Genomic DNA, 57,102 nt, shown 5'->3' with positions numbered 1-57,102 from the left:
GCCACCTTGGCCTTAAACGCCGCATCAAACCGCCGCCGCTTCCGCGCCATCTGAAACCTCCTGATGACGCCACGATACCCTCATCCACGAGCCAAAGAAATCCACCTTAACCCGTGGTCCGAAAATTGGGGTCCACTTCATTGCTCCTTCTTTACCAGGAGATTTAGCAATGTTTCCAAGGGGTCATCGCGTTTCCCCTTCGCTACCGCTTCACCGAGTCGTTCACACTCCTCAGTAAGTTTTTGTACCTGGTTGCGAAGCTTCAGGCTTTGCCTTTCGTAGTCCCTTTCACTTCGCAAGACAGAATTTATTCGTTCAACAAGAATGTCCAATGTTGAATCGAGAGAGAGCAATTCGCGTACAACCACCTCACTTATCTTCTTGTGAACGCAATCTCTCAGCGCTGTCGCCTTGTTCCAGCAGCACTCGGAACGAACGCCACCGCAGCGATATCCACCTTCATTTCGACCGTCCGACCACATCTTATTTCCACAAATGTCACAAACGAAAAGTTTGGTCAGTGGAAATCGACTATCTCTGGGAATATTGGCCAAGGGATGATCATCACCTGAGGGCACATTCGTTTTTCGCCGTCGGCTGTCGATCATTCGATTCGCAGCGTACCAAAGAGAATCCGAGACGACCCTTAGGTGAGGCATCTCTCGCGTAAGCACCTTCTCTGGTCGGTGACGTTGCCGAGACTTACCAGTTCGCAACTTCTTTTCCGAAACTTTATTCCGATAAGTATCGAATGCACGATGAATCGTCCGACGAATCAAGTCAATTACGTTCTTGACGGAGTAATCTGAATACTTTGCACCCGAACATTTTCGGAGGCCTTGTTTTGATAGCCAGTCGGCAACCAAAGCAAGGTCATCGCCAGCGGCAACCATTTCGTATGCGGTCTTGATCATTGCAGCTTCGGTAGGATTCACGCTGTCAAAAAACGGTCCGCGTTCCGGTTCTCTATCGGTCGCAGGATAAGACGCACGGCGAGAGTACCCCTGACGGCACTTGCCGAGCCCGGCCTGCAAATTCCAAAGTGCCTCATGCGTTCTCTTAATCCTATGGGAAGTATATTTATTCGTCTGAGCATGGTGCCGCGCGGCGTCATGCAACCGCTCCCGCCAGTCCGGCTCCGCAGTATCAACGAAGTCATTGATGCAGATCACTCGAATACCTTCATCGACCGCCTCTTCGACCAGAACCATACACTCAGTCTCATGTCGGTAGAGTCGACTGGAATCTTCGACAATGATCAAATCCCATTCTCGCCTAGCAATGCCTCGCCGGAGCCGATCAATTCCTGGACGCGAGACGAGTTCTCCCGACAATTCCGCATCTGACAACTGTGTTTTTTCGTAGTCAGGTGCGTTATTTTCCGAGAGCACTTTTTCAGAGTACGCGAACTGATCTGGTATGCTTCGCGGATTCTGTTCCTCCGTGCTGTAACGCGCGTATTCCCCTACTTTTAGAATCCTTCCGTTCGGAGCTTCAAGTGGAGTTCGGAGGCGCATTAGTTCACCTCCATTCGGCCAAGCTTGCCGCCGAGTTGGGCAGTGGCGATTTGTACTAGATTTGTACTTTCGCCAATGCTCGGAAACACGAAAGTACCGGGAAAACCCGGCGCAAACCGCGAGCCGAAATCTGCCATAGAATCAGCGATTTGCGATGTAAGAGTTTGTTGCGAAAAGAGATACAAGCGAATTGCACTACGTATCTCGTGCCCTCCGCTCTAAGCAAAAGCCGTCAACGTAAGTTGTTGATGGCTTTTCTTTTGCGCCGAATGCGAGGTTCAGTCGGCACTTCTCGGGGCCTTCACCTGCCTGCCGCCTGAAGGTCGACTTCTTTGCCCATCAATAGCAAGAGCCGGCCACCATTCCGTGCCGGCTCTTTCGTTGAAATTGCTTGAAGATGCCTTCGGCTGCTTAGACCAGACAAGGCTGTTGGGCGGTCTGAAAGCTCTTTTTCGGTGACATGACTTTGGCGGCAACACCTTTTGGCGTTTCGCTCACTTGGAACTTTCCCACGTTCGACAGAAGCTCTTGAGCAGTCAGCACCAGCGAATCTCCGCAGGCTTGGGTATCGAGGGCGCCGTCTGCGGTTCGCTTAGCGGCGTTCTCGGTGGCGACGATGTTGCGTGCCAGGTCGTCGACGGCAGCGATCGTATCGCGTGCAACCGAAGCCATCTCGTGCGTCATCGCCGAAGAACGAGTCACGTCCGAATCGATTGTGGCAATCGTTTCCTTCTGCTGATCGACCGCGGCGGAAATCGAAACCGAGACCGACTTCACTTCCGAGAACACCTCTTGAATCCGGACGATCTCTTGCACTGCCTTCTGGCTGGAAGTGCGGATACCGGTCGCATTGTTCGAGATCTCGACGGTGGCGGCGGTAACCTGGCTGGCGAGTTCCTTGATTTCGCTTGCCACGACCACAAAGCCCTTACCTGCTTCGCCTGCGCGAGCCGCCTCGATGGTCGCGTTCAGTGCCAATAGGTTTGTCTGATCGGCGATCTCGCGAATCAGATTCACGATCTTGCCGATCACCTCGGCGCCTTTCCCCAGTTCGTCAATCGTTTTGCCGCTGTCGAGTGCCAACTGGTTGGCACCATCGACGACACGCAGTGCATTGGCAGCATTCACGGCGACGTCGTCGAAACTGGTCGACAGATTCCGGATCGATTGGGCCACTTGCTCCACCGATTGGGCAACCGTTTCGGAAGAGTTGCGAATTGAATTCATGCTCGCCGAAAGTTCTTCGGCGGTGCTCGAAGTACTCTTCGAGACTTGATTCGTTTCGTTGGCACACTGCGTCAATCCAGTGGCGGTGCTTAACAGCGTCGTGGCAGAACCATTGACCGTATTGGCTTGTTTTTGCACCCCAAGGATCAACTGCTGCATGTCTCCCAAAAACAGGTTCATGCGGTCTGCCAGATCACAGATTTCGTCGTTGCCATCGACCTCAATTCGGCGGGTCAAGTTGCCTTCGATTTGGCTCAGCTGGCGAGCCATGCGGCGGACACGACTTCCGATCCACTTGCCGGTCAGCCAACTGGAAAGCATCGATAAGGTGAAGACCCCGACCATCGACAAAATCAGCCCCCAGTGGACGCTGCTATTTACCGCAGCAACCGCAGCGGCCGAAGCTTCCGCTTGCTGCTGAGAAGCGAGCATGGCAGCATCTAACTGGGTTTCAATTGCCTGACTTTGTGCAGCGGCCGTGTATGCAACCTGGTTGGCCTGCAAGCGATCGCCGGCAACCTGAAACTCGACCGACTTGATCATTGCCGATTGAAATTCGTGAACGCGTTGCGAAAGGGAAATTTCCCCGGGAGCCAGTTCCTGATCGAGCCTAGTCAACAGCTGATTCAATTCGCCAGCCGCCACTTCAGACTTCTGCAGCGCGCGATCCTCCCAATTGCGGGAAAACTCGCCGAGCCAGTACCGAAGCTGAGCAAATTTCGAGAAGACCTGATCGACCTGTTGTTGTCGATGGAGAGCCTCCTTTTGCATCGCCAGGGCCTGGTGCGAGCCATTCAACCGCGACACCAGGAACAACGTTGTCGCTGCCAGGGCCACCAGAAAGACCACATTTGCCAGGATGATCTTCTGCGTGATTCCGATTCGCATCGATTTGCTAGACATATCTCAATCCACCTTCGTTGAGCCGTGATTCAAGCGTTAGGAACGGGGGCGAATCGCGCGACTGGCTTGCTGCGACGGGGCACTCACTTCGGTCGTAAGTGCCTCGAGAATGTAGCTGGCCCAGCAGGCTTCGTTATAAACTTTCGCCGGAGTTTTCCCGGAGAAAACGTTGGTTGGCGGGGTCGGAGCCGTCGTGCCGGTGGTGTACTTCAGCAGGTTCAGCTCTGCGATCAAGATCTGCGTCTGCAGGAAAACGTCGGCCGGAATAATCTTCTCGCCAGCGGCACGCTTCGGCAGAGGCATGCCTGTCCGCCCTTGAGACTTCCAGATTTGATTGACCGTGGCCCGAGCGTTCAAACAGGCATCGAACGCATCTTGCGGAGTCCGAATTGCCGAGTTGTCGAGTTGCAAGTGATTGCCGTCACCACTTAAGCCGAAGGCACGTGCCTGTAAGTGACGCTGCTCCGTGAAGGAATTGCTGTGCTGCTGTGCCATATGCGATACGATTGCCTGGGCATCGATGCGAGCACGAATGATCTGAGCGTAGACGTCGTTCGGCGTGAGCTTTTGAATCTTGTTCAGGGCCAAGAGCCGACAGAAGACCGGCACGATCATCTCGTAAACGTCGGTCGGCGTTTTCCCATCCACTGGCCGCAGGTCGCTTGGGAGTGGCCCATAACCTTTTTCCGCTGCAAATTGATCGAGGCGGTTGGCCAGCAGCGAAGTCAACTGATAAACGTCGCCCGGCTTGTAATCGACCGGGCTGGCGATGATCAGTGGGACGGCCACGACACCCTGCTGGCGTTCAAACGTACGAAGCTGGTCGAGGCAGGTCAGATGCAATTGATAGATATGCATCGGCTTAACTTGCTGTTCGCGGGCTTTGATTTCAATCAAGTCGTCGCGGTTGAGTTCCATCTTCGTCGACAACACGTCCAATTTACGCTGAATCAGTTCGAGCCCAGCATAGACGTCGGAAGGTGTCAAAGGCCGACCGGGCGTTTCTTTTACCAATGGCTGAGAAACCTTCGCGTCGACGGCAGGAGCGACAACCGGCTTTTCCTGCGGGGTCGCCTGCGTTGCAGGTTCGTTCGCAGGGACAGGTTCGACGGCGGCTTCCTTTGGGGGCTCCGTTTTGGGTTCTTCCGTAACGGAAACCGAGAGAGTTGATTCTTCTTCCTCCGACTGCTCTGGCTGCGGATCGTCCGCAGTCTGGCTTGCCGCAGGCAATCTGTTCTCAGGCAATGTCTTGGCCGCGACCTGAACTCTATCAGGATGCTGAGCGACAATCCGCACGCGGGCTAGGGCAGGGTACTCGCATTCAACTTCGGCACCGGAAGCAGGCATCAGCACTGCCCATAGCAGGACAAATGCCGAGATCGCCATCATCGTCAGACGGTAGGTAGGAACCGAGGACATAGCCTCCTCCTCATTCGGATTCAGGTAGGCAAGGAAGGCGCCTGGCAAGCGGGTCGCTGCTGGGCGTTCGAGGTGGGGCATAGGGATATAGCCCAAAACAATGGTGCCGAAAGCACCCAGTCGGCGATGTTGCCTTTTTTCATCAAAGTCCCCCACCTGCTGCGGAAAGCCGCACTGCAGACGGGTATTTTCCATGCCCTGGCTTTCATTTCAACGAAGCGGAGATCGTCGGCAATATGGCAGAAATCTGGCTTCAAAGAGCTCAGTTCCAGGCCCTCTGCCATTCGGGTCGCCGCACTCAAATCAACTTTCCCAGGTTTCCCTCTTTTTTATCTTGAATCATTGCCGCTATAATTTTTATATTCACTTGGTTTTTTTGCGGCGCCGCACTAACCTCTTGCGCGTTGCATGAAATCGATGAAGTCTTATCTATTTTGCACTCTTCCTGATCTCGTCGATTTTCGCGATTCGGACGCCTCCTTGGGGCAGTCCATGGCGATTCCTTTTCATCATCCGTCATCTTTGCGAGCGACCCTATGTTTATGTCTCTTCCTACGTTTCGACGTTCCGGGTTTACGTTAGTGGAACTGCTGGTGGTCATCGCCATCATTGGCGTCTTGATTGCGTTGTTATTGCCTGCCGTGCAACAAGCGCGCGAGGCGGCTCGGCGTATCGAATGCAACAACAAGCTGAAGCAACTCGGACTGGCGCTTCATAACCACCACGACACCTACGGCCAGTTCCCGGCAGGGGCCCTGATGGGTGACGGCGAAACGACCGCATGCAACACAAACATCTCGCGGCGTCGTCCCTGGACCGTTTCGATTTTGCCATTCCTGGAACTGGGCAATTTGTACGATCGCGTCGATTTGAACTCGGACTTCGTTTGCTCGAATGCAGAAGGCCCGACCAGCGGCAACAACCGCGACGTCTGGAAGACCAACGTCGAAGCATTTCAATGCCCTTCCTACCCTGGCAGTGCGGTCGACAAGAATCACTCGAACTATTACGGCGTGATGGGGGGTGGTGCCAGCGGCCTGGGTAATTGCCAGTCGAGCAACGTCGGTCGTCGCTTCTATATCAACGGCATCTTGTTCCAGAACTCGAAAACGAATTTCGCCAGCATCACCGATGGTTCGTCCAACACGTTCCTGGTGGGGGAAACACGCTACCAATTGCTTGATGGCGGTCGTAGCGACACGCATTGGCTCGGCTGGGCTTCGACTAATCGCGGTGGTGGATCCTCGGTCACCGGGGTACTGTCAGCAGCCCAGTTGGCCATCAATGCCTGCGGTGGTGATTGCCACGGCGATCGCTACGACACAACCTTCGACAGCGCCGGCGGTTCCTACAGCGTGCCTGGCGGGCTAGGTCAAGGTTTGCATCAGCGCACGTTCGGCAGCTTTCATCCAGGCGGATGCTTGTTCCTGCTGGGGGACGGCTCGGTTCATTTCCTCAGCGAAACGATGGACCTGACGATTTATCAGAACCTGGCCATTCGCGACGACGGCAACGTGGTTTCGTTGAGTAACTAGTCACGTTCCCTGTTTCCCGGTCGAGCGCGGCGACCGGGTTTTCGCTGAAAGGTTGCCCCCATGAAGTTTCGCTCCACCTCTCAAACTGTTTCGATCGGCGTGATCCTGTTGCTAGGCGCGACCATTGGCTGCGGACAGAGCACCTCTTCCGGAGTCTATTCCGTTTCCGGCAAGATCACCTACGATGGCAAGCCGATCCCTCGCGGCAGCATCACGTTTTCGCCTGACTCGAAGAAGTCGAACCAAGGCCCAGGCGTCACGGCCGAAATTAAAGATGGCCAGTACGAAACGTTCGCCGGCAAAGGGACCACCGGCGGTCCCTATGTCCTGCTGGTCCAGGCCTACGATGGCGTCCCGATCGCCAGCGGAGAAGGGGGCATGGACCTGCTCGGCAAGCCACTGTTCAGCCCGATGGAACTGGAGGTCGATCTGCCCAAACAGAACGCCACCCACGACATCGAGATCCCCAAGCAGCGGTAAAGTTCACCGCACTTAGAACCCCCTTAAGCCCCGGCCAACCCGCCGGGGCTTTTTTCATGAAAGCGACTTTTCGGCCGCGAACATGGCGACATCAGAGCCCGTCCCCACAAACAACGACTCCGCCCCTTCCAATGCCCCCACAGATGACCTAAAACAAGACCATTCAACGATTTGCCCTCGTAGCTCAGGGGATAGAGCGACGGTTTCCTAAACCGCAGGTCGGAGGTTCGATTCCTCCCGGGGGCACTTCTAAATCATTATATGTAAACAACTTACGATAAGGCACTTTTGGATACGCAATTGGATACACAAAAGATTTTTATCCACTCTGCTTAGACAAGAAGCCAAGGCGAGAATTCACCTTGGCTTTCTTAATGGCCCACCTTGAGTGGCTGAAGCCACTATTCCACCTGTTCCCCTAATCAAAAAATTGAGGGTAGAACGTCGTCACTGGGTTACTCACACCACTGGGGTCTTGAAGAGCGGCTCTAGCAAGAGTCGTGACCTGTGACTGAAAGGTTTCAATCTGGGGAACGAATGTGTAGAGGTCTGTGTTATCAATCGTGATTGTATTGAGTTGGTTAATGTCGAACGGGATTTCTTCGCCTTCCCGTCGTATCTGAACAATCGGGAGTCGGCAGGCATGACGCAATGCAATTTCATAGTAGACATTGGGGTTACGCATGGAGAGGTCAGCAATCACTAGCTTGCTCCGTCGCAGGAATTCAATGATGCTTGATGTAATCATCCCTGCGGTTTCAACTTCGTCTGCTCGATAAACTTTTAGACCAAGTTCCTTAACTGCTGGCTCAACGATTGAGGTCTTGAAGAGATCGCTATGCTTTCGTTCGACCGAGCCGGGCTTGCCAATTGGGGTGACGTAAAAACAAGCTGTTTCCCAATCAACTGCCCCATTTCCCTTAGGGGTCGCTGGCAATCTTGCCGGAGGAGTTGACGGGTCTAGCATTAGAGGACTTTCGCCACCATCATCCTTAACGTATTCATCAAGTAGGTGGTCTAAAGTAATTAACGTTCCCGCACCACCAATTGTGCGCAGCAATCCCAAGTCTTTGACATTAGTGATAAACAAGTCAACACACTCGGACTTATCTTCTTCAAGCTCGAAGTCTGTAGATGTGTCTAAGAAGTCAAATATGAATTCATGGGCAGGAAGCCTCTTTCCTGCATATTCATCATAGAGAGTCTTAAAGGGAGCAATTCCCTCGATGGCCAATGTGAATGCCGCCCTTACTCTTTCACTCTTTGGCTCGTCTGGGCTACATGCAGCCTGTCCCTCATTGGTCAAGTTGAGCCATTCAGCGGTATATCCGCCCCTTGTGATACCGTACTGACCAGAGTTCGTAATTAGGTTTTGAGCGTGCTTTGATGTTTCAGTCAGGTCAAGTTTGTCAAGGATTGTTAAACGCCGCACTTTTACTTCACCGGGGGCAAATTTAACGATAGCCTCCCCCAGCTTCTTGGCTTGCTCAAACGCTACTGCCGGGAAGAGCCGTGCTTTTCGTTTCTTCGTTCCTTCTCCTTTGTCATCTTTTCGAGTGGCCTTCTTCGGCGCTGACTTCTTAGCTGCTTTCTTCGTCGCTGATTTCTTAGCGGCTTTCTTCGTCGCAGCCTTTTTGACCGTCTTCTTTTTTGGGGCTGTCGCTGCCTTTTTCTTAGGCGCACTTTCAGGGGCGTTAACTTGAGTTTCTACCACGTCGTCATTTGGGGTATCGCTGCCCATGAATAGCTCTAGCTGCTTAGTGTTGTTGTTTGTAGGACTCATCAGACCCCTTGAGAGTTGGCGAACAGGGGCAAATGGAGAACGTGGACCTTTTAGGGCGGATTTTAGCGTTAACAGGGGGGCTGGAGCAACCACTTAGTGCTTTCTTTAACTTTCCAAAAGGGTCATACCTTAACTAAATACAGGCATGAAGATTGACCCACAAACACTGAAAGAGTTGACAGATGCTCTTCAAGGCTTGTTGTACAGATAAGACCACCAAGGCTTTGGTGTTTTGATCTTCTTTGGCTTGTAGACGGGCGCTCTATCCATGCCTTATGTAGTCACCCGTCGATACACAAAAACTGGATACAAAACGCTATTTGTGCATCCACTGTGCCACGAAAACCCCTTAAAAACAAGCCTTTCTGAACTAGAGAGCAGATTTCCTAAACCGCAGGTCGGAGGTTCGATTCCTCCCGGGGGCACTTGGCTTCGATGGGTAGAGGCGGGCGGAGCCTTTCCGTAGCGTGATGACTTGCTGGCATCTGAGTAAATTCTTCGGACTTGTTCCGTGGAATGTGGCAACCAACCTTGCGGCTTGGTGTTAAGAGACGTACCGTTTCAGCTACGTGTTTCTCAGTAACCACTGCCTCTTGTTTCGATCGCGAGCATTCTTCTGAAGTTCATCTTGGCCCTTTTGAATCTGGTGGCGGCATATCTCTTTGCCGCGATGCTCTGGTTGCTGTTTCGGACGCTGAAGATCACCATCCTCACGGAATCGCCAGGCACCAGTCCTTATCAACTCGATTGCCCCGACCGATTCTTGTACGCCGTCTGGCACGACTCGATGGTGTTGCCGGTCTTCGGTGGTCGCCATCGCTTTACAACCGCGCTGACCAGCTTGCATCGCGATGGCTCGTTCGTAGCCAATGTGCTGCGAAGCCGGCAGATCCGAACCGTGCGCGGGTCGACGCGACGCATCAGCATGGTTGCCATTCGCGAGTTGGTCGAAACCCTGGCGGGCCGTCACCTGGTGATTACCCCGGATGGCCCACGCGGACCGAATCGAACGATGAGTTCAGGTATCGTGTTCCTGGCATCTCGGACTGGGCGCGAGATCGTTCCCACAGGCGTCGCGTGTTCAAATTGCTGGCGTTGGAAGGGAACCTGGTCTTCCCTGTTGGTCCCCAAGCCGTTCTCGAGCATCGTCATCATGGCAGGGGAGCCGATTGCTGTGCCATCTGGCCTGAAGAAGTCGGAGCTAACGCCGTTTGTAGCCAAGATTCAGGAAGCGATGGACCAACTCGACCAGAGTGCCAAGGCATCGATCGAAGGAAAAAAGCAGCATGGAGACGCAGCACGAATTAACGCTGATTCTAATGGCGTTTCATGAACTACTTTGTGCTTATCTCGATTAAATGCACGATTTGCCCTATCTAGTCTGCGGGGGAAGGTGTAGATTGCTGGTGGTTGGTCAGTCGATCGTGACAAAAGCTTTCACCCCTTCTCTAAGGGTTGGTCCCCGACGCTCTTTCGCCCGTCCCACCTGGTAAGTCGATATGTCGACTACCTTCTTTTTTCTTTCGGGCGCGGCTATTGCCAGTCCCTGATGTCCTCAACCCAGGAGATGAATGTTGGGTAAGAAACTCTATTGCGGTAACCTTTCGTACGAAACCACCAGCTCGGACCTCGAACGTATGTTCGGTAATTACGGTTCTGTGCAAGAAGCGATGGTCGTTATCGACCGCGACACCGGCCGTAGCAAAGGTTTTGGTTTCGTCGAAATGGGCAGCGATGCTGAAGCACAAGCCGCGATCGATGGCCTCCACGAATCGATGCAGAACGGTCGTAATCTGACCGTCAACGAAGCTAAGCCTCGCGAAAATCGCAGCCACGGTGGTGGCGGTGGTGGCGGTGGCCGAGGCTACGGTGGTGGCGGTGGTGGTGGCGGCCGCCGCTATTAATCGCTCGTCTGACTTCCCGTAAACGGGAACTCTGATAATTATCAATAGGTGTCGCACGCAAGTGATTCACTCGCGTGCGCGCCCTATCTTTTCTTGCCATCGGAGCGCTGTGGCTAAAAACCAAAACACCGTCGAAAAACGCCGTAGAGAAGTCGAGAAGAAACGCAAAGCAGAAGAAAAGCGAAAGAAGCGGCAAGACCGCAAATTACAACCGGACGCCTGAGAAATAGTCGCCTTCATGGCTGAAGGTGGGAACGAAGACTGAAGGGAATCAGCCTCTATGTCGAATTCCGTCACTCACCTTCGAGGCCCTGATCATGCTGTCCGATCGAGAAAAATCTGTGCTGCGAACGTTCTGAAAGTTCTACATGGAGCCAGGCGAGATGCTTTGCTTCAATGGCATCGATCTTGATACGAAGACGCCCGCCCTCAATAGCCTGGTCGCCAAACGGTTCTTAATCAGAGAACGATTCAACGGTGCCTTCTCGCTAACGACCACTGGATACGCCCAGATGCGTCGATCCGGTTGATCCGGTTCATACTTGATCGAGCTTGTTCGCTCGTACGATCTAATCGTTGCCAATCTTCAACGCAAAAAATATCACGCGATTCTCGCTAGGCATCGCGATCTTCTTGCCAGGCAGCAAGCTGGATTTGTGATTTTCGTCTTTCCTCGACAAATCCCTGACTCAAGCTCGTTCTTGAAACAGGCAATCCATCTCCCATGTTAGAAATTAGCGAAAAACCGCGCCTTTTACGAAATTTGCGTAGAAACCCAAATCGGGCTCCCTTCTAATTCGTGTTGAGGCTCATCTAAAAGGGGTACGCTCGTTCCCTGCGACTTCGCGCCAGGATCTTGAATTGGGAGACAGTCATGAGATGGTTACGATTCGTCCGGCATGCCGTTGTGGCGATTGCCGTAGTCACACTTTCCACCGGCGTTTTTGCCCTGCAAGCATCTGCGGAAGACGCCACACGCCCCAACATCGTTTTGATTTGGGGCGATGATATAGGGCAGTCAAATGTCAGTGCCTATTCGATGGGCCTGATGGGCTACAAGACGCCCAACATCGATCGGATCGCTAAAGAAGGCATGATCTTCACCGACTACTATGCTGAGCAAAGCTGCACGGCTGGTAGGGCTTCGTTAATCACCGGTCAGCATGGCTTGCGCACTGGGATGACCAAAGTCGGTCTGCCAGGGGCAACGTTGGGCCTGCAGAAAGAAGACCCCACGATCGCGACGCTGCTAAAGCACTATGGCTATGCGACCGCGCAGATCGGCAAGAATCACCTGGGAGATCGCAACGAGTTCCTGCCGACGGTGCATGGGTTCGACGAGTTCTACGGCAACTTGTACCACTTGAACGCTGAAGAAGAGCCAGAGCATCCTGACTATCCCAAAGACCCTGCGTTCCGTGCGAAGTTTGGTCCGCGTGGTGTTCTCGACTGCAAGGCGACCGACGTCGACGATCCAACGGTCGATCCACGATTTGGCCGGGTTGGCAAGCAAACAATCAAAGACACCGGTCCGCTGACGCGCAAGCGAATGGAAACGATCGACGACGACATTGCGGCTCGTTCGGCCGAATACATTAAGCGTCTAGCTGCCGAAGGCAAGCCGTTCTTCCTATGGACCAACTTCACGCATATGCACTTCCGGACTCACACCAAGCCAGAAAGTGTCGGTCAGGCCGGCGAATGGCAAAGCAATTACCACGACACAATGATCGACCACGATAAGAACGTGGGGACGATTCTTCAGGCTATCGAAGACGCCGGCATCGCCGACAACACGTTCGTGATGTACAGCACCGACAATGGGCCGCACATGAACAGCTGGCCCGATGCCGCGATGACGCCGTTCCGCAACGAGAAGAACTCGAACTGGGAAGGGGCTTACCGCGTGCCTTGCATGGTCCGCTGGCCCGGCAAGATCAAGCCAGGCTCGGTCTCAAACGAGATCATCGGTCACCACGACTGGTTCCCAACGCTGCTGGCCATGGCCGGAGCGCCAGACGTGAAAGAGAAGCTGATGGAAGGGGCCAAGTATGGCGACATGACCTACAAAGTGCACCTCGATGGCTACAACCTCGTTCCCTATCTCACCGGTGAAACCGAAGAGAGTCCACGTAAGTCGTTCATCTATTGCAACGATGACCAACAGGTAACCGGCGTCCGGTACGACAATTGGAAGCTGGTCTTCATGGAACAACGTGCACTAGGGACGTTCAAGGTGTGGTCGGAACCTTTTGTCACGCTGCGAGTGCCGAAGATCTTCAACCTGCGAATCGACCCCTATGAACGTGCCGACATCACGTCGAACACCTACTACGACTGGGTCCTGGAACGCTCGTTCCTGCTCGTTCCGGCGCAAGACTATGTGGGTAAGTTCCTGGCAACGTTCGAGGAATTCCCGCAGCGTCAGAAAGCCGCCAGCTTCAACCTCGACGAGGTGATGGAGAAGCTGCAAATGAGTGTCGGCAGCAAGTAAAGCTTCCGCCTGCTCTTCGATCGGATAAGTCAGGGCATGTCTGCAATTGCCCTGCCTTTTGGCAGAGTCATTCTTGACAGCGACGCATGCGAAGACAGCGTACGCGGGACTCTGTAATTGGTACGAATCGCCTGACGCGTTCGAGGCGAAATCGATCTTTTTCTGAAATCACCCTTTGGCCAGGCCAGAAAAAAATCTTCCCCGGCGTGTGAAGAGGCACGCCGGGGAAGTCCTTGGAGATGGCATGCAGCAAACCGACAAAGTTTGTCACGTTTGCCCTGCCAGCTCGTTTCCCCTGATACAAGCCTACCGCAGCCTTGGCGGGGTACCAGGAACGCTACCAGAACGCCCATCGGCAAGGTGGCATGAAACCATGGTCAATTTCAGAAAAATTTGCGAACAAATTTTCCGCTCAAAATTGTGCCTCGTTACTGTCCACCCATTTCCGATTTGACGCGTAAGCATAAGAGCCGGAGGAAAACATCCGCAAAACGTCTGGCATTTCAAATCGCAAATGCGCGTTTAAGGATTCCCCCTCAAGGTGTTGTTGATGGCAACGAAAGACACATTGTGAGCGACCAAGTTGCCTCAACCGAGAAGTGCTCTGGTTGCCCCACGGCATGAACGAGCTTGGCAAAGAAACGAAGTTCGCAACCGCAGATCGATTGAAGTTTATATCTAGTTGCGAGGTAACAGTTTATGTCCCCCTACTAGCAGAATGGTTCTTTTTGTATCTCTGAATATGGTGGCTGATAGATCGTCGGAGACGACTCTGCCAGTTGCAAATCCGACGCGAATCCCCACAACGTGAGTGTCACAATACGCAGAAAATGAATCGCACATATGCATGTAATCGCGACTTCCTGCGACAGCTACGCCTCCGCAACGGTTGGACCCAATCCGATCTGGCGAAGCGAGCAGGCTACAGCGAGCGTCTGATCAGCAAGGCAGAGGCAGGTTCACCGATCGCTCTTGAGACGATCGTCGACCTGGCGGATGCCTTCAGTGAAGAAGAAGAGCAGCAGATTTATTGGGAAGATCTGGCATGCGACCCAGTAGCCCTGGCACAGCGATTTATCCACGCGGTGTACACCTACCAGAAAGACACTGTCAGTCACATTCGTGACTTCCTCGCTGAGGACTGCGTATTTCGAGTGGCAGGCAATCCGGAAGAGATCCCATTCGCGGGTGAACATGTGGGAATCGACGCGACGGACCGCATGTTTCAGATCTTCTTCTCGATTCTGGAAGTCCCGAAAGGGCACGACCATACCAAACACTTCCAGTACTTTTGCCAGGGTCCCAATGCGATCATCTGGGGCGACTCGTGGATTCATCCGATCGGTCGTCCAATGGAGACGCCCATCCGGGTATCGCACCTGCTGATGTTCAAGCGAGGCAAGCTGATGCTTCTGGACGACTGTTACGACACGGCGGCCGGAGCTGCCATTTTGCGTGACAGCTCCGCTCCGAAACCTGAGTAAATACCTGCTTACTTGCCTTCCAGTTCTTCGCGCATCTTTCGTTCGTTTTCCAGCAACTCGCCGGTCGGATCGATTTCGGCGAAGTCTTCCAATTCATAAAACGGACGGATCTCGATCACCGATTCGCCTTCCATCGGAGGAGGGCACTTCTTGACCCACGCAATCGCGTCGGCCATCGAGTCAACCTTCCAGACCCAATAACCGGCGACCAGTTCTTTCGTTTCCGCGAAAGGACCATCGGTGACGATTCGTTCGTCGCCAGAGAACGTCACGCGAGCACCAGCCGAACTTGGCTTCAGGCCATCGCCAGAAAGCATGACGCCAGCGGCAACCAACTCTTCATTAAACTTGCCCATCGCTTCCAGTAATTCCGTGGAAGGGAGAACGCCGGTTTCCGATTCCTTGGTCGCTTTGACGATAACCATTACTCGCATGATTCGGTACCTTCTGTTGAGGTCTATAAGTTGGTGAAAGCATTTTAACTTCACCCCTTAGTCGTGCCAGCAACACGCGAATCGACAGGCTCCCCCAAAAAAATTCGGACAAACATCAGGCGAGTTCGATTCCTCCCCGGACATTCGATGCGATAAACTGCGAAATTCATCCCTTTCACCAGCCTGCCCAGCCGGAGCCACCATGCCCAAACCATTCAAGCCAGAAGGTTATAACTCGCTGTCCGCATATCTGCTGGTGCCCAGTGCCGCGCAGACGATCGCCTTCCTGAAAGAAGTGCTCGATGCAGAAGTGCTGCGGCAATTCGATGGCCCGGACGGCCGCGTGATGCATGCGGAAGTTCGCATCGACGATACCGTCTTGATGCTGGCCGAAGGGAACGAACAATGGCCACCGATGCCAGCCAACATTCATATTTATGTTCCTGATGCGATCGAGACCTATCGCAAGGCGATCGAAGCTGGGGCAGAAGCGATCATGGAACCAGTTCAGCGCAGTGAAGATGACGATCTGCGTGGGGGAGTGCGAGATTCCGGCGGAACAATGTGGTGGTTTGCCAACCAGGTTTAAGCCAAACCTGCTAGGCGTACCACCAAGGGATGAGCACAACGCACATCCCCATCACAATCAATGTGAACGGGAGCCCAATCTTCATGTAGTCGCCGAAGCGATACTGCCCAGGTCCCATCACCAAGGTGTTCACCGGCGAAGCGACCGGTGTCATGAACGCCGCCGAAGCCGCGATCGCCACGGTCATCACGAACGGGTAAGGCGAAACATCCAACTGCTTCGCCATGCTCATTGCGATCGGGGCCATCAAGATCGCGGTCGCCGTGTTCGAGATCACCAGGCTGAAACCAGTCGTCAACACAAACAGCACGGCGATCAGTACGTGTACTTCGGCTCCGTCGAGCACTCGCATCAAAAACGAAACCGCCATTTCGATGCCATGCGTCTTCTCGAGCGCAATAGCAAAGGGCATCATGCCAACAATTAAAAAGATGCTTTGCCAACGGATCGATTTGTAAGCGGTCTCGATATCGACGCAGCGCGACGCACCTAAAAGAAAACAAGCGATCAATGCCGCCAGCGCGTTGGGCACCCAGCCGCTGACCATCAACACGATCATCACTGCAACACTGGCCAACGCCCAGGGAGCCTGACTGATGGCGGGCGCTACGTCGTCCATTTCCACCGGCAACGACAACACCAGGAAGTCTCGCTTTTGCGATCGCAACGAATCGATCTGCTTCCACGGCCCGATCACCAGCAAGATGTCGCCGGTTCGCAGTTTCTCTTCCGCCACATTGCCACTGATTGCTTCACCGCCTCGTCGGAGGCCAATCACGCTCAAGCCATGCTCGGTACGGAACTTTCGATCGACCAGCGATTTGCCCACCATCGCCGATTCCGGCAAGACCGCCACTTCCGCCATGCCAACATTCTGCGAGTGCTGGCTGAAGTACGATCCTTCCAACGGCAAGACCGATAGCCCTAGCTCTTCGACGAACTTCTGCAGGTCGTTTTCTGGGGTGACCAGGTCGACAAGCAAGATATCGCCGGGCCGAACTTCCGTTTGCGAAATTGGATTCAACAGTCGCGGCTGGCCACGTCCCATCCGCTCGATACCAATCAGATTCACGCCGTTACGTTGGCGGAGATCAAGTTCCCCCAGCGTTCGTCCCACCAGGTCGGAAGAGTAGGGGACCTGCAAGCGGAAGGCTCGCTGTTCGAGACGATACTCTTCGATAAACGAAGCGAAGGTCCGCCGACGATTGTTCGCTCCGGCCACCGTTGTTCCGTTGGCGAGCCAGTTTTTTGCCACCAACATATACAGCGTGCCGGCGATCAGAATCGAGAGCCCCATCGGCGTGAATGAAAAGAAGCCGAAGCCTTCCGCACCTTCCGATTCGAGGGCACTATCGACGATCATATTCGGCGGCGTGGCAACCAGCGTCATCATGCCACTGATCAGGCCGGCGATGCTCAGCGGCATCATCAGGCGGCCTGGGTGAATCTTCATCCGCGACGTTACGTTCAGCACGACCGGGATGAAGATCGCCACGATCCCGGTGGAACTCATCACGCTACCAAGCAGCCCCACGCTGAGCATTAGCAAGACGATCAGGCGGGCTTCGCTGTTGCCCGCTTTTCTCGCCAGCCAGCGTCCGACTTGCAGGGCGATGCCAGTCCGGGTAATGCCTTCGCCGATGATGAATAACGCGGCGATCAGGACGACGTTCGGGTCTGAGAAGCCTGCGAACGCCTCGTGCGGGGTAATGATCCCCAGCACAGGCATCGCTACCATTGCCCCCAGGGCCACGATATCCATCCGGGGCCAATCCAGGATGAACAAGACAATGCAGGTCACCAACAACCCAAGTACGATCGCCAAGTCTGCCGGCATTGCCTGATATCCCTTCCTGCTTTCCGACGCCTTCTCGTAAGGCCGCCGCGATTAACCCTGGTCGACCGGAGGCATGATCTTGGTGTGGAAGTGCACATCCTGTTGAGGGAATGGAATCGAAATGCCTGCCTCGTCAAAGCGGCGTTTCACTTCGCGGATGACCTCGGTTTTAACCTGCCACCAGTCCTCGGTACGTGCCCATGGTCGGCAGACGATATTCACAGACGATTCGCCCAGGTCGTGCGTGATGACCTGCGGCTCTGGCTTCTTGAGCACCTTCTCGTGGGCGTTCACCACATCGAGAATAATTTGTTCTGCCTGCTCGAAGTCGTCATCGTAACCAATTCCGAATTCCATATCGACGCGGCGGGTATGATTCGCCGTGATGTTCGTGATCACGTTGTTCCAGATCGAGTTGTTGGGCACGTGGATCGTCTGGTTGTCGAACGTTTTGAAGGTAGTCGAAACGAGGTTCATCTGATGAATCACCCCGGTCACTCCGCCGGCTGTCACCACGTTGCCAACGTCAAACGGACGATTGATCAGAATCATCAAGCCGCTGGCAAAGTTGCTCAGCGTGCCTTGCAATGCCAAACCGACGACCAGACCTGTCGCACCAATCGCCGCCACGATCGGAGTAATATCGATCTCGAGAGCCGTTAGCGCGATCGCAAAACCGACGATCATCACCACGTTTTTGATCGTTCTCGCAATCAAACTCTCGGCAAGTTGGCTTAGGCGCAGCTTCTTGGCCAGCAACCAGTTCGTGACAACTTGAACCAATTTCGCAATCAGCCAACTGGCGATCAGAATCAGGATGAATTCGCTCAAATTCCAGCCAATGCGTTGACCACCTTCCTTGGAAACCAGCCAACCGACCAGCGTCGCCCAGGTCGCCGTCACGTCCGAAGTGTCGACTTCAATCGGAGAAACCGCGCTGATGTATTTCCGATACTCGGCGACATCGCCACCCTTCAGTTCGAGCGAGGTCAGCACGATATTCAGTCGGTTGATCAGGGAAGAACGTTCTTCCTGCAACACCGTGACGTCAACAAGCAGTTGCCCTTTGGTATCGGCGACTGCCTTTTCCGCTTCGGCCGTTTTCTCAGCAGGCGCTACTTCGGCGGTGGTTTCTTCCGTGGCAGGCTCTTCGGCCGGCGATTCGTCGTCGGCGTTTTCTGCACGATCGCCTTCAGCCACATCTTCTTTCGCAGGTTCGCCGACCTTCACACCGTCCAGGCCCAGTTCTTTCTGAGCGGCCTCGGTGATTTGCTGCTCGGCCTTCTTGGCGTCTTCTTCCGCCTTCGCTTTTACCGCTTGGACTTGTTCGAGCGTATTCTTGGCGGCCTCTTGATCATTGGCAGCCATCGCCTCGTTGGTCTTTTTGATCCCGAGTTGGGCGGCGGCAATCTGGCGAGCCTTATTGCGAAGCAGTTCGAACCAGGCCTTCGCTTCCCCTTCCAGCTCTGACTTGGTCAGCGGCTTGACGATGATCTTCAATTGATCTGTCGGGATGTTGGGATTGATGGTCGTGACCGGGATGTACTCGGCTGGTTTCGCCGGGCCGGCTTTTTCTTGTTCTTCTTGCGCTAGAACGGGGCAGACCATTACTACCCACAACAACAAACCGATGGTCAACCTTGGAAACGTCATCACGTGGCCCTCGTCTTCTGAAATGCAGCGTTAACTTCATGTCGCGCGGCAAATTTCGGCGGAAATTTGCCCCGTGCATATTCATATTTCAAGGATAGGACACATCTGGCAACCCTTCACCTAGTCAAGGCCTGCCCGTAAAATTCGTCCCAAATCGACTCTTCTCGTGCAGAAAATAGGGACCAAAACGGTCCCGCGGCTTAGCCTTCCCCCTGCCGCGAGCTACCTTTCCAGAGCGGTTCGTTCGCCGAGAGCAAGGCTGTAACCCAGCGGGTATAGGCGAACAGATAGTCGCTCAGGCGATTGGCATAAGCTAATACCCACGGCTCGATTGGGGCATGTTCGTGTCGTCGGACCAGGACACGTTCCCACCGCCGGCAAACGGTTCGGGCAACGTGGGCATGGGCACTTAACATGCAGTCGCCCGGGATCGTAAACCCATCGATCGCCGCAAAGCGGTCCCGGTAGGCATCGATCCGCTGTTCGAGAAACTTGACCCGGCCATCATTTTTGGGATCGTACTGGACAGCCTCGGCGGAGGGCGGATTGGCAGAGGCCAGTACGGCCCCTGCTTCGTACAGCGTGTTCTGGATTTTCAGAAAGACCTCGTCGGTCTCGGAAGCAATTTCGGGATGAGGGCTGGTTGGAGGCTGGGTCGCGAAGGCACGCACCACCCCAAGGTGGCTAATCAGTTCGTCCGATTCGCCATACGACTCGACTTCGAGCGAAGACTTGGAAACCTGAACGCCGCCGGCCAGGGCCGTGGTGCCACCGTCGCCGGCTCGGGTATAGATTCGATGGATGTGAATCGACATGGAAATGCTCCGCGGTATAAACTGATCCGTCCGAAGTCCCATCATCGCAAATGCGGCCTCCACAGCAAATGAGGGTCGCCCATAGGAATTGAATCCCTTGCTGGACTTTCAATCGTTAACCATCGTCAGTGTTCTGGTGACCATCACGCATATTCTGGGGCTTTTCGCCGCAATCGATGCGATTATGAAGGCCCGGACTTCGCAAGGCGCAATTGCCTGGCTATTGCTGCTGGTCCTGGTGCCTTACGTTTCGTTGCCATTTTATTGGATCTTTGGTCGCAGCAAATTTCAGGGCTACGTCAACACGCGGCGGATTCGTAGCCTGAACATGAAAGAGCACACCCAGACTTTTCGCGCGGTCGATCCGAAAGTAGTCGCAGATTTTGAATCGCGTCCTTCAATGATGGTGCTCGAACGATTGGCCGATTTCCCTTACACGCACTCCAATTCGATTCGTCTGCTGGTCAACGGCGAGGCCACCTTCGACGCAATTTACGAAGCGATTTCCAACGCCAAAGAATATGTCCTCTTCCAAACGTACATTTTCCGCGAAGATGGTCTCGGAGAACGGTTCCGCGAGTTGCTGGTCCGGAAGGCGAAGGAAGGGGTCGGCATCTACTTTTTGTACGACGAAATCGGCAGCTATCAACTATCGCGGCGGTTTCTGAACCACCTTCGTGAAGAAGGCATCCATGTGCGGGCCTTTCATACAACACGCGGCAAAGGGAATCGCTTTCAGCTCAACTTCCGGAACCATCGCAAGATTGTCGTGGTCGACGGTCACCTGGCCGCGGTCGGGGGGCACAACTTCGGCGACGAATATCTCGGACTGTCTCCAAAGATTGGTCCTTGGCGAGACACGCACATCATCATTCAAGGCCCTGCCGTGCAGGCGGTGCAGTGGTCGTTCCTGGAAGATTGGTACTGGGCAGCTGGCGAAACGCCAGAAGTGAATTGGACCGAAGCTCCCGCGACGGATGCCGACGAAGTCGCGGTCGTTGTGCCGATGGGCCCCGCCGACACAATCGAAACGTGCGGTTTGTTCTTCGTGCATGCCATCAATTCGGCCCGCAAACGTATCTGGATCGCTTCCCCTTATTTTGTTCCCGACAAGCAGGTCATCTGTGCCTTGCAGCTAGCAGCACTTCGTGGCTGCGACGTACGGATCATGCTGCCAGAGCGGCCCGACCATTTGCTGGTCTACCTCTCCAGCTTTCACTTTATCTACGAAACGGCAATCGCGGACCGGATCCGGTTCTACCGCTATCAGCCTGGCTTTTTGCATCAGAAGGTTTTACTGGTCGACGACGAAATTGCCGCGGTCGGTACCGCTAATCTCGATAACCGCTCGTTCCGCTTGAACTTCGAGATCATGGTCGCCGTTGTCAGCACCGACTTCGCCAAGTCGGTCGAAGAGATGCTGCTGGCAGACTTCGAGCACTGCTGTGAAGTCGATCCGAACGAGATCCAGCGCCGGTCGTTCTGGTTCCAGCTGGCGGTCAGCGGGTCGCGATTGATGTCGCCAATCCAATAGGCTGCTAGCGGCAGTACCATCCGTAAGATCGGCAAAGTTTACTTAACCGGAACCGGTCGGATGGCCGAAAACGAAAAGGACGCTTTGTCCATTTCGGATCGGGGCATCGCGTCTTGCTCGAAACCTGTGGACCTGCCACATAGCCCAGCGGACGAATATCATGCCTGCAGCCCCTCGCCCCAGCTTCCTCGCGACTCTCACTCTCGCGACGACCGTCAGCGTGACTGGTTGCATCTTCCCGTTCACCCGTGGAAATGACTCGAAGCTCGACGAAATCGTCGCCGCCGAGTCCGCGCCTGAGCCTGAAGTGGCTGTCGCACCGAAGGTCAAGCAGCCCAAGCAATTGCCACCGTTCGCTCGGTTTATCGGAGGCATGTTCGGCAAGAAGAGCCAAGCGGAAGCTCCGGCCGCTGTCGAAGCACCCATCGCTGAGATGCCTGTCCAGGCCTCGCCGGCCCCGAGTATTGTTCCTCCGGTTCAAAAGCCTGCCGCGGAAGTTCGCCCTGCCGAACAACTGGTTGGTAACCCAGCCGTACCGTCCGCTCCAGTGAAGCCCCCGATGCCACAGCTGCCTGAGATTGTCTCGGCACCTTCGCAGCAATCACCAGCCGCCCAGCCGGACGTGGTAAGTAGCTTCAGCCAGAAGGCAACGCAGCAAATGGCTTCCGCACCGGCCATTGCCCCGGCATCGACTCCGGTTGTCAAGCCTCGGCCTGAATTGATGTCGGGCTCGACGCAGGAAGTTGCCCAGCAGCAATTGGAAAACTACACCAACACACCATGGGCCGACAAAGCGTTGCTCGACAAAGCGACCAAGAGCAACTCGACCTCGTCGCCGACGCTAACCAACTCGTTGAACCTGGCACTCGAAAACGTTCGCCGCGAACGCGAATCTGGTGCTCCGATCGAGCCGCATTCTGAATCAAAGGCTCCGTTGATGGCCAGCACGCCAACGCAAACAACACCAGTGCAAATGACTCCGACCGCTCAGATCGCGACGCCTGCTTTGGAAGAATCGACCCAAGTGGCCTCGAACCCGCTGCGATCGACCCGCCGCAAGACCGACTGGTCGGGCAGTTCGCTCCGCTCGGCCACGCCAGCAACGATTGTCAATAACTTGACCGCTACCGAGGCCGAACCAGCCGTACCAGCAACCGTGAATCCCAAAGCAACGATGTCGCCGACCGATCTGGTCGCGGCCGAACGCCCGCCGGTTACGCCGGCGATGACGGTCAATCCTTACTCCCAAGAAGCGAAGCCAGCCGAGGTGCCTTCTCCGGCAGATGTACCGCAGATGGTGGCCAATGGCGCGTCTACCAAGCCGCAGATCGCCCAGGGCAAACCGGTCTCAACCGATGTGATCCACTTCCAGTCGTCGGTGCTCAGCAAATTGCAGGCAGCCAATGGTTCGGCCGTATGGGAATTCAAGCAGCCGGCAGCTCCGACCGAAGTCGCCGCGGCACCTAAGACAGCGGAACCATCGTTGCCACAGATTATGAACGGGGAAGAAGCCCTCGAGCCAACGCCATCGCTCGCGGCTACGACGGCCGAGCCAGCCCGTCAGCCGGAGCGTGTTGCCGCGTTAGAACCGGTTTACCAACAGCCGCTGCCTCAAGTTGCCCAGCCAGTGCGTGCACCGCAGCCGCAGACTTCGGCAGTCGCTGCTCCGGTTCAACCACCAGCCGCACCGATCAAGCCGTTCGTGATCGAAACACAAGATCCTGCCAGTGTCGCTCGATCGGCTGTGATTCGTCCAGCAGAACAAGCACCACAGGTCTACGGTAATCCAGCCGAGGAGCTGCGTCCGTTGCCCCCAACAAACCAGCCTGGTTTGCCTCCGGTGATTCGTGCGAACGATTACCAGTTGCAGGCACCTTCTTCTTCTGGCACCAAGACCTACATCGTGCAGTAAGAATCGTCAGGCCGAACGATTACAATTCGGCCCAGTCGATATCGGCACGGGTTAACAGACGATCGGCAACCGGCACATAGTCTGGCCGGTTCTCGATCAGCAATCGCGCTGCGTCTCGCAGTGGTATGTTGCCGGCCGATTCCATCCAGATCACCTTGGGCAGTTTCGTCCCTAACGGCGAACTGCCGGCCAGGTGCGGAGCGGATGCGGTCGCCGTGCCGTTTTCGGCAACGGATTCCGGTAGAAACATCAACCGCGAAACGGTCGGGCCCAGCTGGGTCAGTCGGCATTCAGAAGCGGTCACACGCTGCTTCCAGTCGGGACCTTCTTCCATCGAGTTGAGGAACTGGCTTTCGTTGCCTTCCTCACTCGCGCAACGACGGGCCAGATCTTTGCCGCAATCGAGCATCACGCCGATCAGCTTGTTGATGCCGTTTCGATCCTCATGCAGCAAATGGCACAAGCCGCCATGGTCCGCATTCAAGATGTCGTCGATGTTCCGCTCCAGCAGCAGAAGCTTCTCGAGGAACTTTGGATCTTCGATGACCGATTGATCGTCGGTCGCCAGGTGTTCACGGACCTCGGTTTCGGCCATTTCGAGGCTGACCACCGTTTGTTTGATCCACATGTTGTCACGCATGATTGCGGTTCGCAGATGCTGAAAGACCTGACAGGTCGCCAGCACCATCACGCTATGCGTTCTTAGCAACGCATAGTTGAGCCACAAGGATCGCATCTCAGGCAGGGTCATCCCCTGTTCTTTTCCCTGATAGCCTCGCTTCGTCGAACGATGCATCACGGGGAAGAGTGCCGTGCGGACCTTCTCGATTTCGACATCGGTCCGTTGCCCCATTGCCCGAGCCTTCTCTTCCAATTCGGCCAGGCGAGCATCGACCGTGGAGGCTAATTGCTTGACGCCCCGCACGCGGAAGGTGGGTTCGTTGAGGATTGAATGGATCTGCTCGAGGATCGTCGTCTCGAAGTGCTTCGCGATCTCGCGAATGTGCGGAGCGATCTCGGTATGCAACGAAACGGCGATCAGTTTGCCAGGCTCCGCTTCCATGTTCGAAGCACCAATCAGTTGATCGAGCGAATCGAGCACGTGAAACGTCATTTCAGCCGAGGTCGGCGGAATCCGAGAGCTGCCCATTTCGTTGATGAAGCGGCCGATTGTTTCGTTGAAGTAATCTTCAGCCGAAGCGCCGATCTCATCCTCGACAACTTGCGTTACCATATCGATCACGGTTTCCAGGCGGAATTCAGCATCCTGGAAGATCTTGGCAGTCCGCATATCCAGGATGCGAGCATACTGCTCGGCCCGAGCCGATACCTGTTGATCGGTGTCGTTCAGATGAGCCAGTTTGCGTTGCTCTTGGTTGCCATTGGAGGTACCGTGCCAGCGTTTGAGCAGTTCCATTGCATAGCGAGCAGCCGCCAGGTCGAGGTGACCGCTCGAGCAGAGTGGCTTGCCGGCGAAGGCCCAAGACGACACCGCGGGACCAACGTTCTCGGCACCGGTTTCGGCCTGACGAGCACGCTGGGCGACTTCGCGACCTTCGTACACATTCATATACAGCAAGTCGGCAATGTCGTTGATTTCAACGGGAAGATTGCGAGTTTCCGCCTGGCGTCCGGTTTCAAACAGCGTGATTTGCTGACTGATCTTTTCGGTCCAGCTTTGCGGCGGAATCTTGGTGATCACATCGCCTGGGTACGCGCCGGTGATCTGAAAGTGAAGGAGTTCCCGCAAGCAAGCATACGTATTGCATCGAGCCAGGTCCTGCTGTTCGACACCGTTAGGCGTGGCATGAATGAGCCACAACGAAACGTCGTCGACGCTGCCACCATGTTCCTGGACAACTTCCTGGGCGAGGGCGAATGCGTCCCATACCATGCCGCTTCCGGTTCCGCCGCTGCTGCTCATGACGAGCACGACGCGCGGCTTTCCTTTCCACGAATAGTTCTCGCTACGTGGATCGATGTTCCGTTGGGCGCCGTATATCGCGTCCGACACGGCGGCACGCAGTTGCTCTCGCAAACGGCTGGCGTGGTCGGCGAAAGCGAGACGTCCCAAAGGACGCATCCCTTCAGTCTTGAGCGACAAAGGAATGTTATAGAGCCAACGGCGACTCATCGACTTGGTCAACTGTCGCGATAGATTTCGATACGCCTGGGGACGACGCAGCGGCATTTCCACAGTGGCCAAGGATGGCGTTGGCGACGCGGCACCGATCATTCCGGTGCTGTGCATCAGGTCGCTCGTATCGGTATCTACCGCGACACATTGGCACCAATGCTGTTCTGCTTGGGTGCCGACCAGTTCCAATCGACGATCGACGACGTGTCGCACGATTCGGTTGCCCAAACCGCCGATGCCGACAATCACGCTCGGACGAAGTTCTCGCTGGGTGCGATCATCCGCGACGGGAGGCATGACGTCCTGCTTGCGCGGCTTGATGTCTTCCCAGACACTGCTTTGACGGGCCTGCCATTGGCGGCTGTCGCGGTCCATGCGGATCGTTTCCGGATCGGAAACCATGCCGGCACCATCGACCACGCTCGACTTGGTGTCGTTGCAATTGATCGTTTTGGTATCGGTCTTGGACGATTCGTCCTGGCCAACGGTTCGAATCTGGGGCAGATGCGCGGCACTGTCGGCAGCGATCAGGGCTTTCACCATTTCGGCACAGTTGCGATAGCGCTCGTGCGGCTTTTTGGCGAGGGCCTTGGAAAGGATGTCGCGATCGCGCGGTGGCAGGGTGTTGAGACGCGGCGGACTGTTGAGATGTTGTGCGGTGAGCTGGGCCAGATTGCGACCAGGGAAGGGGAGTGTGCCGGTCAGCATTTCCTGATAGACGATCGCCAGGCTGTACTGATCGCTTTGACGCGATGGCTGATCGTTGAATACTTCGGGAGACGCGTACAGTGGAGTCAATCCAGCCATCATCGAGGCGGTGACATCCTGAATGCTTTTCACCAGGCCAAAGTCGGCCACTTTGGCATGCGTGCCGACGATCAGCAGGTTTTCTGGTTTAACGTCGAGATGCTGCAGCGAGTGCACCTCGGTCATATAGTCCAAGGCTTCCGCCGAGTCCGCGAGGTACTGCAACAGTTCGTCGCGAGGAATGCCCGGCATTCCTTCTTTGCGGCAGATGTCGAAGCGATCTTTTAAACAGCAATCGGCCAGTTCGGTCACGACGACCAACTGGGCATCGATCACTTCAATGCGTTCCAGTGAAAGTAAAAAAGGGTGACGGAGATTTTTGATTCGGTTGAGAGCCTTCAGCTCGCGCGAAGCCCGAGCCTCGTCATGAAAGCCGAAGACCAGCTTGACGGCCTTGGAGAGCCCGCCCGGTGCATCTGCCCGCCAGACTTCGCCGTAGCCACCGGCTCCGATTCGTTGTACGAGTCGGTATCCGTCTACCTCTCGTACTGTGGCACTTGTCTCGATCGACACGTTTCAGGACCTTATTCCGGGTCTGCGATTGCGATCATCGCAAGGAAATACCCAAGTGTTTATAGGCACGCAAAACTGCGTTCAGCTTTCGCAATAAACCTCGCTCGCAAAAATGCGAGCGAGGTGTCGGGGGCGGACATCTTGTCACAACTGAAGATCAGGCAGATCGCTAGGCCTGTACGCGTACAATCGCGTTGAAGCCCATCTGTTGCAGTGCTTGATCTTCGGGGGCGGTTGGACTGGCCACGGCAAATGCCTGGCAGCCGCTCGCACCAACTTCCTTAATGAACTCTTGAATGCTATTGCCAACCGCCGGGCTACGCGAAGCAGCCGACAGGGCACTCGCCGAAATCCCCACCATCGAAACCTGCTCGCAGACTTCGGTAACGATAGGCTGTTTGACTTGTTCGATTCCAACGGCAGCCAGGTGAATCCCCATCGCACACAGGTCTTCGACCAGCGGGTTGCCCACGAGATTGTCTTTCCACAACTCGCACGAGCCTCCGAGCAGAATCATCAGATCGGGGCCGAATTTGGTACGCATCCAACCGACGGTCTCTAGTAGATCAGGCCGTTGGAGATCGGCCTGATCTACTTCCAACACGAGTAAGCCTGCTGCGGAAGACCGCTCCATGAGCGCAAACATGGCGGAAACGTGCTGCAACATTCGCAGCGGTTTCTCGAGTACGAGCGAGTGTTTGAGTAGCTTGGTTTCTTCGTGCGCCTGGTAAGCCTTGCGGAACATGGGGCACCAGTGGCCAATCGTCTGCTGTGTGGTCAGCGACTGAATGGTCAACAGGCCAGGGTCGATCCGATTCAAACCCGACCACTGATTGACAGTGCGTAGTGCTTGAATGAGGACCTGCGGATCTTCTGCCTCGGAGGCGGATTGCATCCGGTCTTCCATCTGCAGCGTGACTGTTTCACGCGAGGTGGCCGAAGCAGGGCAGTGGAAGTCGAACTCGAAATCGGCGATCGATACGGTATCGCCGTCGACCAATACGTGTTCGGTGATTTGTTCGCCGTTGACGTAGACACCGTTGGTACTGCGCAAATCGCGAATCAGATAGCCTGTTCCATGCCGTACTACTTCGGCATGTTCGCGCGATACGCGTCCCGACTCGACGGTCAGATTGCAAGTCGCATTCCGTCCAATGATGAACGGAAATTCGTCGATTACTGTTTTGTTGGACCGCCCCGTGGATTGATCGAGGAACTCGAGAAAGATCGAGTCGTTCCCAATTTTCGGAAGCAACTGCGTCTGCATGCGTCCTACCTTCGTGCTGGCTTCGTCTCTGTTGCCGAACGAGCAGTCAAACCTGCTACTTCGGCGGGATAAGATCTTGGGAAAAGTCGCCGCGTTGCGCCGTCACCGCCGCCCCGCGAAGGTTTGCGGAAAAGTCATACCCATCTCAAACGTAGGTCAAACTTGTTCTGCGTGATGGCGAATTCTTTCAGAGAGAATCGCAAAATTTCCCGGCAGAGGGGGGCGTGTCTTCAGAAAAACAGAAATCTAAGCACTTTGTCCCACTTGCCCCTGGCGGTCGTGACCTATGTTTTCGATGAGGCGCATCGCAACGCGAGCGGCCCCATCATGCAGTTCTCTTCTTCGGGTAGCAGGTAGATCCATGGTAACACGTGCGTTACGGGTAGTTGTCGTATCGGAAGACCGCCAACATCTACGCGATTGTTTCGACTTCTTCGTGGCTTGCGGTTACGAAGTGCAAACCCGTTGCGATGCGACCTATCACGAATCAGATACATCTTCCAAGAACGACGTCTTAATCTACGACCATAAACGTGGTCAGAACACGGTTTCGCGCGGGAATATTTTCAAAATCGCGATCGTCCCCCCCAGTGCCCCCAACCAGGTCCAAGATGCAATTACAGCCGGGGCTGACGATGTCGTCCTGAAACCAGTGACGCCTGCCAAGCTGTTGGTTCGCGTGCGAGCCGCCGCGGCGATCCTGGAAGCTCGTGTTGCCATTTCGCAACAATTTGGACGTGATCCTCTTAACACATATCCTGGCGAAGGTGCATTTCTGGGAACGCTGCAGAACACGATCGAACAAATCGCGCAGCATCACATGTGTGTCTGCGCGGTGATGTTTGCGGTCTCGAATCGCAACTCGCCACGTTACGCCCCTTGGCTGGCGGAACTGGAAGCAACCGCGCTGCCTGACTCCCGGCTCTTTGAACTACCCGGGCAACGAGTTGCCGTGGTGACCGCGGCCACCTCTCCGGAACAAGTCTCTGGATGGGCCGCCGAATTGATGGCTCAAGCCTCCGTTCGCGATACCACGCATGCCGATCAAAAGCCGCTGGAAGTATGCGGTAGTTTCGTCAGCACACGCAGCGATTCGACATCCAGCCAGCAGATGGCTTTGGTACTGGGAGATCGCTTGAACCTGGCCTTGAGCCTCGGCGAAGGTCTGCTGATCGACGATGCCCTGGAAAACCAATGGCTACCACAGCATCCGACCGGAAGCATCTTCGACGGCATGAGTGCCCAGGACATCATGCGCCCGACCACAATCCACTTGGCCGATCAGGACACTGTTGCCCAGGCCCTTGAAAAGATGCGACTCTGGAATGCCGAAATTGCACCCGTCTTTCGTCAGGATGGCTCGCCCTGCGGCTTGATTCGTACGGATGATTTGATGGAACAAGAGGACACGCAGCAGGCCATCGGCCGCTATTGCCTGCCAAACGTACCGCAGGTTCGCTGCGATTCCACTTTCGATGAATTCGTCGCCTTGTTCTCTTCGCATGACTCGTCGTGGCTGCAAGTCACGCGCGACGGCGTGCCGGTCGGCGTGATCCACTGCGACGATTTGACCTCGATGAACAGCCCTGTGATGGTCGCTTTGCCATAGCCATCAAGGCAGCACCACTAGATGCTTTGCGGACGACTCGCCGCACAAAACATGGGAGAGGTAAGCCTCTCCCGTTTTTGTTTCTTGCCGGCCATCATCAAGGCAGAAAGGAAGACCTCAGGTCATGCGAACCCAAGGTCTTCGTCTGAATCAATTCGCTGGTGGTCCAGACTAGTCGTTACCGGCAACCACGGTGAAGTAGCTTCCGACCACCAGGTCGAAGTACTCCGGCCGCATTTCCATCGGGAAGCCTTTGTAAACGCAGTAGTTGCGAATCTGCGTCAGCAAGTCGCGTGGCTGGCAACGACGCAGCGGCCGATTCGTTGGAACATAATGGTTGTCGATCAGATGCTTGATCGAGTCTTCGTCATAGCGGCAATTGAACTGCCGCGAGAAGATCTCGAACAGCTTGTGGAACTCCTCTTGCGAGGCGTCTTCCACTTCGATTTTGTAAGGAATACGACGCAAAAACGCGTCGTCCGTCAGGTCGGATGGCTCGAGGTTCGTCGAGAAAATAATCAACTGCTCGAACGGGACCTGAATTTTCTTGCCGTTGGGCAGAGCCAGGTAGTCGACACGATTCTCGAGAGGGACGATCCAGCGGTTGAGCAATTCCTGGGGCTGCATTCGTTGACGACCAAAGTCGTCGATCAGCAGGCTGCCGCAATTGCTCTTCATCTGTAGCGGTGCTTCACAGATGTTGTTGATTGGATCGAAACGAATTTCCAGGCTGTCCATCGTTAGTTCACCACCCACCACGACGGTTGGCCGGCGAATCTTCACCCAGCGATGGTCAAAGTTATCGGCCTTGATGATGCTATTTTCTTCGACGTCGACCGCTTCGTGGAAGGCAGAGTCGTACAACTTAATGAACTGCCCATCTTCGACGATCGTGCGTGGGATCCAGATTTCCTGGCCATAACAAGCGGTAATACGCTTAGCCAGCGTCGTCTTGCCATTGCCGGGGGCTCCGTACAGAAACAGGCCTGCGCCTGAATTCACCGCAGGTCCTAAACGATCAAAGAGCCCTGGTTCAACCGAGAGCCCTTCGAATGCTCGCTGCAGGTCTTCTTCCCGAGGCGTTTCGTTACGTACCGACTGGGCTTCGACCGAGGTGATGTAATCGTCCAACGATACCGGCGCTGGTCCGAAGTAGGCACACGACTGCATGTAGGTCTGGCCGCGGCTCCGCCCCTGGTCGGTCAAGGTATAGGTGTAGTCGTTCAGCGGTGCGGAACCACAGTGGGTAATCAACTGGCGGGTACGTAGCGAAGTGAGGATTCCTTCGACCACACCAAACGGCAAACAGATGTGTTCGGCCGTCTTGCGTCCACTCATCGAACCGATGTTCAGATAGAGCTTCAGGATGATCGATTCGACTAAGGTTTGCGATAACTGAGTGTCCTCTAGAGTTTTTGGTTCCTCAGGACGGAAGCCATCATCTGCTAGCAAAGCTGCCAAAAGGCCTGTTTTCAGTTCGCTACCAGCCATCGTATATCTTTCGCAATGATCTTTTAAAAGGGATAACTGGCCCAAGATTAGGGCCCAGTCTCTGCGAAAGCTTAGGCTGTGAAGGTCTACTTAGTCGGTAGAAACGCCCATTTCAGCCTATTTTTCACATTTCTGGCGAGGGGGCAGAAACCGCTAGCAGCAGGGCTATTCAAGGGAAAACAACTATATCCCTCCAAATTGTTCGCGCTAGCATTCAACATGTGGTGTCTTATGACCTAGGCTTGACCCTGTGACGATAATAACACATGCAACAAGCTCGCAGGTTCATATTTCTTGCCGAGCGGATTCATGGTAGGTTCTGCAAAACAAACCTTCACGCGAGTCGATCCATGGCCAACGAAAAAGCCAAGTTGTTGTTAGAAAACGCGACCAATTACTTCGAACGCATCTCCGCGGTGCAGTCGGCCCTGCAATTGGGGATGCCGATGGAAGATATCGAAGACTATATGGATTGGCTGCGTTTGCTTCGCGCGGAACATTGCCAGATGGCGACCGCTGGGTCGACTGAAAGTTCCGGCAACTAACAGCCACCAGGTCTGCGCTCAGAGATTACGCACAGGGTAGAGTTTGCCGCCTGAGGGCTTCTTTTCTGCACCTACTTCTTACTGCTCGAGCTTCTTGAGCATCTCGATCGCTTGACGGGCGTTTTGCATTCCACCAATGCGTTGGATAAACAGTTGGACGCCCAACAGTTCGCTTGGTGAAAGCAGGTCTTGCCCGAACTCCAACAGGATTTCTAGCTCGTGGGCAGGCAGGTGTTCAATCTCGACTCTTGACAGCATGGAAGTATCCGATCCGTGTCCAAATCCTTTTCGTTGACTACGAGGGTTTGTATCGGAACGAAATCGATTTGTTCTTAGGGCTCGCCGGTCCCCGGAGGCCGGGAAAGGTCAGATTCTCGAATTGCGATACACACTTTTCGGATTGACCGGTAAAACCTGTGCTTCCTGATAGCATATGCAGGTAGCTGTTGGTTCATTTTCAGCCCTTGTTTTCCGTCCGTTCCCCCTTTGCGGTCCTCTCGGCACCATGTGACTAACCTGTCCAACCGCTGCAATTCTGCCTTGCAGCAAGCAGCGATGCCTAATACTATCGCCCACCGTAACTCTTCCGCGAACGAAAGGAATCGATCGAAGTGAGCTCTCCTGAAGTCCTAGGCCAGTTTATTCCGCTGCACTATCACTACGACATGCTCCGCGACAACTACCGGATGACGTCGTTTCAGCAGGCGATCGCCGCGACCGTTCAACCAGGCATGACCGTCGTCGACCTGGGTGGTGGCACCGGGGTGCTTTCGTATTTCGCTGCCATGCAGGGAGCCCACGTCTATTACGTCGAACGCAATCCCGAACTGGTCGAAGTCGCCAAACGCTTTCTGACCATGAACAAAGTCAGCGATCGCGTAACCATCGTGCACGAAGACGCCGCACAGTTTGTACCGCCGGTCCCCGTCGATGTGGTGACCTGCGAGATGCTGCACGTGGGGCTCGTGCGGGAAAAACAGACGCTGGTGATCGAGCAGTTCAAACAGAACTACGTTCAGGCTCATGGCACGAAGTTGCCTCGCTTCATCCCGGAAGCTTCGCTACTGGCCATCCAACCGGTGATGCAAGCATACGAATTCGCAGGCTTCCACGCTCCGGTTCCTTTGTTTCAGCCACCGGTCGCAACCGTTGATGGAACGACCGAGCTTGGTCTGCCGGCGATCTATTCGACCATCGTCTACGACGAAGCCTACCCTCGTAGCGTCGACTGGAAGGGTGTGCTGACCATGCAATCTGCCGGGACGCTAAACGGCTGGCGCGTCGTCACCAAGAACGTGCTGGCCGTGCTGGTCGAAGAGCAATCCGAAATCTGCTGGCACAATCAGTACCTGGTGGTCCCCATCGCCCAGCCGCTGGAAGTCAACGTCGGCGATCGGATTGAAGTCGCCCTGAACTACGAATTTTGCACAGAACTCTCCCACATTTGGGATGGTATCTCGCAGCGAGTCTGCCCGAATTCGCTCACAAAACGCCTGGCTGCCTAGGCCAGCGTTCGCCTGATACCGGTTGTGACGATTGTGTGCTCCGTAGGCATCGCCCCATGTGATGCTGGGTGAATGGACTTCGTGTTGATCTGACCTAGGTTTTTTTAGCTTTCCTGTCCCCTCGGCCTCCGAACCTGTTATATGCAGCGGCCCAGGGTGACACCGGACTTGTGCTGAAACCTATTGCAGATTGACGTGAACCATGCCCGTTAACCGATCCGGAGCCTCATCCGTATTTGCCTGGCTATGCCCGATTGTGCTTGTCATAGCTCTGGCTGCCACCGGCGTCATGCTGGTGCTTTACGGCACCAGCACACCGTATGCCGCGTACATCTCGATGGCCGGCATGGCCGTGGCGTTGGTCCTGGGGGGGCTGTATCAAGCCTCCAACGTGCAGGTCTCGCGCAGTCTTCTGACACAATTAGCGAAACTCTCTTCGCTGCAAAACGAACACATCGAGCCCGAGCAGTTCGAACAGCAGCTTCGTCAAAGCAAGCTTCCGCCTCAAGCTCGGCGGATGATCCTCGAGATCTATCAGACCCTGGAAAGCGATCAGGATTCGATCGGTGCCCTACAGCAGAAGTCAGCCCGTAGCGAAGTTCGTGCCCACCTGGCCGAGTCGCGTGTTTCGGAGATCAACTGCGTCATCGAAGGCCTGACCGAGCCGGTCATTATGGTCGACCAATATGGCGAGCTGGCCCTGATGAACCCTGCCGCGGTCACCTTGATGGGTATGCAAAATGTTGCCATCGGTACCCGTATCGACGACGCCTTGTCGTGCGATTCAATCGTTCAACTGCTCAACGAAACCCGTCGCCGCAAGCTGAAATCGAGCCGCGTCGCCGAGATCGAACTGGCGGATCCTGCCGGCGAAAAGCATTGGTACCGCGTTACCGTCACTACGGTCGCCGACAACGATAGCGAGTCCGGCGGTGAGTCGAACTTCGGTGCCGTCGCCGTCATGCGCGACATCAGTGGATATAAAGCAATCCAGCGCCGCAATGCGGAATTCGTTTCGGCAGTTAGCCACGAAATGAAAACACCTCTGGCCGGCATCAAGGCTTACACCGAACTGCTCGCCGATGGCGAAGCGGAAGATGAAGAAACCCGTGATGAGTTCCTGGGAGTCATCAGCGGCCAGGCCGATCGCCTCCAACGCTTGATCGACAACCTGTTGAACTTGGCACGAATCGAAGCCGGCGTGGTGAGTGTCAGTAAGAAGCCACGTTCGTTGAACGACCTGTTGGACGAAGCCGCCGCGATTGTGCAGCCGACCGCCGAACAGAAGAACATCACGCTGAACGTCGAGCTCAGCCCGATGTACCTCGGCGTGCTGGCCGACCGTGACATGATCCTGCAGGCCGCGATCAACCTGCTTTCCAATGCCATCAAATACACACCCGATGGCGGCAAGGTCACGTTGCGAAGCCGCCTGTCCGACCGGGAAGTTCACTTCGAGGTGGAAGACACCGGCGTCGGTCTGAGCCCAGAAGACTGCGAAATGGTCTTCGAGAAGTTCTACCGCGTGAAGAAAGACCAGAAGATGGCCTCCGGGACTGGCCTGGGACTGCCGCTGGCGAAACATATCGTTGAAGACGTGCATGGCGGCACGTTGACGGTGAAAAGTGAATTGAACAAAGGCAGCACCTTTATGATCGCGTTGCCGACCGTTCAAGTGATCGAGCATGCAAGTTAGCACTCGATCCGAATCAAACCTAAAGGAGCCCAATCGATGGCAACGAAAGTTCTGATTGCCGACGACGAAATGCATATTTTGCGAGCCGCCGAGTTCAAACTGAAACGAAGTGGCTTTGAAGTGACCTGTGTCGAAGACGGCCAGGAAGCCTGGGAAGCGATCCAGGTCGAACGCCCTGACATCCTGATTACCGACTTCCACATGCCACGCATGGATGGCTTGATGCTGTGCCGTACGGTTCGCTCCAACGAATCGACCGCCACGCTGCCGATCATCATGCTAACCGCCAAAGGCTTTGACCTTTCCGGAGACGATGGCACGTCGGAACTCGGCATCGCGGCAGTGCTGGCCAAGCCGTTCAGCCCACGCGGCCTGGTGCAGTGCATTCAAGAGGTGCTGGAAACCGGCACGTACGTTCCTAACGTCGCGACCTTTTAGCGAACGACTTTCACGATGAACCTGTCGACTGAAATCTTTGGTGCCGTCATGGTGATCCACACTCCGGAAGAACTCGGAGAGGATCAGGCAGACAGCGTGCGCGACTTCCTGCAGACACGAGAACGCAATAAGCTGATTCTCGATCTCGACGGAACCGAAACGATCGACAGCGTGGGCCTGGAGACGCTGCTGGACGTCCAGGACCTCATGCGTGAACGAGGTGGTGACTTGCGGATTGCCACCACCAACCATGCCAACCGTAAGATCCTGGAAATCACTCGCCTCGATTCGATGCTCGAAGTATTCGATAGCGTCATCGATGCGGTGAAGAGCTACGCCTGATCGGTGCTGAAAGGCTGCCCATGGAATCGATGATGAATACCACGACGAGTGCTCCGCCACGACTGGGCAATTTGCTCATTCGCCGCGGCTACGTCACCATCGAACAGTTGGAGCAAGCCCTCGCTTATCAGAAAGTGAAGGGACGCGGCAAGCTGCTGGGCGAAATCCTGGTAGAGCTCGACTTCTGCTCGGAAGATCACGTCATCGAGTGTCTGGCGACCGAGTATGGCGTGCCACATGCCCGCCTCGAAGCTCGCTTGTACGATCCGAAAGTGGTCGACCTGCTTCCTCGCGAATACATCGAGAAGCATGGCATCTTCCCGCTGTTCAAGATTCGCGGTGTGCTGAGTGTCGCCATCGCGGAACTCTCGAACCTCTTCTTGATCGAAGAAATTAAAAACCAAACCGGTCTGCAGGTGCAGATCGTGGCGGCGTCGACCAAAGACATTCGCCGGATGATCTCGCAGTTGCCTGACTCGCGAGTGTTCGTCATCGACGACATCATCGAGGACAGCAACGAAACCGAAGTCACGCTGATCGAAGATGCGATCGAAGACATCGGCGACGTCGAAGAAATCGCCGGCCAGTCGCCGGTGATCCGCCTGGTGAACTACATCGTCTACAATGCGGTGAAAGAAGGAGCGAGCGATATTCATATCGAGCCGGCCGAACGCTGCATGCGGGTTCGTTACCGTATCGATGGTCGCTTGCACAAATCGCTCGAAGTTCCGATCCATCTTTTGAACGCGGTCAGCAGCCGTATCAAGATTATGGCTGGTCTCGACATCAGCGAACGTCGCTTGCCACAAGATGGCCGCGTGAACGTGATGCTCGATTCTCGCAAGATCGACCTTCGTGTGAGTACCTTCCCTGGCAATCGTGGCGAGAAGACGGTGATTCGTGTTCTCGATACCAAGAAGGTCACGCTCGTCCTGAAGAACCTCGGCTTCGCCGAAGACATTCTTACTCGGTTGACGGCCAACGTGCATGCCCCCAACGGCATCGTCCTGGTGACTGGGCCAACCGGTAGCGGTAAGTCGACGACGCTCTACGCGGCGCTCAACGAGATCGCCACGATGGAAAATAACGTCTGCACGGTCGAAGACCCGATCGAATACCACTTGCCGTTGATCAATCAGTTTCAAGTCCAAGAGCGTGTCGGATTGACGTTCTCGGTCGCTTTGCGAACCCTCCTTCGTCAAGACCCTGACGTGATCATGGTGGGTGAAATTCGTGACGAAGAAACGGGACGCACCGCGATTCAGGCTGCACTTACCGGTCACCTTGTGCTCAGCACGCTTCACACGAACAACGCGTTGTCCGCCGTCACACGACTGGTCAACATGGGGGTCGAACCTTACTTGATCGGGGCCGCCCTCAACATGGTGCTGGCCCAGCGACTGGTTCGCCGTATCTGCCCTAAGTGCAGCGAAGCTTACGAACCAGATCGCAACTTGCGTCGCGCCTTGGAACGTATGGGCTACGACATCGACTCGTTCCGCCGCGGTGTCGGGTGCCGGGCATGCCGCAACACTGGTTACAGCGGGCGTATCGGTGTTCACGAACTGCTTACCATTTCGGACGAACTGCGCGATGCCATCGTCAATGGAGCCTCGCTGGCCGACATGCGTAAGATCGCGACCGCGAACAACTCGATGATCGGGATGCAACTGGATGGCTACCGCAAAGTGAAAGAAGGAATCACCACGATTGAAGAAGTGATCCACGCGACGGGAGATATCGTTTACTAACGTCTAACGAGCCAAGCCATGCAAACCTTCGCCTACCAAGCCAAAGATAAACTCGGCAACTTGCACGACAGCTCGATCGACGCTGACAGCATCGATGAAGCCCGCGCCGTGCTGGCCAGCGATGGATTGCAGGTAATCTCTCTGGAAGAAGAGGGGGGCGGACTGAGTCTATCGCTGGGTGGCAATCGCATCTCGCGTAACGACATCATCTATATGACCAGTCAGTTGTCGGTGATGATCGAAACGGGCATCAACCTCTCAACCGCCTTGTCCGGAATCGCCTCGCAGGAAAAGAACGAAGCGCTCAAGAAGCTAATCCTCGACGTGAAAAAAGAAGTGGAGGGTGGTGAAGACTTCTCGACCGTGCTGGCACGTTACCCAAAGTACTTCGACCAGACCTACGTCGCCTTGATCCGGGCTAGTGAACAAACTGGCATGATGGGCGAGATGCTCGAGAAGATCGCGCTCTATCTCCGCAAAGAAGCTGAAACCCGTGGCAAGATCCGCGCGGCACTTGCTTACCCTTGCGTGATGATCGTGCTGGCATGCAGCGTGACCGTCTTTCTGCTGACGTTCGTGCTGCCGAAGTTCGAGCCGCTCTTCAACCGCAAAGGGGTGAAGCTTCCTGGCCCGACGATCTTCATGATGGCCGCCTCGGACTTTCTGCTGAATTATTGGATGTACTGGTTGCCAACATTGATTGCCCTTGTTGTCGCTTTCCTGTTCTTCCGCCGCAGCGAAACAGGTCGAAAGTTTATCGACGGGGTGAAGCTGAACATTCCGATCATTGGTCCGATGATCCGCAAGGTGACCATCGCGCGAAGTCTCAACACGTTGGGAACCCTCGTTCGCAGCGATGTGCCGATGCTGCAGTCGTTGGAACTGACGTCGCAGGTCTGTAACAACTCGAAGTACTCGCAACTATGGCTGAACGTGATCGATTCCGTCACGTCAGGCAGCCAGATCCATGAATGCTTGCGAAAGAGTCAGCTCATTCCGGCGACCATCATTCAGATGATTGCCGCCGGCGAAGAAACCGGGCGACTGGACGACGTGCTGGAAAAAGTAAGCTCTCACTACGAGCACGACGTCGATCTCTCGATCAAGACCACTACCAGCCTGATCGAACCGATCATGATCGCCGTGATGGGGGTCGTGGTGGGCGGGATCGCGCTGGCACTGCTGATGCCGATCTTCTCGCTCAGCCGGAACGTCTAAACGCGCAGGCGATGCCAGCACGCGAGCACTTGCCTGGGGGTATCCGAGCTGGCTCGACGCAGGAACAGCCACCGCGACCGTTACAGTTTAACATTCGGCCCCTGCTGCCAGCATCGCAGGGGCAATTTCAGGATGGAGAACGGTCGTAGCGAATCCGATCTCTTTAGGGTCGAAGCCATTTCCTCGAGCAGGACCCATCCATGAGCACATCGGTTCGAATTGCGAACGTCGTCGACGAGCTTTGTCGCCGCCAAGATCAAGTTCTCCTGGAACTCGACAGCCTCGATCGTCGCATCGAACAGGTTCTTAAATCGCTCGCTCTCCAACCGGAAGTCATTCCGATTCCGGTCGTTGCTCAGCCGGAACGCAAAGCGGCTTAGGCTGCTATTCTCGATCAAGCTTCCCGGAACGATTGATCGCCATCACCAGGCGAAATCCGAGGGCAAAGCTGATCACAAGTCCCACCGCTCCGGGAATCGAAATGTTCTTCATCTGCAGGAACGTTTCTTCCTTGAAGAGCAGGGGAGGGACATCCGAACTGAGCATCTGCGACGAGCCCATGAACAGCGCGGCCGTCATGATTCCCATCACCATTCGGTTGACCGACGGTTCGAGACGTCGGTGATCGAGGTGAATGTCGAACTTGCCGACCCGTACCAGCTCTAAGATTTCGCTGATTCGCCGCGGCATCACTTCAGCCAGACGTTCCAGCTCGTTGTACATCCGCCACAGCTTTCGCAGCCGGCGTGATGGCGAGAAACGCTTCATCATGATGCGGCGACGATGCTTCTGAAATAGCTCGCCCAAGCTGAACTGCGGATTGAGCATCCGCCCGGTGCCGTCCAGCATCATCATCGTTTTCAGCAACATGGTGACCTGGGGCGGCAACTGAATCCGATAGTTCCGCACGATCTTGAACATCTCGTTGACGGCATCGGCGAAGTTCAAGCCGTCGAGTTGCTGATTGGCGAAGTCGGAAACGTAGTCGTTCGCATCGCGGCGCAAGGCTCGTTCGTCCAGGTCTGGCGGCGTGCTGCCGATCCGCATGATCGTCGCGGTCAGCAGGTCGGCGTCGCGACTGGTAATCCCCATCAGCAGGTCTTCGATATCTTCCCGCAAGCGGTCGTCGATGCGGCCCACCATGCCGAAATCAATCAGCCCGATCACATCGCCTGGCAGCAGAATCAAGTTGCCAGGGTGCGGATCGGCATGATAGAAGCCGGTGTCAAAGATCATATGCATGTACAGTTCAGCACCGCGCCGGGCCACTTCGCTCTGGTCGATCCCGGATGCCAGCATCTTGTCGGTTTCAGCCAGCTTGATGCCTTCGATGTATTCCATCGTCAAGACACGCGGCGTACAGAGGTCAGGGTAGACCTTGGGGATGCGTACCGTTTCGTTATGCTCGAAGGCGGCTTCAAACTGCAGAATGTTTCGTTCTTCGCGGCCGAAGTCGAGTTCGCGGCGAAGGGCTCGCTGAAACTCGGCCACAGTTGCCTTGGGGTGATAATCGCGGAATTCCGGAACGTTCTCGGCGAGTGCCGCCAGGCCGGCCAGGATCTCCAGGTCTTCGGTCACGGTCTTCTCGATCCCGTGGTGCTGCACCTTCACGACTACCTTCTCGCCGGTGAAGAGCCTGGCGAGGTGAACCTGTCCAATCGACGCAGAAGCCAAAGCTTTGTCTTCAAAGGTCGAAAACAACTGCTCGATCGGCTGCCCCAGTTCGGCTTCGATCAGCTTGCGAACTTGCTCCGGCGGATCGGCCGGGACATCGGCTTGTAGGCGCTTCAGTTCGTCCGCCAGGTCGACGCCGACAATATCGGGCCGGGTACTCAGGATCTGGCCAAGCTTGATGAACGTCGGACCGAGGTCCTCGAGTGCCATCCGAATGCGTGCTTCGCGCGTGTAGCGTGCCAGCACTTCGCCATCTTTATCCTTCAGGAACCCTTTGGCGAAATCGAGTTGAAAACGTTGAATCCAATCCGCCAGCCCATACCGGCTGAGCACCGAGAGTATCTCGGTCCAGCGATTTACATTGCGATAAAGCTGGGGAATGTTGGTCAGTCTCATGAATCTTCTCAAAGGAGTTGTTTTCACTCACTTTATTTTAGTTCAGGCAACTTCGGACCTGCGAACGACGCAAACTCTTGACCGCCTTAACATAATGCCGCAAACTTTCCCTGTCCGCACTTCCTGGGCCAAAATCCTAAGGTCTGATGTAAGTCGGTCCGATTCGGCCAATTTTTTGGACGAATCGCCCTTATAATACGGGAAAACCTACCCCAGCCCGTCCCATTGGATTCTGACGGAACTTCATCCATGAAAATGATCCCGCCCACGTTGTTTCTTCTCTTCACCATCATCGCTGCTCCAGCCTTGGCCGAAAACTGGCCATCGTGGCGAGGCCCTGAAAATCAAGGCATCAGTTCCGAAACGAATGTCCCGGTCGAGTGGGGCACTGAAAAGAACATTGCCTGGCGATTGCCTTTGCCGGGTGCCGCCGGCTCGACCCCGGTCGTCTGGGGAGACAACATCTTCCTGACTTCAGTCGCCGAGAACGATCTGGTGCTGCTCTGCATCTCGACCGAAGGGGAAGAGAAGTGGCGTCGTAAGCTGGGTAGCGGAAACCGCGATGTCCGCGGCGACGAAGGCAACTCGGCTGCTCCGTCTCCTTCGACCGACGGCGAGCATGTGTGGGCGTTTTTCGCGAATGGTTCGCTCGGCTGCTTCGACTTGGAAGGGAACGAGATCTGGCAGATCGATGTTCAAGAGAAGTATGGCAAGTTCGATATCCAGTTCGGCCTGACTAGCACGCCAGTACTGCATGGTGACAAAATCTACTTGCAGTTGATCCACAGTGGCGGAGCCAAGGTGGTCGCACTTGACAAAGCAACCGGCAAAGAAGCCTGGGCAGTCAGCCGTCCGAGCGATGCCCGGCAAGAGTGCGAGCACAGCTATGCTTCGCCGATTGTTTACGACGGCAAAGAAGCGAAGTTCCTGCTGACGCATGGTGCCGACTATTCGATCGCCTATGACCTGGAAAGCGGCAAGGAACTGTGGCGAGTCGGCGGACTGCATCCTCCTGGTCGCTACGACGTGACGCTTCGCTTTGTTTCGTCCCCCGTCGCGAAAGATGGCATGGTGATCGTCCCTTCCGCCAAACGAGGGATCACCGTCGCCGTAAAAACAACCGGCGAAGGCAACATCACCGAGAAGAAGGACAACTACTTCTGGACCCATGAAGTAACCCCAGACGTGCCATCGCCACTGATCGTGGGAGATTACGTCTATCTTTGCCGAGAGAATGGCAACCTGATCGTTCTGGAGCGCGAGACCGGCAAGCAGTTGTACGAAGAGCGTACCAACCGTATCCGTCACCGTTCTTCGCCGGTCTTTGCGGATGGCAAGCTCTATTTAACCGGTCGCGACGGGGTTGTCACCGTGGTGCAAGCAGGCCCAGAATTCAAGATCTTAGCCCAGAACGAGATCGGCGAAGCGATTGCGGCTTCCCCGGTCTTCAGCAATGGTCGAATCTACCTGCGAACCTTCGATGCCCTGTGGGCGATCGGAAGCGAGTAGATTCTTCCCCTGTGCCAATCAATCCAGGTCAGGGGTAGCATGTGCCGGTATTTTCTGAACAATCGTTACCTTAGGGCCGATAAGAGCCCTAAGGATTCCCCTGATTCGTACGAAATACCACCACCGCCACCAGCTAGCAAAGCCGATCATTCCATGCGTATTTGCTTCGCGTTTCTGTTTGTGTTGTCTCTCTTTACGACGTCGACTGTTTGGGCCCAAAATCCAGTCGTCCCTGGTCAGGGGCAACGGATCTGGTTCGACGACCTGGAAGATGAAGAATGGGAATACACCGACAACCATCCCAAGTCGAGCCACGAACAAGACAACAACGTTCGCCTGCCGGGTGGCATCTCGAAGAACAAGCTGTGGGCGGAAAGCAGCAAGCGTGGTCATCCAGACTACATCCGCCGCGTCGAAACGCCAGAAGGTGGAATCCCTGGCAGCAAGGGTGCCTTGCTGATGATGACGCTGCAATCGAACGTTCCGTTTCGTGCCAGCAACGAACTGGGCCAAGACGATCTGATCTGCCGCGTGCCAGGTCGCTACTCGGTGAACCAATACCCAAGCGCCATGACGCGGGTCTACCTGCCACCATTTGATAAATGGGAGCAGCACGCCGGTGCAGCGACATTCGGTTTTCGCACCACCGCGATCGGTAGTCGCTCGAAGAAGAAGGGGGGCGGCCTGTTCAGCTACAACTCGACCGAAACGGAAGAGAACTGGCCCGGCATCTTCCTCGAATTCCAGCCAGCCAAACCAGGCTCGGACAAAGAACCAACCGCCCAGTGGATCATCCGTGGGGCACCTCACGGTGACGTACGCGGCCCGAAAGTTACCGCCGAACAGCTCGGTTGGTGGACCATCGGCATGTCGTTCACGCCGGATGGCCGGTGCCACTACTTCATGTCGCAAGGTGCTGACGCCCTGACCGGCAAAGACCTGGTCGCTTCGTACTTGCCGTACAACTACAAGATCGAATCGGTCAGCGGCATGTTCTTCAACGTCTTCAACTACGACAACGGCAAGAGCTGGTCGACCCCATGGGTGATCGACGATCCTGGCTTCTACGTCGGTCGTCGTTAATCGACCGCTAACTGGCCGGCTGAGCAGAGGCATCCACGGCGATCGCCTCTGCCTGCGGCATCGGTAGCAGAAAGTCTCGCAGCGACTCGACAGTCCGCGGCCCAATGCCCCGGACTCGCTGCAAGTCGGAGTGATCGAGAAATGGTCCCTGCATTTCTCGCGACTCGACAATTCTCTTGGCCAGCGTCTCGCCAATGCCCGGCAACTGGGCCAGTTCTGGCCAATCGGCCTGGTTCAGATCGACCATGAAGGCATAGTTGGCGGCCGGGGCTTCGTCGATATCGATGAATTCCACCGAACGCATCCGCTGCACGCCGTAATAGATGCCGCCCAGCGAGACGGCGACCATCAAGATCGAAGCAACCAAAAGCTGGTCGCCACGGCGCAGCACCCACCGCAGAAACAATCGCTCTTTCGGTTTTTGCGTTCGCTTGCCCATGGCACCCCTTGGTGGTCTCGCCTCGATTATCGACAATGAAACGAGCCGAAGCGAGCGACTTTCCTGCCTCGCCATCCCCATTTTGCCCCGAAAAAGTACGTGATCTATGGCCAAGGAATTTCACCAGGTCGCATGGGACGACCTGATTCAAGACGATTGCCGACAACTTCTGGCACTGGCTGTTCGCGAAGATCTGGGGCGAGAGCACGACTGGTCGACCCTCAGCTTGATTCCCGAATCGGCGACCGGCGAAGTCCACATCGTGGCTCGCCAGGAAGGGGTTCTCGCCGGCTGCCCGATCATCCCGCTGATGATCGAAGAACTGGAACTCGAGATCGAAGCGACCTTCCACCGCGAAGACCGCGCGGCGATCGAGCCAGGCGATCGCTTGATCACGCTGAAAGGGTGCGTTCGCGATCTGCTGACCACCGAACGGGTCGTGCTGAACTTCCTGGGCCGCATGGTGGGTGTCGCCACGCTGACCCGGACCTACGCTCGCCAGGTGGAAGGGACCAAAGCGAAGGTCTACGACACTCGCAAGACCACACCAGGCTGGCGGCGGCTCGAGAAGTACGCCGTGAACTGCGGCGGCGGAACGAATCATCGCAATGGTCTTTACGAGGCCGTGATGCTGAAAGATAACCACCTCGCCTGGTACACCGAGTCGACCGGCAAGTCGGCGCAACTGGGAGATCTGGTCGGCATCGTTCGCCAGTTTCTGATCGACCAACTGGGCGAGGCCGAAGGTAATCGCCGCATTATCGAAATCGAAGTCGACCGACTCGAGCAGCTTCAGCAGGTTCTACCAAGCCAGCCAGATATCGTGCTGCTGGATAACATGGACTGCGAAACCCTGACCAAAGCCGTTCAGCTTCGCGACCAGGTGGCCCCCGAAGTTCAACTGGAAGCCTCCGGCGGCATCAATCTGAAAACGATCCGTGGAATCGCCGAAACGGGCGTCGATCGGATCAGCGTCGGGGCACTGACCCATTCGGCGGTGAACGTCGACCTTGGCTACGACTGGGCTTGATCGGCCTGGATGTTGCATTTTCGCAACATTCCCCCCAACAGCACCTCTCATTTCCCCAATATTCGTCGCTACTGGCAGCGTGCGAATTGACGGACCTTCGGGCGAACCTACGTTTTCAGCGGAGCCTGCGCGCTCTGAAAGCCTCCACGGACAAATGGGGCTTCCTGATTGCTTTCCTGAAACGTTTCGATGTCTGTTGTGGTTGCCAATTCGATGGTTCGCCGGCACGGCTTTTCCCTGGTGGAAGCGGTCGTGGCGATGTCGATTGTTGCGATCGCCAGCAGCGTGTTGCTGTTAGGCGTCGAGGCAACCATTTCTTCGGTGGAAGAGCAGGAAGAAATCACCATCGCCGATGGCATGGCGCGGCAGATGCTCGACGAGATTCAAGGCCAAAGCTGGGTCGATCCAGCTCTTCGTTCGCAGCCCTATCAAACGTCGCTGTCGGCTTCGGCCGACGAACGGGTCGGCCCCGGCCGTTCCCGTTTCGACGACACCGACGACTACAACGAATACTCCGCTTCGCCGCCAGTTCGGATCGATGGCAAGACGCTTTCGACCTGCGATACGAGTGGCGACACGCTTCCTGCGGGATTTCAACCTCGCAGCAACTTCTTGGCCAACTGGCGGTGCACCGTGGAAGTCGCTTATCTCAGCGAGAACAACCACTCCGTCCAAGTTGCCGACAATCACCCCACCAACTACCGCGTGTTAATTTGCCGAGTCTTTCGCCGAAACCTGGATGGCAACTGGCGGCAGATCGTACAGCGCGAACGTGTCATCTCGTACATCCCCGCACATGGCTAAGCGTCGTTACAACTCGAAGCCTGGTTTGTCGCTGGCGGAACTACTGGTCGCCACCGCGGTGATGGGCATTATTTGCTTGTCGTTTGGCTCGCTGGCCATGTCGGTGCAGATGGCGAATGCCTACTCGCAGGAAAAGAACCTGGTGGGGCAGCATGCTCGCATCATCCTGCAGCGAATCGAACATGCGATGCAAAGTGCGCACGCGACGGAACAGTTCCCAGGGATCGTGCCGATTCGCTATTACGATTCGATCTACGACTTCCCTCAGGCCGTTGCCATCTGGTCGCCAGAGGGGCTCGCGACTTCCGACTATCCTCAAATCGACGAGATGTTGATCTTCGCCGTCGATCCAGACCAACCGAACCGCTTGCTTGAAATTCGGGCGGGGACCGATCCTGGTTCCGCTCCAGCAGCAGGAAGCGATTCTTCCTGGCGAACGCTCATTGAAAGCCTGATCGACGACACCGATGCCGACGTGATCGAAATCAGCGATCTCGTCCGAGCCGGTCAGCATCAGACGCATTACTACAGCACGCTCCGGTTCCGCACGCGTGTGGTTCCTTCCGATGTCGAAATAGCCGAAGCCCGGGCCGGCAGTTCCGATTGGGAAGACTTGCCGTGGGCCACCAGCATCTATTCGTCGAAGGCAGGCGTCCGGCAGGTCTGGTGCTACTTCGAGTTTCAACTGGTCCCCGACGATAACATCGCCCAGCATGGTGCGATGCAGGATGAAGCGGTTCCGTTCTATGGTTCCTCGGCGATTTATCACCAGGTGACCAAATGACGAGCCCTCGCTTCCAACTGAAGAAGATTCGGCGTGATGGATTCGCCATCGTGATCGTTCTGGCACTGTTGTCGGTAACGTTGGCGTTGTCGTATTCGATGATGCGTGTCCAATCGACCACGCACCAAATTCAGAGCAATATGAGCCGTCAGGCCGATGCCCGCCAGGCGGCGATCTCGGGCATTTCAGCTGGCGTGCGCGAGATGTACGAGTCGGACTGGCCCGGGGTCGGCGCCAACCTGACGATGAGCCTTGGCAGCCACCGTTCGTATGAAATTCGGTATGAAACGGGGGATCCCTGGCTGCAACCAGGGGATGCCGACTACGCCGAGAAGCCGTTCCGCGTGACTGTCATTTCGACTGGGTATGCCTTCGATCCGGCGTCGCCCACCGTTCGATCTCAATCCACGATTCGCGCCGTCGTTCAATTAGTTCGGCGGAAGCTGCAAACCAATCCCAGTTCGTACCAGGCCGCGGCCGGCCATTCGCTTTATAGCTATGGCACCGGCGATTCTTACCTTGAACTTCCTAACCGCGTGCATGGCAAGTCGTTCATCAACGGTACGCTGAACCTGTGCGAAGACTGGCAGAAGACCAACCGGCCATTTTCGGGCTTGATTGATGAAATTGTCATTCATAACCGCGCGATGTCTGGGCTAGAAGTTTATGCCATCAACCAGACTGGGAATTCGTCCAGCTCGAACATGGCCAGCGTGCTGTCGTCTTATGGTATCCGCCACTGGTGGCGATTTAACGAGTCCGATTCGACGGCGACCGTTGCGATCGACTCGGTGGGTGGACGACACGGAACGTATCGCGGAGGTGTCGTTCCAGGCTACGACGTCGGAGGAGGCAATAAGGCCGTCTTTCTGGATGGTGTTTCCGGACGCATCGATCTCGGCGGGTTCGACTTGCCGAGCAATACCGACTTCACGATCAATGCCTGGATTGCTCCAACGAGCATGACCGGAACCAATGAAGATGCTCGAATCATCTCGAAAGCTATTGGCACGGACTCGAATGACCATTGGTGGATGCTAAGCACAACGCTTCGTGGATCGAAAGCCTACCCGCGCATTCGTTTGAAGACGACCAGCAATCAATACGAGAAGATCCCCAGCAACGGAAAGATCTACGCCAACCGTTGGATACTGCTCACGGTTACGTTTAGTTCTAGTAATAACTCGCTCAAGATCTACATCAATGGAGTGCAGGCCGATTCCTGGAACGTCGATGGCGACGCAAGATCGACCAGTTCGGTGTTGACCTGGATCGGCGACAATCCACCCGGCACGGCACGATCGCGGTACCTGGAAGACATCGCCTTGCTGGCCGCGGCCAGCACCGAGGACTATCGTCCGATGGCAGGCGAGGTCACGTTGTCGAGTGATCGCAACGACATTAGTACCGCGCTGACGCTCAACCGTCAGCTCAACTGCACGACGAACTATCAAGCCACGTCGGCAAGCGCACCAAGCAACACCACCGGCGGGACTGGCTACCGCCTCTTTCCGGGTGGGAAGGAATACACGATTCCCCTGGTCAGTTCTTCGCTGCAGAACGAAACGCTATCACCCGACATCGATACCAATCCACTCGGCATCTTTCGTGTCCAGGGCTCGGTTACGTTGCAGAACAATGTGAACATCGAGGGAACCCTGATCGCCCAGTACAACGGAAGTGATATCCATTTGCGCGGCTCGAACGTGACGGTGAAGGGGGTCGACCTGCCAGCACTGGACGGGGACGAGACCCGTTACCAGTTGCCGGCTTTAATCGCGAACGACGACATCGACGCCGCTCAAAGCACTCAGGTACAAATTGATGGGGCCATCGCCGCGTTTGGCGACTTCGAGGTCGAACCACTGTACAGCAATGGACAAGTTCAAATCGCCGGCCAGGTTTTCGCCGACGAATTTAAGCTGGAAGCCGGATCGGACTGGTCGTCGTTGGCCTACTATTCGTACTATTACTTCATCAATTTCGTGAATGCCGTGGGGCAGACCAACACGTCGGCGAACTTCGCCAGTTGGCTCAATGATTATTGGGTCGGCCGCCTGATCGATAAAGTCAAAATCAAGCTGCCAGATGAAGTCCCGACGTATCAATGGCTTGATCCAAGCCAGCCGATCTATCAGGTCGGGGATGGCGACGTCGGACTTGTCTGGGAACTGGTCCGCTGGCAAGACGATCGCGGCCAGTAATCCTCTTTGAAAGGAACCGAAATGAACGAATCGCGAAACCGTTGGCAAATGCTGATTGCTTTCAACGTATTGTGCCTGGCCGTGGGCTGGTGGTACTCGCAGAGCGATGCCGCTCCTCCCGAGCCACGTCAGCCCTTCGCTAACCCGGTTCAGCAGCGAGAGCAAATGATTCGTCTGCTGCAGGAATCGAATCAACTTCTGCGCGAACAAAACGAGCTACTGAAGTCTGGCAAACTCAAGGTCCAAGTGACCGCCGCCAAATAGGCACAAGATGGCCACGCCCAAGCTAACCCTGAAATACGCTGCACCGACTCGGCCTGGCCGAGCCGGCTTTACGTTGATCGAACTGCTGATCACGGTGGCGATTCTCGGCATCCTGGCGGCCGTGGTCATCCCTCAGTTCGGGGCAGCGGCCCCTGACCAGTTACAAGGAGCGGCCCAGATTATCGTCGCCGATCTCGACTACTCCCGGTCGTTGGCGATCTCCAACAGTTCGACCTATCGCCTTACCTTCAACGAGGCACAGAACCAGTACGTTCTGACCCATACCGGGGCGAACAATACGCTCGACACGCTGCCCGATAATCCCTTCCGAAAGCCTTCCGACGATCCGACCTCCCTCATCGTCTCGCTGGACGAATTTCCCCAGGTCGGGACACGCGTTTCAATCGTTGCGATCGTTACAGACGAATCGACGCCGGAGGCAGTCACGACGATTGAATTCGACACACTCGGTCAGACCACGCGAGAGGAACCTACACTTATCTGGCTTTCCTCCATCGCAGGGACCGAGGAAATCTATTTACCGATCTCGGTGAACCCCGTGACTGGGCTGGCAACCATCGGTGAATTCACGACGCAGGCTCCTAACATACTCGGTGCCGATGGTTCGTCTTGATCCTGGAAGGTTGAACATGTTTCGGCCAGCCAGGGAGCAGACACCTCTCGGCAATGGCACGACCCATGATTCGGCTTCCACTGTTTCGCTACAATCCGATCGGAATCGACATCGGTTCGAAGAGCATCAAGATGGTGCAGTTTTCGAAGGACTATAAGTCGGTCCAGGAAGCTGCCGTCGTCGACCTGCCTGAAGATATCTCGCCCGAGAAAGACTTCGAAGGCTATTTGTCCGCGCTAGGCCAAACACTTCAGAATGCCCGCATCGGCCGCAATTTCCGTGGCCACGACGCCATCATCTGCATCCACCAGCGTGACCTGTTTTTACATAACATCCGCGTCGGCAAGAGCGACTCGAAAGCCCTGGCCAATATCGTCCATCAAGAGGCCGCCGACCGTATCCCTTATTCGATGATCGACGCCGAAATCCGCTTCCTCGAATCGGAAGAAATCCGCCAGGGCGAGCAACTGCTGCGAGAAGTGATCATCATGGCCTGCTATCGGCCAAAGCTGGAAGCAATCCTCGATCAATGCGAGAAAAGCGGGTTCCGGCCAGTTTCGGTTGATGTTGAACCGATGGCGATCCTCCGTTCTTTCACGCGGCAATATCGCCGTGAAGCGGACGACGAAAATCGCGTTTTGTACATTCATGTCGGCTATACCAATACGTTGGTGATCATCGCCCAAGGGGGCCAGGTGTTGTTTGTGAAGTACATCGATGTCGGCGGTCGCCACTTCGATGAAGCAGTCGCCCGGCAACTCGACATGAGCCTGACCGATGCGATCAACCTTCGCAAACACAACGCCGATCGCCGCCGAGGCCAGCAAACGCCCGAAGTGGAACGCAGCGTGCTGAACGCGATGCGCGACGAACTGGAACGCTTGCAGAACGAACTGGCGATGTGCATTCGCTACCACAGCGTGACGTTCCGTGGCAAACCGCTGGTGCGTGTGGTGCTGTGCGGTGGCGAAGCAACCGAGTCCCTGCGTAATGAAATCGAACGCCTTTCGGGGATCGAAACCGAACTCGGCGACCCACTCCGCATCTACGAGGCCACGCAAAGCTTCGGACGACGTAGCCAATGGGACGTCGCCGTCGGGCTTGCGGCTCGCCAAGTGGGAGCAGCCAAATGACCCTGCACGAAATTGAATTTCTGCCGAAGAAGTATCGCGAAAAACGGACGCGCAGTTCGAGCAACATTTCGAGACTGGTTTTGGCTGCAGTCGTTGTCGGCGTGATGGTTACCGTCGTGATCTTCCAACTCGCCAAACTGCACACGCTGAACGTTCAGGTCGCTTCGCTCGACAAGCAGCATGAACGGATCTCGCAATTGATGCAGGAAGTTGATCGCAAGCGGGCGGAAGTTACGGCACTGCGACATCATGCCAACCTGCTCGCGTTTATGGATCACCCGTATCCGAAGTCGCAAGTGATTGCCTCGATCACCAATCCGCTGCCAGCCGATATCGTGCTGACTCGCATTCAATTGACGACCCAGCAGACCGGCCCGCCGGTTGTTCGGGGAGCAAAGGAAAAAGGATCGGTCGAGCCGAAAGGAGATCCACTGAAGGGGGATCTCGAGAAGCTGATCACGGAACTTCGCAACGAACGATGTTCGATCGAACTGGAAGGAACAACCCGCGACTCGTCGCTGCTTTATCAATTTCTGGCCGATCTCCACCAGTCGGAAGTGGTCGAGTCGGCCAAGATCGAATCGATCGATCCGCAACAAAACCCTGATGGCAGCGAGTCGTCGACCTTCACCGCTCATGTGCGGATCAAGCGTGGCCATTTCGCCGCCTTCGAACACTTGCTGGGCCAGGCTCTCAGTACCGCTAACTCGTCGGAAGGAGCCCTCTAGTCATGCAGATGCCGAAGAGTTCGACACCCTGGCTGGTAGCTGGCCTTTGTCTTGTGGCAGCGTTTGCCGTGCTGGTCTATTTACCGATCAGCCGTTCGATCTCGGCCAAACGCGATGCCTTGAACCTGAAGCTATCGCTGGTCGGCCAAGAGCAATCACTGCTAGCCCAAATCGATAAGTACCAGGCCGAAGTGGAAGAGGTGCAAGCGTTCTCGTCGACATGGCCAGAGGTCGAGAATGTGAACTTTGAACTCAGCCAGCTTCTGGGCGAGGTCTCGACTCAAGCCAAACAATCGGGCGCCGACTCATTACGCCTGGAACCAGGCCAAATCGAATCGATGCAGGCCCTGCAGCGTATTCCGGTTCGACTCGGCTGCAAAGGAACATTCCAAGAGATTCACGACTTGATTCGCCGCATCGAAACCATGCCGCAGCAAATCTGGGTCGAACGCATTGAGCTAGCACCGAGCGACGACACCAACCACGAGCTATCGTGCGAGGTAGAATTTGAGGCTTTTATGGTCTCGGTAAAGAATTCGCATTAGGAAGACTATTCCGTAAACCGATAACACGAAAGACGAGACCCCCTGGTGTCTCGACCGAACCGTGAAATTTAAGAACGTAACCACCCAACTTACCAAAGAAATCAAGCGGAACCCGGGCAAAGCTGCCGTCCTTGGTGGCTTGCTGGCTGTTGCCATCTGGTTCTGGTATCCGCTGATTCAAAAGTGGGTGGGCACCTCGAATAGTGTCGCGACGCCTGAGAAGGTCGAGCCGCTGGTGGTTCCCCAGCCAGGCGCATTGAAGACGGCCAGTCCGTCAGTCGCTGCGTCCTCCGGCACCGCCAAGAGCAACTGGAAAGAGGTCAACGAGCAGATCGCCGCGGATCCATGGATGGAACCAGGAACCCTCAATAGCGAGGGCTTCGATCCCTTCTATCCAACACCGCTGGCCACTTCGGTGACCTCGACTCCAGCCGAACTAGATCAGCCAGGGCAACTGGACGTTTCTCCGGAAGCGGCCGGCCTGGCAGTGACATCGGTCATTGTTGGCAGCAAGCCGATTGCCCGGATCAATAATCAAAACTATCGCCTCGGCGACAGAGTTAGTGGCGAAAGCCAGGTGGCCACCTTCACGCTGCTTCAGGTTCATCCCTGGGGAGTCACGCTGAGAGGGACCACGCAGAACTACGAGTTGCACTTGGATCAGACCAGCCTACAAGGACGTAGCAAACTGGTCCTGCGAAACGGGACGTTGCTTCCCCCAGAGAACTGAGCTCCGCTATCGACACGGAAGTCGAATGAAGAAACTCCTGATTCTATCGCTGCTGCTCATCAGCACGCTCGGCGGGATTGCCCTGGCAATCTTCCTCGAGTCGTGCGATCTCTCTCAATGGAATCTGCCCACCTTCCTGGCCCAGGCAATTCCGCAACCTGTCGTCGCAGCCGAACCAGAGCCTGCCCCGACGACGCATCTGACTTCCAACGTCAACATCGACGCACAACCAACGGCACCGACCACGATTCCGCTGGAACCCAATTACACCCAGCAGTTTGACCTGGATGCCATCAAAAAGACGCTCGAGCGAGCCGAAGCGACCCAACAGCAAATGGCTGAACAGCAAAACCGCTCGTGGGACGTGGTCAACAAAGCCCTCGACTCGATGAAAGAAGTCGCCACGTCAAAGAACGACCCGACTGGTGCCGCCGGCTCGGCCGTGAACGCCGCTCCACCTGCGTTGCCGCCTGCAACCCCAACCGCTGAGCCTGCCTATCAGCCTTCGCCAGAACCGATCGACTTGCCCAGTCCATCGCAGCCACGCATCATCCCCGACGAAGGGGACGACAAGCTAACGATCGTGATTCAAGACAGCGATATCCGCGAGGTCATTGAACTGTTGAGCGAACAAGGTCAGCTGAATATCTTGCCGAGCCAAAACGTCCAAGGGCGCGTTTCCGCATCGCTCACCAAGGTCGATGTTCGCACCGCACTGGCCGCGATCTTGAAATCGACCGGCTACATCATGCAGGAAGAAGATGGCTTCATCTTCGTCGGGACCCCGGCGGATATCCAAGGCATGCAGGTACTGCAGGACAAGATGGGCACGCGGATCTATCGCCTTAAATACATTCAGGCCTCGGAAGTCCAGACCCTGCTGACACCGTTGTTGACCGAAGGCGTTGGCTCGATCAGTATCTCGACCGCATCGAAGGTTGGCATTGGTGCGGATTCGACCGGCTCAGGCGCGAACGACTACGCCGGCGAAGAAACCGTGATCATTCGCGATTACGAGCAAAACCTGAAGAAGATAGATCAGGCCATCCTCGAACTAGATTGCCGCCCGCTGCAGGTGGCGATTGAAGCGATGATCCTCAGCGTTCAGTTGGAAGACTCACTCGACATGGGCGTTAGCTTCGAGGCCCTCCGTCAAAGCAACACGATCCGTATCATCTCCGAGTTCCCATCCAGTACGCTTCCGACGGTCAACATGGCGGATGGCGGGCTGAAACTCGGTTACCTGGATGCCAACCTTTCGTTGTTCGTGGAAGCACTGGAGACGATCGGTGAAACCAACGTGATCGCCGCACCGCAGCTTCTGGTACTGAACAAGCAGCGTGCTGAAGTCTTGATCGGTGAACAGAAGGGCTATATCAGCACGACCGTTACCGAAAGTGCTTCGACGCAAACCGTTGAATTCCTCGACGTCGGTACGCAGCTTCGCTTGCGTCCCTTTATCACCAGCGATGGAATGGTACGACTGGAAGTGCATCCTGAAATCTCGACCGGCGATGTGCGCGTCGAAGAAGGCCTGACGATTCCCAATAAGAAGGTCACCCAGGTCACCACCAACATCATGTGCCCCGATGGCCGTACGGTCGTCATCGGTGGTCTGATCAAAAGCGATCAAAAGACGAGTGGTTCGCAGATTCCGCTGCTAGGCAGTCTGCCAGGCGTTGGCGTGCTGTTTCGCTCGAAGCTGGAAGACCTGGAGCGTCAGGAGCTGATTGTTCTGATCACGCCACGTATCGTCGATCCAGGCAACATCCCGCAAGATGGCGAACAGGCTCGCGACCTGTTCGAGGTGCAGCATGAATACAGCGCCGACAAGATGAGCCCACTCAGCAAAGCCCACATCGGACGAAACTACTACCGCCGAGCGACCGCGGCCTGGGCGACTGGCGATGCTTACTCCGCACTGCGATACGTCAACCTGGCAATTCATTATGACGACACGATCCTGGAAGCGGTGGCCCTTCGCGAGAAGATCGTTGCCCAAACTGGCCTCGGAGATCGCTCGGTTCACACGCACCTGAAAGAAGGCCTGGCCCCGTGGAATCATCCGCACGGCGTCGAGGTTTCACCATGGCACCTCGATCGGATCGATCCCGCGCCGCCGTTGTATCCCGAGCAGCTATTTCCGTCGCCACACCCGGTGATCAATCCACGGATCGAAGCCCATCAATAGTCGAACCACAACTATGCGCCGTTTTCTTCTCGCTTTGTTCGCCGCATCACTGCTGATCAGCCAAACCACTGGCTGCGCGATCTCGCCCAAACTGCGTGAAGCGATTATGGATCCAGGCAAGGAGGAGCGGCAGCGTAAGGAAGAAATTCGCCGACTGGTTGACGAGCGACATATCACCACGCGGCTTCAAGCAGCCTCGACGATGCTCGAATCTGGTCGCTACGACGATTGCTTGCACGCACTTTCGGAAGTCGCCAAGCTCGATCCCGATTGCAAAGAGATGTTTCTTCTGAAGGCTGAAGTCCATATGTCTCGCAACGAGTTCGATGATGCCGCGGCCATCTATGCGAACCTGCTGAACGACTTCCCGAATGATGCCAACCTGCATCACTTGCATGCGATGGCCCTCGAATTCTCGGGCGATTCCGCCGGAGCAATGCTTGCCTTTCAGCGGGCCGCCGAGATCTCGCCGGACAGCTCGTTGATTCAGCTCAGCCAGTTCGACCGCCCCGAGACTGGCACCATCGTTCGCTAGGGACTAAGCTACGGAACAGATGACCTATTGTTCCGCAGTCTTGCCTTTCGACCACTTGCATGAAGATCCTGGCCCTCGAACCTTATTATGGCGGAAGCCATCGTGCTTTCCTCGACGGGTGGAGCCAGGCAAGTCGCCATGATTGGACCTGCCTTACCTTGCCGGCCCATCACTGGAAGTGGCGAATGCGGCACGCGGCGATCACCTTCGCCCAGCAGCTTCACGAGGCGCATAGCACCGACTTCGATCTTCTGCTTTGCACCGATATGCTGAACCTGGCAGCCTTTCGCGGCCTGGCCCCGAAAGCGATCGGCCCACTGCCGACGCTCCTCTACTTTCATGAAAACCAGCTGACCTACCCCGATCAGTTCCGCACGCAACGTGACTATCACTACGCCTTCGATAACTTCCAGTCGATGCTCGCCGCCGATGCGATCTGGTTCAATTCGCAGTACCATCGCGACGAGTTCCTTCAGGCAACCCGGCAGTTCCTGTCCCGCTTTCCCGATTACCACCTGGATGACCAGATCGACCTGCTTGCCCAGCGATGCACGATCGCCCAGCCAGGCCTTGAGGTTAGTCCCAAGCGAGAGACCCAGCCTCGTTTCGATTGTCCGCATATCGTCTGGGCGGCCCGCTGGGAGCAAGACAAAAACCCGGAAGATTTCTTTGCCGCACTCCAGCAACTGAACGATCACGGCGTGAGCTTTCGCCTGAGCGTGGTGGGTGAAAGTTTCCGCGATAGCCCGACGATCTTCGCCGAAGCCCAGGAGATGTTTTCAGACCAGATCGAGCAGTGGGGATTTCTGCCAAATCACGCCGACTACCAGGCACTTCTAAGGGAAGCAGATCTCTTCGTTTCCACTGCCATCCACGAGTTCTTCGGCATCTCCGCCGCCGAAGCGATTCTGGCAGGATGCATTCCCGTGCTCCCCAACCGCTTGGCCTATCCCGAACTGGTCGACCACCAGTCGCATCTTCTCTACGACGGAACGCCCAACGGTCTCGCCAGCCATATCCAGCACCTGACCCAAGACCAATCGTTCCAGCAGCAAGCCCAACAACAATCCCACCAGGCCCAACAACGCCTCAAGAACCTCCAGTGGCCAAACCTCGCCCCCAGCTACGACACCGCAACCGAACGAATCACGCGCCGGTAGTTGGACACTCACTAAGCCTAGAAGTCAGAAGAGCCATTGTTAAAAGTGACTTCTTTTCGCTTTGAAATATGACGGTGCGAATTCTCCAGCCAGTTGGCGATCCACTCACCTTTGGTTTGTAGTTGGCTGTGGCGCAGGTCTTTTCTGGGGATGATTCGGGGAGCGATTTGGGGATAGGATTGCGTTTGGTCAGCGGAAGTGGCTCTCTCCATCGTGAGAACTTGAGCAAAGTCCCACGAGATTCCCAGACCGCATGGCATGCAGTGTTTCAGCATCCGTCTAGAAGCTGTTTCAAAACCCTGACGTTATAAGCTTGCGCCAGGCAACGATTTGCGTTACACCTACCATCGAAAGGAGTCCTTCGATGGCTGGAAAGCGTGAGGTTCTGCTCACCGACGAGCAGTGGAAAATGGTGAAGCC

47 protein-coding genes and 1 tRNA gene are annotated in these 57,102 nt (G+C 55.7%); 34 read left to right on the top strand and 14 right to left on the bottom strand.

Annotation, left to right across the window (positions count from 1 at the left end; all coding sequences use genetic code 11):
• Positions 1-137: 137 nt before the first annotated feature.
• The 3 genes from AB1L30_RS01570 to AB1L30_RS01560 form a co-directional block, all read right to left on the bottom strand.
• Positions 138-1,517: a recombinase family protein gene (locus AB1L30_RS01570; RefSeq protein ID WP_367011570.1), complete on the bottom strand. Its 1,380-nt coding sequence runs from the start codon at positions 1,515-1,517 to the stop codon at positions 138-140.
• A gap of 411 nt (positions 1,518-1,928) precedes the next feature.
• Positions 1,929-3,647, bottom strand: coding sequence for a methyl-accepting chemotaxis protein (locus AB1L30_RS01565; RefSeq protein WP_367011569.1), 1,719 nt, complete (start codon positions 3,645-3,647; stop codon positions 1,929-1,931).
• Between the two features lie 36 nt (positions 3,648-3,683).
• On the bottom strand, positions 3,684-5,066 hold the full coding sequence (locus tag AB1L30_RS01560) for a hypothetical protein (RefSeq protein WP_367011568.1): 1,383 nt from the start codon (positions 5,064-5,066) through the stop codon (positions 3,684-3,686).
• Positions 5,067-5,608: 542 nt separating this feature from the next.
• Here AB1L30_RS01560 and AB1L30_RS01555 point away from each other — a divergent pair.
• The 3 genes from AB1L30_RS01555 (at position 5,609) to AB1L30_RS01545 (ending at position 7,327) form a co-directional block, all read left to right on the top strand.
• A complete protein-coding gene (locus AB1L30_RS01555; RefSeq protein ID WP_367011567.1) occupies positions 5,609-6,601 on the top strand; it encodes a DUF1559 domain-containing protein in 993 nt (330 codons plus the stop codon).
• Positions 6,602-6,661: 60 nt separating this feature from the next.
• On the top strand, positions 6,662-7,081 hold the full coding sequence (locus tag AB1L30_RS01550) for a hypothetical protein (RefSeq protein ID WP_367011566.1): 420 nt from the start codon (positions 6,662-6,664) through the stop codon (positions 7,079-7,081).
• 173 nt (positions 7,082-7,254) lie between these two features.
• Positions 7,255-7,327, top strand: a tRNA-Arg gene (locus AB1L30_RS01545).
• 172 nt (positions 7,328-7,499) lie between these two features.
• On the opposite strand, the gene AB1L30_RS01540 is transcribed toward AB1L30_RS01545, so the two are convergent.
• A complete protein-coding gene (locus AB1L30_RS01540) occupies positions 7,500-8,822 on the bottom strand; it encodes a hypothetical protein (protein WP_367011565.1) in 1,323 nt (440 codons plus the stop codon).
• A gap of 670 nt (positions 8,823-9,492) precedes the next feature.
• Between AB1L30_RS01540 and AB1L30_RS01535 the strand changes: the two genes are divergently transcribed.
• The 4 genes from AB1L30_RS01535 to AB1L30_RS01520 all read left to right on the top strand — a co-directional run bounded on the left by AB1L30_RS01535 (position 9,493) and on the right by AB1L30_RS01520 (position 14,746).
• On the top strand, positions 9,493-10,197 hold the full coding sequence (locus tag AB1L30_RS01535; protein WP_367011564.1) for a lysophospholipid acyltransferase family protein: 705 nt from the start codon (positions 9,493-9,495) through the stop codon (positions 10,195-10,197).
• A 238-nt stretch (positions 10,198-10,435) separates the two neighbouring features.
• Entirely contained in the window at positions 10,436-10,768 is a 333-nt protein-coding gene (locus AB1L30_RS01530; protein ID WP_367011563.1) for an RNA-binding protein, read from the top strand.
• 874 nt (positions 10,769-11,642) lie between these two features.
• The gene (locus AB1L30_RS01525) at positions 11,643-13,262 is read left to right on the top strand and encodes an arylsulfatase (RefSeq protein WP_367011562.1); all 1,620 of its coding nucleotides are present in this window, start codon (positions 11,643-11,645) and stop codon (positions 13,260-13,262) included.
• 830 nt (positions 13,263-14,092) lie between these two features.
• Positions 14,093-14,746: a helix-turn-helix transcriptional regulator gene (locus AB1L30_RS01520; protein ID WP_367011561.1), complete on the top strand. Its 654-nt coding sequence runs from the start codon at positions 14,093-14,095 to the stop codon at positions 14,744-14,746.
• An 8-nt stretch (positions 14,747-14,754) separates the two neighbouring features.
• Here the strand turns inward: AB1L30_RS01520 and AB1L30_RS01515 are convergent, their stop codons facing one another.
• On the bottom strand, positions 14,755-15,180 hold the full coding sequence (locus tag AB1L30_RS01515) for a YciI family protein (protein ID WP_367011560.1): 426 nt from the start codon (positions 15,178-15,180) through the stop codon (positions 14,755-14,757).
• A 202-nt stretch (positions 15,181-15,382) separates the two neighbouring features.
• Here AB1L30_RS01515 and AB1L30_RS01510 point away from each other — a divergent pair, with 202 nt between their 5' ends.
• Positions 15,383-15,769 (top strand): VOC family protein, encoded by a 387-nt coding sequence (locus AB1L30_RS01510; protein WP_367011559.1) that lies wholly within the window; start codon positions 15,383-15,385, stop codon positions 15,767-15,769.
• A 10-nt stretch (positions 15,770-15,779) separates the two neighbouring features.
• Here the strand turns inward: AB1L30_RS01510 and AB1L30_RS01505 are convergent, their stop codons facing one another.
• The 3 genes from AB1L30_RS01505 to AB1L30_RS01495 all read right to left on the bottom strand — a co-directional run bounded on the left by AB1L30_RS01505 (position 15,780) and on the right by AB1L30_RS01495 (position 20,074).
• The gene (locus tag AB1L30_RS01505; RefSeq protein WP_367011558.1) at positions 15,780-17,606 is read right to left on the bottom strand and encodes an SLC13 family permease; all 1,827 of its coding nucleotides are present in this window, start codon (positions 17,604-17,606) and stop codon (positions 15,780-15,782) included.
• A gap of 51 nt (positions 17,607-17,657) precedes the next feature.
• Entirely contained in the window at positions 17,658-19,259 is a 1,602-nt protein-coding gene (locus AB1L30_RS01500; RefSeq protein WP_367011557.1) for a mechanosensitive ion channel domain-containing protein, read from the bottom strand.
• Between the two features lie 200 nt (positions 19,260-19,459).
• Positions 19,460-20,074, bottom strand: coding sequence for a cob(I)yrinic acid a,c-diamide adenosyltransferase (locus AB1L30_RS01495; RefSeq protein ID WP_367011556.1), 615 nt, complete (start codon positions 20,072-20,074; stop codon positions 19,460-19,462).
• A 97-nt stretch (positions 20,075-20,171) separates the two neighbouring features.
• On the opposite strand from AB1L30_RS01495, the gene cls reads away from it, so the two are divergent.
• Together cls and AB1L30_RS01485 are read left to right on the top strand one after the other, a co-directional pair.
• A complete protein-coding gene (gene cls, locus AB1L30_RS01490) occupies positions 20,172-21,608 on the top strand; it encodes a cardiolipin synthase (RefSeq protein WP_367011555.1) in 1,437 nt (478 codons plus the stop codon).
• Between the two features lie 160 nt (positions 21,609-21,768).
• Positions 21,769-23,520: a hypothetical protein gene (locus tag AB1L30_RS01485; RefSeq protein ID WP_367011554.1), complete on the top strand. Its 1,752-nt coding sequence runs from the start codon at positions 21,769-21,771 to the stop codon at positions 23,518-23,520.
• Positions 23,521-23,539: 19 nt separating this feature from the next.
• On the opposite strand, the gene AB1L30_RS01480 is transcribed toward AB1L30_RS01485, so the two are convergent.
• The gene (locus AB1L30_RS01480; protein ID WP_367011553.1) at positions 23,540-26,977 is read right to left on the bottom strand and encodes a tubulin-like doman-containing protein; all 3,438 of its coding nucleotides are present in this window, start codon (positions 26,975-26,977) and stop codon (positions 23,540-23,542) included.
• 169 nt (positions 26,978-27,146) lie between these two features.
• On the bottom strand, positions 27,147-28,244 hold the full coding sequence (locus AB1L30_RS01475; protein WP_367011552.1) for an FHA domain-containing protein: 1,098 nt from the start codon (positions 28,242-28,244) through the stop codon (positions 27,147-27,149).
• A gap of 361 nt (positions 28,245-28,605) precedes the next feature.
• On the opposite strand from AB1L30_RS01475, the gene AB1L30_RS01470 reads away from it, so the two are divergent.
• A complete protein-coding gene (locus AB1L30_RS01470; RefSeq protein ID WP_367011551.1) occupies positions 28,606-29,853 on the top strand; it encodes a CBS domain-containing protein in 1,248 nt (415 codons plus the stop codon).
• 171 nt (positions 29,854-30,024) lie between these two features.
• Here AB1L30_RS01470 and AB1L30_RS01465 read toward each other — a convergent pair whose 3' ends face one another.
• Positions 30,025-31,344 (bottom strand): AAA family ATPase, encoded by a 1,320-nt coding sequence (locus AB1L30_RS01465; protein WP_367011550.1) that lies wholly within the window; start codon positions 31,342-31,344, stop codon positions 30,025-30,027.
• 350 nt (positions 31,345-31,694) lie between these two features.
• Here AB1L30_RS01465 and AB1L30_RS01460 point away from each other — a divergent pair, with 350 nt between their 5' ends.
• Positions 31,695-31,889, top strand: a complete 195-nt coding sequence (locus tag AB1L30_RS01460; protein ID WP_345085762.1) for a hypothetical protein — start codon at positions 31,695-31,697, stop codon at positions 31,887-31,889.
• A gap of 78 nt (positions 31,890-31,967) precedes the next feature.
• Here the strand turns inward: AB1L30_RS01460 and AB1L30_RS01455 are convergent, their stop codons facing one another.
• Positions 31,968-32,147, bottom strand: a complete 180-nt coding sequence (locus AB1L30_RS01455; RefSeq protein ID WP_345085764.1) for a hypothetical protein — start codon at positions 32,145-32,147, stop codon at positions 31,968-31,970.
• 353 nt (positions 32,148-32,500) lie between these two features.
• Between AB1L30_RS01455 and AB1L30_RS01450 the strand changes: the two genes are divergently transcribed.
• From AB1L30_RS01450 to AB1L30_RS01420, 7 genes are all read left to right on the top strand, one after another.
• Positions 32,501-33,394, top strand: a complete 894-nt coding sequence (locus AB1L30_RS01450) for a methyltransferase domain-containing protein (RefSeq protein WP_367011549.1) — start codon at positions 32,501-32,503, stop codon at positions 33,392-33,394.
• Between the two features lie 202 nt (positions 33,395-33,596).
• Positions 33,597-35,090: a PAS domain-containing sensor histidine kinase gene (locus AB1L30_RS01445; protein WP_367011548.1), complete on the top strand. Its 1,494-nt coding sequence runs from the start codon at positions 33,597-33,599 to the stop codon at positions 35,088-35,090.
• Positions 35,091-35,126: 36 nt separating this feature from the next.
• Complete coding sequence (locus AB1L30_RS01440) at positions 35,127-35,528, top strand: response regulator (RefSeq protein WP_367011547.1); 402 nt, start codon at positions 35,127-35,129, stop codon at positions 35,526-35,528.
• A 15-nt stretch (positions 35,529-35,543) separates the two neighbouring features.
• On the top strand, positions 35,544-35,870 hold the full coding sequence (locus AB1L30_RS01435) for an STAS domain-containing protein (RefSeq protein ID WP_367011546.1): 327 nt from the start codon (positions 35,544-35,546) through the stop codon (positions 35,868-35,870).
• A 29-nt stretch (positions 35,871-35,899) separates the two neighbouring features.
• Positions 35,900-37,621: an ATPase, T2SS/T4P/T4SS family gene (locus AB1L30_RS01430; protein ID WP_367011545.1), complete on the top strand. Its 1,722-nt coding sequence runs from the start codon at positions 35,900-35,902 to the stop codon at positions 37,619-37,621.
• An 18-nt stretch (positions 37,622-37,639) separates the two neighbouring features.
• The gene (locus AB1L30_RS01425; RefSeq protein WP_367011544.1) at positions 37,640-38,839 is read left to right on the top strand and encodes a type II secretion system F family protein; all 1,200 of its coding nucleotides are present in this window, start codon (positions 37,640-37,642) and stop codon (positions 38,837-38,839) included.
• A gap of 200 nt (positions 38,840-39,039) precedes the next feature.
• The gene (locus AB1L30_RS01420; protein ID WP_367011543.1) at positions 39,040-39,219 is read left to right on the top strand and encodes a hypothetical protein; all 180 of its coding nucleotides are present in this window, start codon (positions 39,040-39,042) and stop codon (positions 39,217-39,219) included.
• Positions 39,220-39,223: 4 nt separating this feature from the next.
• Here the strand turns inward: AB1L30_RS01420 and AB1L30_RS01415 are convergent, their stop codons facing one another.
• Positions 39,224-40,909, bottom strand: a complete 1,686-nt coding sequence (locus AB1L30_RS01415; protein WP_367011542.1) for an AarF/ABC1/UbiB kinase family protein — start codon at positions 40,907-40,909, stop codon at positions 39,224-39,226.
• Positions 40,910-41,158: 249 nt separating this feature from the next.
• Here AB1L30_RS01415 and AB1L30_RS01410 point away from each other — a divergent pair, with 249 nt between their 5' ends.
• Both AB1L30_RS01410 and AB1L30_RS01405 read left to right on the top strand, forming a co-directional pair.
• Complete coding sequence (locus AB1L30_RS01410; RefSeq protein WP_367011541.1) at positions 41,159-42,418, top strand: PQQ-binding-like beta-propeller repeat protein; 1,260 nt, start codon at positions 41,159-41,161, stop codon at positions 42,416-42,418.
• Positions 42,419-42,571: 153 nt separating this feature from the next.
• Positions 42,572-43,501: a hypothetical protein gene (locus tag AB1L30_RS01405; protein ID WP_345085784.1), complete on the top strand. Its 930-nt coding sequence runs from the start codon at positions 42,572-42,574 to the stop codon at positions 43,499-43,501.
• Between the two features lie 7 nt (positions 43,502-43,508).
• On the opposite strand, the gene AB1L30_RS01400 is transcribed toward AB1L30_RS01405, so the two are convergent.
• Positions 43,509-43,940: a helix-hairpin-helix domain-containing protein gene (locus tag AB1L30_RS01400; RefSeq protein WP_367011540.1), complete on the bottom strand. Its 432-nt coding sequence runs from the start codon at positions 43,938-43,940 to the stop codon at positions 43,509-43,511.
• A 106-nt stretch (positions 43,941-44,046) separates the two neighbouring features.
• Between AB1L30_RS01400 and nadC the strand changes: the two genes are divergently transcribed.
• The 13 genes from nadC (at position 44,047) to AB1L30_RS01335 (ending at position 56,682) form a co-directional block, all read left to right on the top strand.
• Complete coding sequence (gene nadC / locus AB1L30_RS01395) at positions 44,047-44,970, top strand: carboxylating nicotinate-nucleotide diphosphorylase (protein WP_367011539.1); 924 nt, start codon at positions 44,047-44,049, stop codon at positions 44,968-44,970.
• 189 nt (positions 44,971-45,159) lie between these two features.
• The gene (locus AB1L30_RS01390) at positions 45,160-45,774 is read left to right on the top strand and encodes a type II secretion system protein (RefSeq protein ID WP_367011538.1); all 615 of its coding nucleotides are present in this window, start codon (positions 45,160-45,162) and stop codon (positions 45,772-45,774) included.
• On the top strand, positions 45,767-46,558 hold the full coding sequence (locus AB1L30_RS01385) for a hypothetical protein (RefSeq protein WP_367011537.1): 792 nt from the start codon (positions 45,767-45,769) through the stop codon (positions 46,556-46,558). The genes AB1L30_RS01390 and AB1L30_RS01385 overlap by 8 nt, the downstream gene beginning before the upstream one ends.
• A complete protein-coding gene (locus AB1L30_RS01380) occupies positions 46,555-48,762 on the top strand; it encodes a LamG domain-containing protein (RefSeq protein ID WP_367011536.1) in 2,208 nt (735 codons plus the stop codon). The genes AB1L30_RS01385 and AB1L30_RS01380 overlap by 4 nt, the downstream gene beginning before the upstream one ends.
• 21 nt (positions 48,763-48,783) lie before the next feature.
• On the top strand, positions 48,784-49,026 hold the full coding sequence (locus AB1L30_RS01375) for a hypothetical protein (RefSeq protein WP_367011535.1): 243 nt from the start codon (positions 48,784-48,786) through the stop codon (positions 49,024-49,026).
• 7 nt (positions 49,027-49,033) lie between these two features.
• Positions 49,034-49,660: a prepilin-type N-terminal cleavage/methylation domain-containing protein gene (locus AB1L30_RS01370; protein ID WP_367011534.1), complete on the top strand. Its 627-nt coding sequence runs from the start codon at positions 49,034-49,036 to the stop codon at positions 49,658-49,660.
• Between the two features lie 65 nt (positions 49,661-49,725).
• A complete protein-coding gene (gene pilM, locus AB1L30_RS01365; protein WP_367011533.1) occupies positions 49,726-50,793 on the top strand; it encodes a pilus assembly protein PilM in 1,068 nt (355 codons plus the stop codon).
• On the top strand, positions 50,790-51,521 hold the full coding sequence (locus AB1L30_RS01360; RefSeq protein WP_367011532.1) for a hypothetical protein: 732 nt from the start codon (positions 50,790-50,792) through the stop codon (positions 51,519-51,521). The genes pilM and AB1L30_RS01360 overlap by 4 nt, the downstream gene beginning before the upstream one ends.
• Before the next feature lie 2 nt (positions 51,522-51,523).
• Positions 51,524-52,066: a type 4a pilus biogenesis protein PilO gene (gene pilO, locus AB1L30_RS01355; RefSeq protein WP_367011531.1), complete on the top strand. Its 543-nt coding sequence runs from the start codon at positions 51,524-51,526 to the stop codon at positions 52,064-52,066.
• 61 nt (positions 52,067-52,127) lie between these two features.
• Positions 52,128-52,796 carry a hypothetical protein gene (locus AB1L30_RS01350; RefSeq protein ID WP_367011530.1) on the top strand — a complete coding sequence of 223 codons (669 nt, stop codon included), beginning with the start codon at positions 52,128-52,130 and terminating at the stop codon, positions 52,794-52,796.
• 25 nt (positions 52,797-52,821) lie between these two features.
• Complete coding sequence (locus tag AB1L30_RS01345) at positions 52,822-54,987, top strand: hypothetical protein (RefSeq protein WP_367011529.1); 2,166 nt, start codon at positions 52,822-52,824, stop codon at positions 54,985-54,987.
• 13 nt (positions 54,988-55,000) lie between these two features.
• Entirely contained in the window at positions 55,001-55,522 is a 522-nt protein-coding gene (locus AB1L30_RS01340) for a tetratricopeptide repeat protein (RefSeq protein ID WP_367011528.1), read from the top strand.
• Between the two features lie 59 nt (positions 55,523-55,581).
• Positions 55,582-56,682 carry a DUF3524 domain-containing protein gene (locus tag AB1L30_RS01335; protein WP_367011527.1) on the top strand — a complete coding sequence of 367 codons (1,101 nt, stop codon included), beginning with the start codon at positions 55,582-55,584 and terminating at the stop codon, positions 56,680-56,682.
• Positions 56,683-57,102 lie beyond the last annotated feature (420 nt).

Origin of the sequence: Bremerella sp. JC817 (genome assembly GCF_040718835.1) — a bacterium.
Classification (GTDB): domain Bacteria; phylum Planctomycetota; class Planctomycetia; order Pirellulales; family Pirellulaceae; genus Bremerella.
Note: the sequence above shows the minus strand (reverse complement) of the source record. Positions and strands in the feature narration are given on the sequence as shown.

What these genes read in the sequence shown, in the direction of transcription:
- AB1L30_RS01505 (WP_367011558.1), bottom strand. Translation starts at nt 17,606, where the DNA reads ATGCCGGCAGACTTGGCGATCGTACTTGGGTTGTTGGTGACCTGCATT.
- AB1L30_RS01475 (WP_367011552.1), bottom strand. Translation starts at nt 28,244, where the DNA reads ATGCAGACGCAGTTGCTTCCGAAAATTGGGAACGACTCGATCTTTCTC.
- AB1L30_RS01520 (WP_367011561.1), top strand. Translation starts at nt 14,093, where the DNA reads ATGAATCGCACATATGCATGTAATCGCGACTTCCTGCGACAGCTACGC.
- AB1L30_RS01515 (WP_367011560.1), bottom strand. Translation starts at nt 15,180, where the DNA reads ATGCGAGTAATGGTTATCGTCAAAGCGACCAAGGAATCGGAAACCGGC.
- pilO (WP_367011531.1), top strand. Translation starts at nt 51,524, where the DNA reads ATGCAGATGCCGAAGAGTTCGACACCCTGGCTGGTAGCTGGCCTTTGT.
- pilM (WP_367011533.1), top strand. Translation starts at nt 49,726, where the DNA reads ATGATTCGGCTTCCACTGTTTCGCTACAATCCGATCGGAATCGACATC.
- AB1L30_RS01340 (WP_367011528.1), top strand. Translation starts at nt 55,001, where the DNA reads ATGCGCCGTTTTCTTCTCGCTTTGTTCGCCGCATCACTGCTGATCAGC.
- AB1L30_RS01540 (WP_367011565.1), bottom strand. Translation starts at nt 8,822, where the DNA reads ATGGGCAGCGATACCCCAAATGACGACGTGGTAGAAACTCAAGTTAAC.
- AB1L30_RS01445 (WP_367011548.1), top strand. Translation starts at nt 33,597, where the DNA reads ATGCCCGTTAACCGATCCGGAGCCTCATCCGTATTTGCCTGGCTATGC.
- AB1L30_RS01430 (WP_367011545.1), top strand. Translation starts at nt 35,900, where the DNA reads ATGATGAATACCACGACGAGTGCTCCGCCACGACTGGGCAATTTGCTC.
- AB1L30_RS01485 (WP_367011554.1), top strand. Translation starts at nt 21,769, where the DNA reads ATGCCTGCAGCCCCTCGCCCCAGCTTCCTCGCGACTCTCACTCTCGCG.
- AB1L30_RS01370 (WP_367011534.1), top strand. Translation starts at nt 49,034, where the DNA reads ATGGCCACGCCCAAGCTAACCCTGAAATACGCTGCACCGACTCGGCCT.
- AB1L30_RS01390 (WP_367011538.1), top strand. Translation starts at nt 45,160, where the DNA reads ATGTCTGTTGTGGTTGCCAATTCGATGGTTCGCCGGCACGGCTTTTCC.
- AB1L30_RS01500 (WP_367011557.1), bottom strand. Translation starts at nt 19,259, where the DNA reads ATGACGTTTCCAAGGTTGACCATCGGTTTGTTGTTGTGGGTAGTAATG.
- AB1L30_RS01530 (WP_367011563.1), top strand. Translation starts at nt 10,436, where the DNA reads ATGTTGGGTAAGAAACTCTATTGCGGTAACCTTTCGTACGAAACCACC.
- AB1L30_RS01415 (WP_367011542.1), bottom strand. Translation starts at nt 40,909, where the DNA reads ATGAGACTGACCAACATTCCCCAGCTTTATCGCAATGTAAATCGCTGG.
- AB1L30_RS01405 (WP_345085784.1), top strand. Translation starts at nt 42,572, where the DNA reads ATGCGTATTTGCTTCGCGTTTCTGTTTGTGTTGTCTCTCTTTACGACG.
- AB1L30_RS01550 (WP_367011566.1), top strand. Translation starts at nt 6,662, where the DNA reads ATGAAGTTTCGCTCCACCTCTCAAACTGTTTCGATCGGCGTGATCCTG.
- AB1L30_RS01345 (WP_367011529.1), top strand. Translation starts at nt 52,822, where the DNA reads ATGAAGAAACTCCTGATTCTATCGCTGCTGCTCATCAGCACGCTCGGC.
- AB1L30_RS01425 (WP_367011544.1), top strand. Translation starts at nt 37,640, where the DNA reads ATGCAAACCTTCGCCTACCAAGCCAAAGATAAACTCGGCAACTTGCAC.
- AB1L30_RS01380 (WP_367011536.1), top strand. Translation starts at nt 46,555, where the DNA reads ATGACGAGCCCTCGCTTCCAACTGAAGAAGATTCGGCGTGATGGATTC.
- AB1L30_RS01510 (WP_367011559.1), top strand. Translation starts at nt 15,383, where the DNA reads ATGCCCAAACCATTCAAGCCAGAAGGTTATAACTCGCTGTCCGCATAT.
- AB1L30_RS01375 (WP_367011535.1), top strand. Translation starts at nt 48,784, where the DNA reads ATGAACGAATCGCGAAACCGTTGGCAAATGCTGATTGCTTTCAACGTA.
- AB1L30_RS01565 (WP_367011569.1), bottom strand. Translation starts at nt 3,647, where the DNA reads ATGTCTAGCAAATCGATGCGAATCGGAATCACGCAGAAGATCATCCTG.
- AB1L30_RS01335 (WP_367011527.1), top strand. Translation starts at nt 55,582, where the DNA reads ATGAAGATCCTGGCCCTCGAACCTTATTATGGCGGAAGCCATCGTGCT.
- AB1L30_RS01440 (WP_367011547.1), top strand. Translation starts at nt 35,127, where the DNA reads ATGGCAACGAAAGTTCTGATTGCCGACGACGAAATGCATATTTTGCGA.
- AB1L30_RS01410 (WP_367011541.1), top strand. Translation starts at nt 41,159, where the DNA reads ATGAAAATGATCCCGCCCACGTTGTTTCTTCTCTTCACCATCATCGCT.
- AB1L30_RS01525 (WP_367011562.1), top strand. Translation starts at nt 11,643, where the DNA reads ATGAGATGGTTACGATTCGTCCGGCATGCCGTTGTGGCGATTGCCGTA.
- AB1L30_RS01460 (WP_345085762.1), top strand. Translation starts at nt 31,695, where the DNA reads ATGGCCAACGAAAAAGCCAAGTTGTTGTTAGAAAACGCGACCAATTAC.
- AB1L30_RS01465 (WP_367011550.1), bottom strand. Translation starts at nt 31,344, where the DNA reads ATGGCTGGTAGCGAACTGAAAACAGGCCTTTTGGCAGCTTTGCTAGCA.
- AB1L30_RS01400 (WP_367011540.1), bottom strand. Translation starts at nt 43,940, where the DNA reads ATGGGCAAGCGAACGCAAAAACCGAAAGAGCGATTGTTTCTGCGGTGG.
- AB1L30_RS01495 (WP_367011556.1), bottom strand. Translation starts at nt 20,074, where the DNA reads ATGTCGATTCACATCCATCGAATCTATACCCGAGCCGGCGACGGTGGC.
- AB1L30_RS01455 (WP_345085764.1), bottom strand. Translation starts at nt 32,147, where the DNA reads ATGCTGTCAAGAGTCGAGATTGAACACCTGCCTGCCCACGAGCTAGAA.
- AB1L30_RS01470 (WP_367011551.1), top strand. Translation starts at nt 28,606, where the DNA reads ATGGTAACACGTGCGTTACGGGTAGTTGTCGTATCGGAAGACCGCCAA.
- AB1L30_RS01570 (WP_367011570.1), bottom strand. Translation starts at nt 1,517, where the DNA reads ATGCGCCTCCGAACTCCACTTGAAGCTCCGAACGGAAGGATTCTAAAA.
- AB1L30_RS01360 (WP_367011532.1), top strand. Translation starts at nt 50,790, where the DNA reads ATGACCCTGCACGAAATTGAATTTCTGCCGAAGAAGTATCGCGAAAAA.
- nadC (WP_367011539.1), top strand. Translation starts at nt 44,047, where the DNA reads ATGGCCAAGGAATTTCACCAGGTCGCATGGGACGACCTGATTCAAGAC.
- AB1L30_RS01420 (WP_367011543.1), top strand. Translation starts at nt 39,040, where the DNA reads ATGAGCACATCGGTTCGAATTGCGAACGTCGTCGACGAGCTTTGTCGC.
- AB1L30_RS01555 (WP_367011567.1), top strand. Translation starts at nt 5,609, where the DNA reads ATGTCTCTTCCTACGTTTCGACGTTCCGGGTTTACGTTAGTGGAACTG.
- AB1L30_RS01385 (WP_367011537.1), top strand. Translation starts at nt 45,767, where the DNA reads ATGGCTAAGCGTCGTTACAACTCGAAGCCTGGTTTGTCGCTGGCGGAA.
- AB1L30_RS01560 (WP_367011568.1), bottom strand. Translation starts at nt 5,066, where the DNA reads ATGTCCTCGGTTCCTACCTACCGTCTGACGATGATGGCGATCTCGGCA.
- AB1L30_RS01435 (WP_367011546.1), top strand. Translation starts at nt 35,544, where the DNA reads ATGAACCTGTCGACTGAAATCTTTGGTGCCGTCATGGTGATCCACACT.